The 51,128-nt window shown below is 71.7% G+C and carries 52 protein-coding genes, 1 tRNA gene and 2 pseudogenes (1 of these 55 only partly in view); 22 read left to right on the top strand and 33 right to left on the bottom strand.

Annotated features, from left to right (window positions below; all coding sequences use genetic code 11):
* Positions 1-119 precede the first annotated feature (119 nt).
* Positions 120-995: a hypothetical protein gene (locus tag AB0J46_RS16940; RefSeq protein WP_364332225.1), complete on the bottom strand. Its 876-nt coding sequence runs from the start codon at positions 993-995 to the stop codon at positions 120-122.
* Between the two features lie 779 nt (positions 996-1,774).
* Between AB0J46_RS16940 and AB0J46_RS16935 the strand changes: the two genes are divergently transcribed.
* Positions 1,775-3,220 (top strand): MFS transporter, encoded by a 1,446-nt coding sequence (locus AB0J46_RS16935; protein ID WP_364332222.1) that lies wholly within the window; start codon positions 1,775-1,777, stop codon positions 3,218-3,220.
* A 26-nt stretch (positions 3,221-3,246) separates the two neighbouring features.
* On the top strand, positions 3,247-3,750 hold the full coding sequence (gene soxR / locus AB0J46_RS16930) for a redox-sensitive transcriptional activator SoxR (protein ID WP_364332219.1): 504 nt from the start codon (positions 3,247-3,249) through the stop codon (positions 3,748-3,750).
* A 464-nt stretch (positions 3,751-4,214) separates the two neighbouring features.
* On the opposite strand, the gene AB0J46_RS16925 is transcribed toward soxR, so the two are convergent.
* The 6 genes and pseudogenes from AB0J46_RS16925 to AB0J46_RS16900 form a co-directional block, all read right to left on the bottom strand.
* On the bottom strand, positions 4,215-4,850 hold the full coding sequence (locus tag AB0J46_RS16925; protein WP_364332216.1) for a fasciclin domain-containing protein: 636 nt from the start codon (positions 4,848-4,850) through the stop codon (positions 4,215-4,217).
* Positions 4,851-4,890: 40 nt separating this feature from the next.
* Positions 4,891-6,477, bottom strand: a complete 1,587-nt coding sequence (locus AB0J46_RS16920) for a molybdopterin-dependent oxidoreductase (protein WP_364332212.1) — start codon at positions 6,475-6,477, stop codon at positions 4,891-4,893.
* A gap of 136 nt (positions 6,478-6,613) precedes the next feature.
* Positions 6,614-7,390 (bottom strand): anti-sigma factor, encoded by a 777-nt coding sequence (locus AB0J46_RS16915; RefSeq protein ID WP_364332209.1) that lies wholly within the window; start codon positions 7,388-7,390, stop codon positions 6,614-6,616.
* A complete protein-coding gene (gene sigK / locus AB0J46_RS16910; RefSeq protein ID WP_364332257.1) occupies positions 7,387-7,983 on the bottom strand; it encodes an ECF RNA polymerase sigma factor SigK in 597 nt (198 codons plus the stop codon). The genes AB0J46_RS16915 and sigK overlap by 4 nt, the downstream gene beginning before the upstream one ends.
* A 156-nt stretch (positions 7,984-8,139) precedes the next feature.
* A pseudogene (locus tag AB0J46_RS16905) lies at positions 8,140-8,631 on the bottom strand (DNA-binding protein); the annotation flags it as partial.
* Between the two features lie 124 nt (positions 8,632-8,755).
* Positions 8,756-8,815, bottom strand: a pseudogene (locus AB0J46_RS16900) (hypothetical protein); the annotation flags it as partial.
* A gap of 397 nt (positions 8,816-9,212) precedes the next feature.
* Between AB0J46_RS16900 and AB0J46_RS16895 the strand changes: the two are divergent.
* On the top strand, positions 9,213-9,629 hold the full coding sequence (locus AB0J46_RS16895) for a hypothetical protein (RefSeq protein WP_364332206.1): 417 nt from the start codon (positions 9,213-9,215) through the stop codon (positions 9,627-9,629).
* On the opposite strand, the gene AB0J46_RS16890 is transcribed toward AB0J46_RS16895, so the two are convergent.
* The 6 genes from AB0J46_RS16890 to AB0J46_RS16865 are packed head-to-tail and all read right to left on the bottom strand — an operon-like array spanning position 9,545 to position 15,759.
* Positions 9,545-10,732 (bottom strand): SGNH/GDSL hydrolase family protein, encoded by a 1,188-nt coding sequence (locus tag AB0J46_RS16890; protein WP_364332203.1) that lies wholly within the window; start codon positions 10,730-10,732, stop codon positions 9,545-9,547. The genes AB0J46_RS16895 and AB0J46_RS16890 overlap by 85 nt on opposite strands.
* 11 nt (positions 10,733-10,743) lie before the next feature.
* Positions 10,744-11,571: an endonuclease/exonuclease/phosphatase family protein gene (locus AB0J46_RS16885; protein WP_364332200.1), complete on the bottom strand. Its 828-nt coding sequence runs from the start codon at positions 11,569-11,571 to the stop codon at positions 10,744-10,746.
* A 24-nt stretch (positions 11,572-11,595) separates the two neighbouring features.
* Positions 11,596-12,402, bottom strand: a complete 807-nt coding sequence (locus AB0J46_RS16880; protein ID WP_364332197.1) for a carbohydrate ABC transporter permease — start codon at positions 12,400-12,402, stop codon at positions 11,596-11,598.
* Complete coding sequence (locus AB0J46_RS16875; RefSeq protein ID WP_364332194.1) at positions 12,399-13,259, bottom strand: sugar ABC transporter permease; 861 nt, start codon at positions 13,257-13,259, stop codon at positions 12,399-12,401. The genes AB0J46_RS16880 and AB0J46_RS16875 overlap by 4 nt, the downstream gene beginning before the upstream one ends.
* Before the next feature lie 29 nt (positions 13,260-13,288).
* Positions 13,289-14,530: an ABC transporter substrate-binding protein gene (locus AB0J46_RS16870; RefSeq protein ID WP_364332191.1), complete on the bottom strand. Its 1,242-nt coding sequence runs from the start codon at positions 14,528-14,530 to the stop codon at positions 13,289-13,291.
* Positions 14,527-15,759: a Gfo/Idh/MocA family oxidoreductase gene (locus AB0J46_RS16865; RefSeq protein WP_364332188.1), complete on the bottom strand. Its 1,233-nt coding sequence runs from the start codon at positions 15,757-15,759 to the stop codon at positions 14,527-14,529. Before AB0J46_RS16865 ends, AB0J46_RS16870 begins: the two co-directional genes overlap by 4 nt.
* Positions 15,760-15,831: 72 nt before the next feature.
* On the opposite strand from AB0J46_RS16865, the gene AB0J46_RS16860 reads away from it, so the two are divergent.
* From AB0J46_RS16860 to AB0J46_RS16850, 3 genes are read left to right on the top strand one after another with little or no spacing between them, the layout of a single operon-like run.
* Entirely contained in the window at positions 15,832-16,935 is a 1,104-nt protein-coding gene (locus tag AB0J46_RS16860) for an ROK family protein (protein ID WP_364332185.1), read from the top strand.
* A 19-nt stretch (positions 16,936-16,954) separates the two neighbouring features.
* Positions 16,955-17,884 carry an inorganic phosphate transporter gene (locus AB0J46_RS16855; protein ID WP_364332182.1) on the top strand — a complete coding sequence of 310 codons (930 nt, stop codon included), beginning with the start codon at positions 16,955-16,957 and terminating at the stop codon, positions 17,882-17,884.
* Positions 17,881-18,513, top strand: coding sequence for a DUF47 family protein (locus tag AB0J46_RS16850; protein WP_364332179.1), 633 nt, complete (start codon positions 17,881-17,883; stop codon positions 18,511-18,513). Before AB0J46_RS16855 ends, AB0J46_RS16850 begins: the two co-directional genes overlap by 4 nt.
* A gap of 485 nt (positions 18,514-18,998) precedes the next feature.
* Here the strand turns inward: AB0J46_RS16850 and AB0J46_RS16845 are convergent, their stop codons facing one another.
* Entirely contained in the window at positions 18,999-19,697 is a 699-nt protein-coding gene (locus AB0J46_RS16845) for a TetR/AcrR family transcriptional regulator (RefSeq protein ID WP_364332176.1), read from the bottom strand.
* 87 nt (positions 19,698-19,784) lie between these two features.
* On the opposite strand from AB0J46_RS16845, the gene AB0J46_RS16840 reads away from it, so the two are divergent.
* On the top strand, positions 19,785-21,158 hold the full coding sequence (locus AB0J46_RS16840; RefSeq protein ID WP_364332173.1) for an MFS transporter: 1,374 nt from the start codon (positions 19,785-19,787) through the stop codon (positions 21,156-21,158).
* Complete coding sequence (locus AB0J46_RS16835) at positions 21,155-21,532, top strand: nuclear transport factor 2 family protein (RefSeq protein WP_364332170.1); 378 nt, start codon at positions 21,155-21,157, stop codon at positions 21,530-21,532. Before AB0J46_RS16840 ends, AB0J46_RS16835 begins: the two co-directional genes overlap by 4 nt.
* A gap of 6 nt (positions 21,533-21,538) precedes the next feature.
* Here the strand turns inward: AB0J46_RS16835 and AB0J46_RS16830 are convergent, their stop codons facing one another.
* The gene (locus AB0J46_RS16830) at positions 21,539-22,471 is read right to left on the bottom strand and encodes a LysR family transcriptional regulator (protein WP_364332167.1); all 933 of its coding nucleotides are present in this window, start codon (positions 22,469-22,471) and stop codon (positions 21,539-21,541) included.
* A gap of 114 nt (positions 22,472-22,585) precedes the next feature.
* Here AB0J46_RS16830 and AB0J46_RS16825 point away from each other — a divergent pair, with 114 nt between their 5' ends.
* Complete coding sequence (locus AB0J46_RS16825; protein WP_364332164.1) at positions 22,586-23,470, top strand: SDR family oxidoreductase; 885 nt, start codon at positions 22,586-22,588, stop codon at positions 23,468-23,470.
* Between the two features lie 349 nt (positions 23,471-23,819).
* Here the strand turns inward: AB0J46_RS16825 and AB0J46_RS16820 are convergent, their stop codons facing one another.
* Together AB0J46_RS16820 and AB0J46_RS16815 are read right to left on the bottom strand one after the other, a co-directional pair.
* Entirely contained in the window at positions 23,820-24,035 is a 216-nt protein-coding gene (locus AB0J46_RS16820) for a hypothetical protein (RefSeq protein ID WP_364332161.1), read from the bottom strand.
* Positions 24,036-24,138: 103 nt separating this feature from the next.
* Positions 24,139-24,212 (bottom strand) — tRNA-Ile (locus tag AB0J46_RS16815).
* 238 nt (positions 24,213-24,450) lie between these two features.
* On the opposite strand from AB0J46_RS16815, the gene AB0J46_RS16810 reads away from it, so the two are divergent.
* The gene (locus AB0J46_RS16810; RefSeq protein ID WP_364332158.1) at positions 24,451-24,978 is read left to right on the top strand and encodes a histidine phosphatase family protein; all 528 of its coding nucleotides are present in this window, start codon (positions 24,451-24,453) and stop codon (positions 24,976-24,978) included.
* A 282-nt stretch (positions 24,979-25,260) separates the two neighbouring features.
* Here AB0J46_RS16810 and AB0J46_RS16805 read toward each other — a convergent pair whose 3' ends face one another.
* On the bottom strand, positions 25,261-26,193 hold the full coding sequence (locus AB0J46_RS16805; protein ID WP_352327067.1) for a LysR family transcriptional regulator: 933 nt from the start codon (positions 26,191-26,193) through the stop codon (positions 25,261-25,263).
* Positions 26,194-26,289: 96 nt separating this feature from the next.
* On the opposite strand from AB0J46_RS16805, the gene AB0J46_RS16800 reads away from it, so the two are divergent.
* Both AB0J46_RS16800 and AB0J46_RS16795 read left to right on the top strand, forming a co-directional pair.
* Positions 26,290-26,514: a DUF6158 family protein gene (locus AB0J46_RS16800; RefSeq protein WP_125631040.1), complete on the top strand. Its 225-nt coding sequence runs from the start codon at positions 26,290-26,292 to the stop codon at positions 26,512-26,514.
* On the top strand, positions 26,514-26,753 hold the full coding sequence (locus AB0J46_RS16795; protein ID WP_364332154.1) for a hypothetical protein: 240 nt from the start codon (positions 26,514-26,516) through the stop codon (positions 26,751-26,753). The genes AB0J46_RS16800 and AB0J46_RS16795 overlap by 1 nt, the downstream gene beginning before the upstream one ends.
* Positions 26,754-26,878: 125 nt before the next feature.
* On the opposite strand, the gene AB0J46_RS16790 is transcribed toward AB0J46_RS16795, so the two are convergent.
* Together AB0J46_RS16790 and AB0J46_RS16785 are read right to left on the bottom strand one after the other, a co-directional pair.
* The gene (locus tag AB0J46_RS16790) at positions 26,879-27,046 is read right to left on the bottom strand and encodes a hypothetical protein (protein ID WP_352353608.1); all 168 of its coding nucleotides are present in this window, start codon (positions 27,044-27,046) and stop codon (positions 26,879-26,881) included.
* The gene (locus AB0J46_RS16785) at positions 27,043-28,674 is read right to left on the bottom strand and encodes a sodium:solute symporter family protein (RefSeq protein WP_364332151.1); all 1,632 of its coding nucleotides are present in this window, start codon (positions 28,672-28,674) and stop codon (positions 27,043-27,045) included. Before AB0J46_RS16785 ends, AB0J46_RS16790 begins: the two co-directional genes overlap by 4 nt.
* Positions 28,675-28,775: 101 nt before the next feature.
* Between AB0J46_RS16785 and AB0J46_RS16780 the strand changes: the two genes are divergently transcribed.
* Complete coding sequence (locus tag AB0J46_RS16780; RefSeq protein WP_364332148.1) at positions 28,776-29,555, top strand: putative hydro-lyase; 780 nt, start codon at positions 28,776-28,778, stop codon at positions 29,553-29,555.
* Here the strand turns inward: AB0J46_RS16780 and AB0J46_RS16775 are convergent.
* Entirely contained in the window at positions 29,464-31,737 is a 2,274-nt protein-coding gene (locus AB0J46_RS16775; protein ID WP_364332146.1) for an excinuclease ABC subunit UvrA, read from the bottom strand. The two genes, AB0J46_RS16780 and AB0J46_RS16775, sit on opposite strands and share 92 nt — an antisense overlap.
* Positions 31,738-31,789: 52 nt before the next feature.
* Between AB0J46_RS16775 and AB0J46_RS16770 the strand changes: the two genes are divergently transcribed.
* Entirely contained in the window at positions 31,790-32,410 is a 621-nt protein-coding gene (locus tag AB0J46_RS16770) for a TetR/AcrR family transcriptional regulator (protein ID WP_364332144.1), read from the top strand.
* Here AB0J46_RS16770 and AB0J46_RS16765 read toward each other — a convergent pair.
* Complete coding sequence (locus AB0J46_RS16765; protein ID WP_364332141.1) at positions 32,352-32,948, bottom strand: ATP-binding protein; 597 nt, start codon at positions 32,946-32,948, stop codon at positions 32,352-32,354. The two genes, AB0J46_RS16770 and AB0J46_RS16765, sit on opposite strands and share 59 nt — an antisense overlap.
* An 85-nt stretch (positions 32,949-33,033) precedes the next feature.
* Between AB0J46_RS16765 and secY the strand changes: the two genes are divergently transcribed.
* On the top strand, positions 33,034-34,323 hold the full coding sequence (gene secY, locus AB0J46_RS16760) for a preprotein translocase subunit SecY (protein ID WP_364332138.1): 1,290 nt from the start codon (positions 33,034-33,036) through the stop codon (positions 34,321-34,323).
* 48 nt (positions 34,324-34,371) lie between these two features.
* Here secY and AB0J46_RS16755 read toward each other — a convergent pair whose 3' ends face one another.
* The 3 genes from AB0J46_RS16755 to AB0J46_RS16745 form a co-directional block, all read right to left on the bottom strand.
* Positions 34,372-35,022 (bottom strand): response regulator transcription factor, encoded by a 651-nt coding sequence (locus AB0J46_RS16755; protein ID WP_352353595.1) that lies wholly within the window; start codon positions 35,020-35,022, stop codon positions 34,372-34,374.
* 185 nt (positions 35,023-35,207) lie between these two features.
* Positions 35,208-36,461: a histidine kinase gene (locus AB0J46_RS16750; RefSeq protein WP_364332135.1), complete on the bottom strand. Its 1,254-nt coding sequence runs from the start codon at positions 36,459-36,461 to the stop codon at positions 35,208-35,210.
* 256 nt (positions 36,462-36,717) lie between these two features.
* Entirely contained in the window at positions 36,718-37,623 is a 906-nt protein-coding gene (locus AB0J46_RS16745) for an aryldialkylphosphatase (protein ID WP_358302470.1), read from the bottom strand.
* 149 nt (positions 37,624-37,772) lie between these two features.
* Here AB0J46_RS16745 and AB0J46_RS16740 point away from each other — a divergent pair, with 149 nt between their 5' ends.
* Complete coding sequence (locus tag AB0J46_RS16740) at positions 37,773-38,228, top strand: TIGR02611 family protein (RefSeq protein WP_352327238.1); 456 nt, start codon at positions 37,773-37,775, stop codon at positions 38,226-38,228.
* Positions 38,229-38,300: 72 nt separating this feature from the next.
* A complete protein-coding gene (locus tag AB0J46_RS16735) occupies positions 38,301-39,230 on the top strand; it encodes a hypothetical protein (RefSeq protein ID WP_364332130.1) in 930 nt (309 codons plus the stop codon).
* Here AB0J46_RS16735 and AB0J46_RS16730 read toward each other — a convergent pair.
* Both AB0J46_RS16730 and AB0J46_RS16725 read right to left on the bottom strand, forming a co-directional pair.
* On the bottom strand, positions 39,225-39,545 hold the full coding sequence (locus AB0J46_RS16730) for a co-chaperone GroES (protein WP_357700902.1): 321 nt from the start codon (positions 39,543-39,545) through the stop codon (positions 39,225-39,227). The genes AB0J46_RS16735 and AB0J46_RS16730 overlap by 6 nt on opposite strands.
* A gap of 75 nt (positions 39,546-39,620) precedes the next feature.
* A complete protein-coding gene (locus tag AB0J46_RS16725; RefSeq protein ID WP_364332127.1) occupies positions 39,621-40,553 on the bottom strand; it encodes an endonuclease/exonuclease/phosphatase family protein in 933 nt (310 codons plus the stop codon).
* Positions 40,554-40,608: 55 nt separating this feature from the next.
* Between AB0J46_RS16725 and AB0J46_RS16720 the strand changes: the two genes are divergently transcribed.
* Positions 40,609-41,862: an ArgE/DapE family deacylase gene (locus AB0J46_RS16720; RefSeq protein WP_364332124.1), complete on the top strand. Its 1,254-nt coding sequence runs from the start codon at positions 40,609-40,611 to the stop codon at positions 41,860-41,862.
* A 19-nt stretch (positions 41,863-41,881) separates the two neighbouring features.
* Here the strand turns inward: AB0J46_RS16720 and AB0J46_RS16715 are convergent, their stop codons facing one another.
* Positions 41,882-42,199, bottom strand: a complete 318-nt coding sequence (locus AB0J46_RS16715) for a rhodanese-like domain-containing protein (protein ID WP_352323684.1) — start codon at positions 42,197-42,199, stop codon at positions 41,882-41,884.
* A gap of 37 nt (positions 42,200-42,236) precedes the next feature.
* Here AB0J46_RS16715 and AB0J46_RS16710 point away from each other — a divergent pair, with 37 nt between their 5' ends.
* Positions 42,237-42,875 (top strand): helix-turn-helix domain-containing protein, encoded by a 639-nt coding sequence (locus AB0J46_RS16710; RefSeq protein ID WP_364332121.1) that lies wholly within the window; start codon positions 42,237-42,239, stop codon positions 42,873-42,875.
* A 57-nt stretch (positions 42,876-42,932) separates the two neighbouring features.
* On the opposite strand, the gene AB0J46_RS16705 is transcribed toward AB0J46_RS16710, so the two are convergent.
* Genes AB0J46_RS16705 through AB0J46_RS16695 form a run of 3 tightly spaced genes read right to left on the bottom strand, consistent with a single transcriptional unit; the run spans position 42,933 to position 45,813 of the window.
* Positions 42,933-43,736 (bottom strand): ABC transporter ATP-binding protein, encoded by an 804-nt coding sequence (locus tag AB0J46_RS16705; protein ID WP_364332118.1) that lies wholly within the window; start codon positions 43,734-43,736, stop codon positions 42,933-42,935.
* Positions 43,736-44,743 carry an iron chelate uptake ABC transporter family permease subunit gene (locus AB0J46_RS16700; RefSeq protein ID WP_364332115.1) on the bottom strand — a complete coding sequence of 336 codons (1,008 nt, stop codon included), beginning with the start codon at positions 44,741-44,743 and terminating at the stop codon, positions 43,736-43,738. The genes AB0J46_RS16705 and AB0J46_RS16700 overlap by 1 nt, the downstream gene beginning before the upstream one ends.
* Complete coding sequence (locus AB0J46_RS16695; protein WP_364332112.1) at positions 44,740-45,813, bottom strand: iron chelate uptake ABC transporter family permease subunit; 1,074 nt, start codon at positions 45,811-45,813, stop codon at positions 44,740-44,742. The genes AB0J46_RS16700 and AB0J46_RS16695 overlap by 4 nt, the downstream gene beginning before the upstream one ends.
* 85 nt (positions 45,814-45,898) lie before the next feature.
* Between AB0J46_RS16695 and AB0J46_RS16690 the strand changes: the two genes are divergently transcribed.
* A complete protein-coding gene (locus AB0J46_RS16690) occupies positions 45,899-46,912 on the top strand; it encodes an ABC transporter substrate-binding protein (RefSeq protein ID WP_364332109.1) in 1,014 nt (337 codons plus the stop codon).
* Here AB0J46_RS16690 and AB0J46_RS16685 read toward each other — a convergent pair.
* Positions 46,906-49,323 (bottom strand): helicase-associated domain-containing protein, encoded by a 2,418-nt coding sequence (locus tag AB0J46_RS16685; RefSeq protein WP_364332106.1) that lies wholly within the window; start codon positions 49,321-49,323, stop codon positions 46,906-46,908. The genes AB0J46_RS16690 and AB0J46_RS16685 overlap by 7 nt on opposite strands.
* Before the next feature lie 77 nt (positions 49,324-49,400).
* Positions 49,401-49,895: an ATP-binding protein gene (locus AB0J46_RS16680; RefSeq protein ID WP_364332103.1), complete on the bottom strand. Its 495-nt coding sequence runs from the start codon at positions 49,893-49,895 to the stop codon at positions 49,401-49,403.
* A gap of 232 nt (positions 49,896-50,127) precedes the next feature.
* On the opposite strand from AB0J46_RS16680, the gene AB0J46_RS16675 reads away from it, so the two are divergent.
* Entirely contained in the window at positions 50,128-50,949 is an 822-nt protein-coding gene (locus tag AB0J46_RS16675) for a helix-turn-helix transcriptional regulator (protein ID WP_364332254.1), read from the top strand.
* Positions 50,950-51,128, top strand: partial view of a DUF397 domain-containing protein gene (locus AB0J46_RS16670; protein WP_352323675.1) — the 5' portion only. 58 nt of this gene lie beyond the right edge of the window; only the first 179 of its 237 coding nucleotides appear in the window; it begins with the start codon at positions 50,950-50,952; the stop codon falls past the right edge of the window.

Here is a 51,128-nt window from a genome sequence, read left to right as displayed (position 1 = left end):
CTTCGCTGACAAGCAAGGGCCGTCGAGGTCTGCCACGCTTCGCCATGCAGACATCGTACCTATTTATTAATCGAATTAACGACTCAGAACACTAGCGGGCGGTGATGGAGTAGACAACCTCAGGAGTGGATCACAGGCGGTCGGGCGGCGATGGACTGGTGGAGTGCGTTCGCCACAGCCCGGACGAGGGGAACTTGGGAGGCGTCCCAGACGAGGTTCAGGCCGCTGTGGCTGCGGAGGATGAGTCTGCCGTACAGCAGGATGGGCAGGCGGGCGTTGTTCTTGAAGCGGCGGTCGGGGCCGCCCTTGACGTTGACGTAGCGCCAGGTGGAATCTACGACGGTGCCGTCGCGTGGCACAGGGCCTGTTTCGATGAAGCGGGAGTGTTCGACGCCGGCCTGGAGGTGCTGGTAGGCGAGGTCGGCGATGTGGCGGCCGTCCCGGATCAGGACCCGGTCGGGCAGGAAGTGCACGGACAGGCTGCCCGCGGTGAGGGTCGGGACGGCGACGTTGGTGATGAGGATCCGTGGTCCTGCCAGCTGGGCCGTGGCGTTCATCCTGCGCAGCAGGTTGGCGGCGCCGGCGTTCACCTTGTACTGGTAGGTGCTGGCGAGCGCGCCGGATGCGGTGATCAGCCAGAAGCCGTGGGTTCGCTGGAGGTCGGTGATCGCGTTGACGAGGTGATCGAAGCGTGCAGCGGCCTCGTCGGTCACGTCGTACATGACGACCACCGCGCGAGCGGCCCGATCGCATAACGCCACCCAGAGTACGAAAGGGAGCCCGACGGCGATGATGACCAGGCCGAAGCGTCCTGTCACCAGCCCCGCGACGAGCACGGCGGCCAGGGTGAACGGCCAGTACGGCCAGCGTCTGGCGGCCTTCTGCAGCTGCTGGACGACGTCACTCGGCTGGGCCGGGACCAGGCTGACGACATCGTGCATGACCACGTCACGGCCGGGCGCGACGGTCCGGTAGGAGACCGCTCCGCGTCCCATGCGCACAACGTTGCCGCGGGGGCCCATCCCTACTCGAAGGCCCGGAATGGCGGTCGAGACGGCCATCCCGCCCGGGCTGAGGGTGAAACGGAACGGTCCAGCCCTGAGGCTGGTGCGCACATGGAAACCCACGATGGGGAATCCTTCTGACCTGGGTGCCCGTTACTGCGGCGACCGGGTCCTGGAGTCCTGTATCGCTTCAGACCCAGTCATGATGGCTCTGACCAGTCGAAGGATGCAGAAGCCATGGTGTTGCGTGGTGGCGATGCTGCGGCGTCAGGTCGTTCGGCCGAAGCCCGGCTGGGGCCCATACATGTGAACTCCGGGTTTTTATGGGGCGATGGTCCTACCCGAACTTCGGTTCTGATCGCACCAGATGGGCCACTTGGCTGAGGTACCTACCTAAACGTTCCTCTTGGCTAGGTCTGTCGTTGCGCGACTCGTACGTTGCTTCTGGGACGGACCTGGAGGCGAGCGATGACAGGCAGCGATGACATGCATTGCGTGGTCTACAAGCGGTGCGGATGCAGCGACGAGGTCAGCGGCAGGAGGCTGGGTGGCCGTTGCCAGGCATCTCAGACAAACGGGTTGGCCCGCGCTGCCGCACCGAGGTGTGAGTCGGCCGGAGGTCTACCGCTGCCCTTTGTCGAGCAGAGCTCTCACCACCGCATTTGACCTCAACTTAGGTTGAGCTGATGGGCTGTTCGCCGTCGGCCTCCGGACCAGAGAAAGCGAACAGCATGGACACCTCCACACAACCGTCCGAGCATCACGCCGCGGTGGATCGGCCCTCTCCGCTGACGCTCCCGGTGGTCCTGGTCGGCGTCGTGCTGGTGGCGATGTCCATCTCGGGAACCGCGGTGGCGCTGCCGAGCATCAGCCGGGACCTCGATGCGTCCGGGTCCCTGCTGCACTGGGTCGTCGCCGGATACAACCTGGCTTTCGCGGCCATGACGCTCGTCGCGGGCTCGGCCGCCGACCGGATCGGCCGCCGGCGGGTGTTCGTCGCCGCGGCACTGGTCTTCGTGGCCGGGTTCCTCGCGACGGCGCTGAGCCAGGCGATCATCATCACCGACGTCGCCCGTATCCTGTCGGGCGTCGGTGGAGCCGGAATCATGGCGGCCGGCGGCGCCATCCTCGCCTCCACCTACGACGGCGCGGCCCGCAACCGCGCCTTCGCCCTGATGGGCACCATGGCCGGCGTCGGCATCGCCGTCGGCCCGACCCTGTCGGGCCTGCTGATCTCGGCCGCCGGGTGGCGGGAGAGCTTCGCGGTCTTCGCGGTTCTCGGCCTGCTGGTCGCCCTGGGCGCGACCCGTACCCGCGAGTCCCGGGCGACCGGCACGGGCCCGATCGACTGGACGGGCAGCGTGCTGTTCGTCGCCGCGCTGACCCTGCTGATGTTCGCGCTGCTGGAGGCGCCCGCGTTCGGCTGGACCCATCCGGCCGTCCTGGTCACCGCCGTCGCCGGCCTGGTCGCGCTGATGTGCTTCGGCCTGTCCCAGCGGCGCAGCGCCGCCCCGGTCCTGGCTCCCTTCCTGGTCGCCAACCGCGGCTTCCTGGGCTGGAGCCTCGCGACGCTGACCACCTCGATCGGATTCCTCGGCGTTCTGGTCTTCCTGCCGACCTACCTGCAGGCGGCCGCGGGACTCTCGCCCGCCGCCGCGGGGGCGGCCATGCTGCTGCTCACCGCTCCTGTGCTGGTCATGCCCATGGTCGCCGTCACCTTGGTCAACAAGGGGGTTCCGGCCCGGCTGGTGATGGTGATCGCGCTGGCCCTGGTGGTGGCAGGGAACCTGTGGCTGATGGGACTGAACGCCGGCAACCCGGTCGCGGCGGCCGCGGCGCCGCTGCTGATGATCGGCCTCAGCATGGGAGCGTCCTTCGGCATCACCGACGGACAGGCCATGGCCCTGGTCCCGGCCGACGCGGTCGGCATGGCGGCCGGATTCCTCAACACGCTGCGCGGAGCGGCGGAGGCCATGGTGATCGCCGCCTTCAGCGCCTCCCTGACCGGCCTCCTCGCGGCCAGGCTCGGTGACACGACCCGTGCCGCCGAGGTCGGCGCCGGGCGCCTCACGCCCGGTGCCGAGTCCGTGGAACTGGACGCCTTCACCTGGTCCTGGCAGCTCACCCAGCTCGGCGCCGGGCTGCTCTGCCTCGTGCTGTCCGTCATCGTGGCCGTCCTCATCCACAGCCGCGCCAGGTCCCGCCACACCGCCTGACACCGTCTTCATCACAAGGAGCCGCCGTGCACGCCAGCCCAGAGGACCATCTCACAATCGGTGACATCGTCCGCCGGACCGGCGTGCCCGCCTCCGCCCTGCACTTCTACGAACGCAAGGGCCTGATCTTCAGCGAACGCGACGGCGGCAACCAACGCGTCTTCTCCCGGCACATGCTCCGCCGGATCTCCCTCATCATCGTGGCCAAGCGCCTGCACATCCCGCTGTCGGACGTCGCCGAGATCCTCGCCACCCTCCCCACCGACCGCGCCCCTGCCCACAAGGACTGGCAGCGGGTCTCCCGTACGTGGAAGAAGCAGCTCGAGGAACGCCGCCGCGCCATTGAGCAGCTCGAACACGAGCTCACGGGCTGCATCGGCTGCGGCTGCCTATCGATGAAAGCCTGCCTGCTGCTCAATCCCGACGACGCCCTGCGCGACCACGGCCCCGGACCGGTGCGGCTCCAGGAGCCCACCGCATCCCTGCCCGGCGACCTGACACGACGTTCCTCGGACGAGCCGAGCCCTTGATCCATACCTGTCGGCCATGTCCTCGACGTTTACGACGGGTCGGCGCCCGCCGGGCTCGCCGATGGTAACGACGGATCCCGATCTCCCCGACGGTGGCCGCCCCGGATCGGCGGTGAGCCTTTCGAACCCTCAGCGAGATCCTTGGGAGGCGTTTCCATCGGTAACGCACGTGCCTGACACCCCTGGATAACTTGTCAGGCACGTGCGTCGGGAGGCCACTTGCCTTACATAGCCGGCACCTTCTCGGCACCCCAGATAACCTCGCCAGGGGGCGAACCAAGTACGCGAGAAGGGGATGGTCATGCCCCTGACCAGGGCGATCACACAGCCCCGCCTAGCGTGCCGCCCGGCCACGATGGATGTGCCCCAGAGGTGATGAATGGCCCGACGCGATGCGCCCGGCCATTCGTCGTGGTGGCAGGCTGCAGGAGTTCGGTCTCGATGGCCAGCGCACCGAGGACTTCCTATTTCTTGGGCATGAGGACTGTGTCGATGATGTAGACGGTGGCGTTGCGGGTGGCCACGTCGCCGCAGACGACCCGGGCGTTGTTGACCGCGTAGGCGGTCCCGGAGCCGCGGGTGGCGACCGTGCTGCCCTGCAGGGTGGTGAAGCGGCCGCGCCGCAGGTCGTCCGGGGTCTTGCGGCCGGCGACGACGTGGTAGGTGAGGATGGACGTCAGCATCTTCTTGTCGGCCAGGACCTTGGCCAGGGTCATCTTGGGGATTTTGGCGAATGCCTGGTTGGTGGGGGCGAAGACGGTGATGCCATCGGCTCCGTTGAGGGTGTCGACGAGGCCGGCCTTCTTCACTGCGGCGACGAGGGTGGACAGGGCGGGGTTGTGAGAGGCGGCGGTGGCGACGGGGTCGGCGGCCATGCCGGTGAAGCTGCCCTTGCCGGTGCGGGGCACGGCCGAGCAGGCGGCCCCGAAGGGGCGCCGGGCGGTCATCGGCTGCGCGGCGGCGGACCAGGTCACACCGCTGGCAGCGGTGTCGGTGTGTCGGGTGGAGGCCAGCGCGGCCGGGCCGGTACCGGTCAGTGCGACGGCCATTGCGCAGGCCATGGCCAGGATCGGCAGTCCGGCGGCATGACGAATGTTCATGATGCTCCTGTGTTTGGTGAATGGATTGTTGAGGGGGAGTTCAGGTGACGGTCACCAGGACCGTGTGCCAGCCGGTGGCGCCGTCCGGGATCGGCGGCATGCGTTCGGCGGGCTGGGTGTGGCCGCCTGCGTCGGTGGCGCGGACCTGCAGGCGGTGCTGGCCAGGGGTGGCCTGCCAGGTCGTGTGCCATTGCCGCCAGGTGTCGGGCCCGGCGGAGGCGGCCAGGTCTGCCGGGCGCCAGGGGCCGTCGTCGACGCGGACCTCGACGGCGGCGATGCCGCGGTGCTGCGCCCAGGCGGTGCCGGCGACGGTGACCGGACCGGCGGGTACCTCGGCGAAGGGCTTGGGTACCTCGATGCGGGAGGCGGTCTTGATCGGCGCGCGTTCGGCCCAGCCGCGTCGGGTCCAGTAGGCGCGTTCGTCGGCGAAGCGGGTGAGTTTGAGGTCGGTGACCCATTTGGTGGCCGAGACGTAGCCGTACAGGCCGGGCACGATCGTCCGGGCCGGGAAGCCGTGCGCGGGTGGCAGCGGGGCGCCGTTCATCGCGATGGCCAGTAGCGCGTCGCGGCCGTCCAGCACCGATTCCAGGGCGGTGGAGGCGGTCCAGCCGTCTGCGGAGCGGGACAGGACCTGGTCGGCCCCGGCCTGGATGCCGGCCTCGCGCAGCAGCGCGGCCAGGTCGATGCCGAGCCAGCGGGCGTTTCCGGCGTACGGGCCGCCGACCTCGTTGGACACGCAGGTCAGGGTGATGTCGCGCTCGGTCAGCGGCCGGGCCAGCACCTCGGCGAAGGACAGTTCGACCGGGCGGTCGACCAGGCCGTGGATGCGCAGCGTCCACTCCTGATGCGGCACGCGCGGCACGATCAGCGCGGTGTCGACCCGGTAGAAGGCGTCGTTGGAGGTGGTGAACGGACCTAGCCCCGGCACTCTCAATCCCACGCCCGGCGGGAGCGGCCGGGCCGGGTCGGCGGGAGGCGGCAGCACCAAGGCGTGGCCATCAGCGGACGCCTGCCGTGCCGAAGTGATCGCCCGGCCGGCGCCGCCGGTCAGCACAGCCGCCCCGAGCACGACGGCGCCGCGAGTGAGCAGCGCCCGCCGATCGGCTGCCGGCACCGGTGCCGGCAGCTGGACGGGATGGCCGTAGCACACCAGGTCGCCGAGCGTGATGCGGCCCTCACGCGTGGAGCGGAGCCGGCGGCGGGTGTAGAGCAGGGCGAAGCTGCTGCCCTCCGCCCCCACCGCGACGGGCAGCACGTCGATCGGGCCTGTCCCCGGCCGGGACAGCGCCGCGGCCCCAGCGATCGCCGCGAGCCCTGCCAGGGCCGCGATGGCCAGGCGCGGTCGCCGAGGCGCGGCCGTCCCGACGGCCGCCGACGCGGCCGCGATCACGGCCGCCAGCGTCAGGAGCAGGACCGGCTTGTCGGCGGAGCCGAAGGCGCGGATGGCGAAGTCCTTCAGCCACGCCGGGCTCGCATCGATGACCGCCGACCCCACCGCGAGCAGCGGACCGGCCTGCGGCCGACCGGCCAGCGCGGCGGTCAGCTCCGCCAGGCCCAGCGCCAGCGCCGCGGCCAGCACACCGAAGACCCCGGGCACGCCGGCCCCCAGCATCCGGCCCGCCGGCACGTGGGCCGGCGTCGGGGTCGGTGCGGGGGGCGCCCCGTCGTGGGCTGGTTTCTCAGCAGTCAGACAAAGGCTTCGGAGCCACTGCCGAAACGGATGGGTGCCGTTTTCCCCGGGCTGCGGGTGCCGGGCGGGAAGGTCAGGCGGCGGGCATGTCCACCAGGAGCAACGGCGTGCTGGTCGGCTGCCGTGACCCGCCGGCCGGCTCCACCGTCACCCCCACCTGGCCCGCACCGGCACTGACGGCGGCGAGGACCGGCATCGTGCCGCCGGAGCCGCTGGAGGCCAGCAGCCCGGCCGAGGTGATCCGTCCCGGTGCGAGCTGCCACAGCTGATACACCCGGCCCGCGGGCGGCTCACCCAGCCCGGCCGCCCAGAACACCAGCGCTCCCTGCGAGCGCGACAGCACCACCGTGCCCCGGCCGCCTCGCCCCACCCCCGCAGCGCGTGCTGCTGGAGCGGTGACTGTGCGGGCGTCATCCGCGCCCAGCACCGCGGCGATCCGCTGCTCGGCCCGCCGGGCCTGCGCCAGTTCCTGACGCGCCTGCAGCGTGCTCACGCCGAGCCCGGCCACCACGGCCAGCGCCGCGGCGACGCTCACCGCCGCCAGCCACGGCCGCCACGCGACCCTCCACACCCGCCGGGAAGGCGCTGCAGGCGACAGCGTCGGCGGCAGCTGACGCACCTGCTCGATCTCGGCCAACACTCGCGCCCGCAGGCCGGAAGGCGGCTCGGCCGCCACCGCCACGCCGAGGCGAGCGGCCGTCTCGGTGAAACCGGTGATCTCCTGCGCACATTCGGCGCACGTGGTCAGATGCCGCTCGAAACGGCGCCGCTCGCCCTCGTCGTCGATGGCGTTCAGCGCATAGGCGCCCGCCAGGGTGTGCGGGTCGAACCCGTCCTCTGCCGCTTTCATCGCTCCACTCCCAGGCAGTCGCGCAGCCGGATCAGCCCATCGCGCATCCGTGTCTTGACCGTCGGCAGCGGTGCCTTGACCAGCTCGGCGACCTCCCGGTATGAGTAACCGCCGTAGTAGGCGAAGGTGACCGACTCCCGCTGCAGCTCGGTGAGGTTGTCCAGGCAGCGGCGCAACCGCTCGCCTTCCAGCCGGCCCACCACCAGCTCGGCCACCTCATCGAAACAGCGGTGCGGCTCCAGCCGCGCGGCCCGCTCCTCCCGGTCGGTGCCCGCCTGCGCCGCGCGCACCCGGTCAACCGCCCGCCGGTGCGCGATGGTCAGCACCCACGCCATCACCGACCCCCTGGCCGGCTCGTAGCGGGCGGCGCTGCGCCACACCTCCACCATTACCTCTTGGGCCACCTCCTCGCTGTGCGCGCGATCTCGCAGCACCCGCAGCACCAGCCCGTACACTCGCGGCGCCAGCACGTCATACAGCCGCTCGAACGCCCCGCGATCTCCCTTGCCGACCGCCTGCAGCAATTCCTCCAGACCCGGCGGACCACTGCCCGGACGGTCCTGGCCCACCGGCGACCGGTCACGCGCTCCCATACAGCCCCTCCTGCCCCGGCCGGCACAACACCGGCCACCCAGGCTTCGGAGCCGTCCCCGCACCGGATGGGTCACCACCCTGCTGCAGCCGGTCGGCGATGTGTGGTGGCGAGGCGGCCTCCCGTGACGCGGAGAAGATCGCTTTCCGTCCTCGGCGCTTCCGGCCGCTGCCGTGTAGGTGACCATGCGCAGGTCGGCGCCGGGAACGATGAGGACGTCGCAGTCGAGCAGGATGTCGCCGATCTGAGGGTGCCGGATGCTCTTCGCGTCGGTCGTATGAGGGGCGCCGGTCGTCTGCGCAGCCCAGTGATGAGCGAAGGCGCCGGAGGTCTCGCGGAGTTCTCGTACGAGACGATCGAGCCGGGCATCGGCGGGATAGCGGGAGACGGCGTCCTTGAGGTCGGCGACGATCGAGGCCGCGAAGGCGTCCGGCCCGCGTTCCGACCGGACGGGAAGCATCAAGGCGCTCGCGGCGCCGTTGCCGAAGAGCGCACGGGCAAGGTTGCGCTCGGCGGCCGGGAGGGCGGCGGGGTCGCCGTGCAGGGCGCTCCACATGGTGTTCCACCACACCAGGGTCCAGTCCGCGGCGAACACGCCGATCGGGACATCGCCAAGGCGCGAGACGAGCCGTTGGATGCCAGGTGGCACGTGGGTGTCGACGGTCCCGGCCTGCGGCGGCAGCAGCCCGGCGCTGCGGTAGAGCTGGTCGCGCTCGGCACTGTGGCTGGAGTGCTTCGGCGTCGGCCGGGCGTGCCGGCGGATCCCGGCAGTGCACCTCGGAGCCCTCGGCCGGCAGGCCGGCGGCCAGCACTGTGCTTGGCGCCTCCCGCATGTCGTCGGTCCCCGGTTTGAAGGTCGGACCGAGCAACGCCACCCGCATGCCTGCCGAACTGCCCAGCTCGTCCTTGATCCTCTGGATCGCCCGGCGCTTTTGCAGGTTGTTCATCTCGATCACGGCCGACAGCAACTGCAGGTGGTAGCCGGTGTTGTCGGCGAGCTGCCGCAACGCCTCGGAGTCCTTGGGAACCAGGAGCCGCCCCAGCCGATCCCGGGACGTAGGAAGTGCAGGCCGAGCCGGTCCAGACCGACAGCGTGGACGGGCCCGGCCACGCCGTCGTGGAGTTCAGCGACCAACTGGGCCGCGGCCACCGCCCAGGACCTGCCGCGCGCCTACGTCGCCGGCACGACCGTGGTTCTGGAGCGTTGCGCCGATCGGCAGGGTCTTGGAGGTGGCGGTCGCGAGCGACCCCGAGGGTGCCGCGCTGTGGCCGAACGACGTCGATCCCCGGTACGTCGTCCAGCAGGCCGCGGCCAAGGCCCTGGTCGGCAAGCTCAGGGCGCGTGCCGGCGTGTCCGCGCAGATGGCCGCAGACCTGCTGTACGGCCTGCTCAGCCCCGAGCATCACCTGCTGTTCGTCCAGGCGCGCGGCTGGCCGCGTGAGCGCTGGGAGCGATGGGTCCTCCGGACCCTGCACGCTCAGCTCTGGACGGACCGAGGGCCGCCGGACCGGGCGGGACGCGGTGTGCGCGTCCCGCCCGGACGTGTTCAGCCCGGACGTGTTCAGTGCAGCAGGTCGAGGTCCACGGCGGCGGCCATGGCCGCGAAGCCCGCGGCGTTGGGGTGGATGTGGTCGCCGCGGTCGTAGGCGGGCAGGTAGCGCAGCGGGTCCGCGGGGTCGGCCAGCGCGCTCGCGAAGTCCACGACCCCGTCGAACGCGCCGCCGGTGGTGATCCAGGTGTTGACGGCCTGACGTTCGGCCTCCAACGCCTCGTCGTACCCGGCGCTGCCCTTCAGCGGCGGGAGCGTCCCGCCGATGATCCGCGCGCCCGCCGCGTGCACCCGGTCGGCGATCTGGCGGTAGGCGGTGACGAGCCGGCCGGCTGTGGCACGGTTGCGCAGGTCGTTCGTGCCTTCGAGGAGCAGCACGTACCTCAGGCCGTCGCGGGTGAGCACGTCGTGCTCCAGCCGGTTCAGCACGCTCAGGCCGTCCTGTGCGGTGTCGGCCAGCACGCGGTTGCCGCCGATGCCCACGTTGACGACGGCGGGGTCGCGTCCGGGGACGGCGGCGAGCCGGGCCGCCAGATGGTCCGGCCAGCGCTCGAAACCGTCGACGGCCGTGCCCGAGCCGTCGGTGATGGAGTCGCCGAGCGCGACCAGCGTCTCGTGGGTGGGCCCGTGGGTGACGGCGACCGCGTTGAGGAAGATCCAACTCCTCACCGTGGTGGTGAACGAGCCGCCGTCCTCGTCGGCGGTGTGGTCGCCGGTCGTGAGGTAGTTGGTCTGCACGGCGGAGCGGTGCCAGGTGGCCGGCCCGGTGGCGTCCGGGAGGTAGATGCTGACGGCCAGGTCCTGGCCGCTCCTGACCTTCAGCTCCACCGGGTCGCTGGAGACGTCCTGACCGGCGGGGACGGTCACCGAGGGCGCGCCGCCGAAGGTGAGCCGCCTCAGTGTGCCCTGGGCCAGCGCCGGGCCGGAGCTGCGCAGTGCCGCGGTGGCGCCGCCGAAGGTCACCGGCCGGTCGCCATGGAGGTTGGAGAGCCGGACGCGCACCTGGTCGCCGTCGCCGCGCATCCGTACGACCATGCGGATGCTCTGGTTCTCGTACGCGGGCGGCACGACGGCGGCGGCCGAGGAGTGCAGGGAGGTGGCCCAGGCGTCGGCCCAGTGCCCGCCGGCCCGCGCGGGAAGCGCGATCGGCGCGGTCAGCGCGACGCCGAGCAACGCGGTGAGCAGGCGCCGGGGGGTCATGGAGGCGTCCTTCACGGGAGCAGCAGGTCGGTGACGAGCGGCAGGTGGTCCGAGGCGTCGGTGCTCACCAGCCAGGCCGAGCGCACGTCGGAGCCCTTGGGCACGAAGACGTAGTCGAAGCGCCACGTGTTCGCCGCCGACAGGCCGGGGCCCACGCCGACCCGTGCCCACACATCGTCGTACCGGTCGGTGAAGGTCTTGATGCCGGGGAAGGACGGCACGGCGTTGGTGTCGCCGAGCAGGATGACCGGCTGGGCCGACTGGGCGAGCCGGGCCGTGATGGCGTCGGCCTGCTCCTGCCACTCGGCGTCGCTGGTGTGCTGCATGTGCGAGTTGCCCAGCCGTACCTGCTTGCCCTGGATGTTGACGACGACCTCCAGCAGGCCGCGCGGCTCGCTGCCGGTGTGCTGCGGAAGGCGGGTGTTGCCCGATTCGAGGATCGGCCAGCGGGACAGGAACGCGGTGCCGTACTGCCTGCGCGGCTGACCCGGCTCCAGCGGGTCCAGGTCGTAGTTGGCGCCGTACGCCTGGTGCATGCCGAGCATGCCGGCCAGCTCGCCGGCGGTGTCGAGCCACTCGCTGCGCGCGCGGAAGTGCTTGTCGACCTCTTGGAGGCCGATGACGTCCGGGTCGATGGCCTCGATCATCTCGGCGGTGTGCCGGAGGTCGAAGACGTTGTCGGGACCGGCGCCGTAGTGGATGTTGAAGGAGGCGACGCGGATGACCCCGCGCCGGATCCTGCGCTTCTCCACGGTCGCGGAGGCGGGCATCGCGGCCAGTCCGACGCCGGCCGCCGCCACGGCGCCGGCGCCGAGCAGACCTCTCCTGCTGATGCTCATGATGGGGGGGTTCCTTTCCGGGGGTTACTTGAGCGCGCCGGACGTGAGCCCGGCGACGATCCTCTTCTGGAAGACCAGGACGAGGATCACGAGGGGGATCGTGACGACGACCCCTGCGGCCATCTGGGTGCCGAACGGGGTGTCGAAGTCGGAGGCTCCGCCGAACTGGGCCACCCGCACGGTGGCGGTCTGCATGTCCGCCTTGCTGATCATGGTCAGCGCGATCATGAACTCGTTCCAGGTGGCGAAGAAGGCGAGGATGGCCGTGGTGAACACGCCCGGCGCGGCGATCGGCAGGATCACCCGCCGGAACGCGCCCCAGCGGGTGCAGCCGTCGATCGTGGCGGCCTGCTCCAGCTCGTGCGGCATCTGGCGGAAGAACGCGGTGAGCGTCCAGACGGCCAGCGGCAGCGCGAACGACATGCTCGGCACGATCATCGCGTGGTAGGTGTTGATCCAGCCCAGCTCGGTGAAGAGCTTGAGCAGCGGCACGATCAGCAGCGCGCCGGGGAACATCGAGGTGCCCATGATCAGGCCGAGCACGAGGTTCTTGCCGCGGAAGGTGAGCCGGGCCAGCGCGTAGGCGCAGCAGATGCCGAGGACCAGCGTCAGCGCGGTGGTGCCGGCCGACACGATCAGGCTGTTGAGCAGTGCCCGGCCGAAGTCGCTGTGCCCGGAGAACACCGCGGTGTAGTTCTCCAGTGACGGCGGCGACGGCCAGGGCGTGGTGGAGAAGATGTCGCCGGTGCGCCGCAGGCTGGAGACGACCATCCAGTAGAACGGCGCCAGGCAGTACACCACGACGAGCCCGGCCCCCAAGGCCCTCTTCATGCCGTCCTCTTCCTTGATCGTGCGTCGGCGAGCAGGTCGGCGCCGAGCAGGCGGACGAAGACGAACACCACCACGGCCACGTACGAGATGAGCACGATCCCGTAGGCGGCGGCCGACCCGTATCGGAGCTGGGTGGCCTCGTCCCAGACCAGGGCCGACAGGGTCTCCACGGAGAGCTTGCCCCGGCCGATCATCACGAACGGCAGGTCGAACATGGCCAGCGCGTCGAGGATGCGGAACAGGACCGCCACCACCAGCGCGGGCCTGACCAGCGGCAACGTGATGCGCCAGAACGTCTGCCAGGCCGAGGCGCCGTCCACTTTCGCGGCCTCGTAGACCATCGTGGGGATGATCTGCAGCCCGGCGAGCACCAGCAGCCCGACGAACGGCGCGGTCTTCCACGTGTCGGCGATGACGACGGCGAGCTTGGCCTGGACGCCTTCGGTGGTCCACAGGATCTTCTCGCCGATGACGGCGTTGGCCACGCCGTCGGCCTGGAACACCCACCGCCACATCAGGCCGGAGATGGCGGTCGGCACCGCCCAGGGGATGAGGATGCTGGCCCGCACCAGGCCGCGGCCGCGCAGGACGTTGTGCATGACCAGCGCCATCGCGACGCCGAGCACGGTCTCCAGCGTGACGGTGACGACGGTGAAGACCGTGGTGTTGGCCAGGGCGTTGAGGAAGCGCTCGCCGACCAGCTCGGCGTAGTGCGCCAGGCCGACGAACCGTTCGCCCTCGACGACGAAACCGTCGGCGTCCAGGCCCTCGCCCCGGACGTACATCGACTCCCGCGCGGCCGCGACCAGTGGGTACAGGACCACCAGGGCGAGGGCGAGCAGTGTCGGGGAGATCATCAGTGCGGTGAACCACCGCGAGCCGCGCCTCATTGCTTGAGCAGCCCCGACAGTTGCTGCTGCAGCCCGGACAGCGCCTGGTCGACGGCCACCTCGCCGGACAGCGCCGGGTAGACGGCGTTCTGGATCGCCGCGGTCACGTCACCGTACTTGACGGCGACCGGCCGGGGCTTGGCCGCGACGATGCCTTCCTTCAGGGAGGGCAGGTACGGGTACTGCTTGACGAGCTCCGGGTCGTCGTAGAGCGCCGCGCGGGCGACGGGTGTGCTGTTGACCGTGGCCCAGGTCTTCATCTGCTCGGGCGAGGTGAGGAAGGCCAGGAAGTCCTTGGCGGTCTCCTTGTGCTTGGAGAACGCGGAGATCGCCAGGTTCGCCCCGCCGAGGGTGCCGCTGCCCGGGCCGTCGAGGCCGGGAATGGGGGCGACCCCGACCTTGCCCGCCACGGGGCTGTCGGCGGCGTTGGCGGTGCCGTACAGCGAGGCCCAGCTGCGGGCGAAGAGCACCTTGCCGCTCTGCAGGGCGTTCTTGACCTCGTCCTCCTTGAAGGTGATGCCCTCCTTGGGGATCATGCCGCTCTTGAGCCCGTCCACGAGGAAGGACAGTCCCGCCTTGGCGGCGTCGGTGTCCAGGTGCGGCGCGCCGGACTCGTCGGCCACGGTGCCGCCCGCGGACTGCACGGCCTCGGAGAAGGAGACGGTCAGGCCCTCGTACTTGTCGAGCAGGCCCGCGTAGCAGGACATCTCCTTGTGCCCGCGCAGCGCCTCGTCGCAGGTCTCCTTCATCGCGGCCCAGGTCGTGGGGGCCTTGTCGACCAGGTCGCTGCGGTAGTAGAGCAGGCCGGTCCCCGTGAGCCAGGGCATCGCGTACAGGGTGCCCCGGTAGGTGGCGGTCTGCAGGGTGGGGGCGAGGAACTCCTCGGCCTTGAACGTGCCGGCGGCGATGGGGTCCACCCAGCGGTTGGCGGCGAACTCGGCCGTCCAGACGGCGTCCAGCATGATGACGTCCATGGCGTCGGACTTGGTCTGCGCGTTGTTGATCAGGCGCTGTCGCTGGCTGTCGGCGTCCTTGGGCTGGATGTCCAGGGTCACCTGCTGGTCGGGGTGGGCCGCGTTCCAGGCGTCGATGACCTTTCTGGTCGCGGCTTCGTGGCTCTGGGTGTCGACGATGGTGATCGGGCCGCGTCCGTCGGCGGGCGATTCCTCCTCGTCGGCGCCGCACGCGGTGGTCGTGGCGAGTGTCAGCGCGCAGGCGAGCAAGAGGGTCTTCTTCATCGTGGTTCCTTCAGGGTGACGACGGTTCCGGTGAGGCGGGCTTCCTCAGCCGCCCACGCGATCTCGTGGCTGTGCAGGCTCTCGCGGGGGTCGGAGAGGATGGGGGAGGGGTCGTTGCGGGTGAGGGCGTCCAGGAACGCCGTGACCAGGCCCTGGTCACCGCCGCTGTGCCCGTCGGCGGGCGGGTTGGTGTCGATGACCTCGACGGCCCCGGTCACGAAGTCGGTGACGGTGAGCCGGGCGCCGTCCCCTTCGAGGGAGCCGCGGGTGCCGAAGATGCGGGTCTGGCGCGGGGTCTTGGGGGAGAAGGCGGTCATGGTGAAAGAGGCGGTCGCCCCGCCGTCGAAGTCGAGGTTGACCACCTGGTGGTCGACCACGTCGTTGTCGCAGGCGTACACGCACCTGCCGTAGGGGCCCTCGCGCAGCGCCTGCAGCACGCCCGCCTCGGTGGTGTCCTCGCTCAGCACGGCCAGCGGCCAGCGGTCCTGGCTGCCCACGAAGGGCAGGTAGATGCGCTTCGCGTCGTACGGGCAGGTGTCCGCGACGGCGCAGTCCAGGCAGCGTTCCGCCGCACCCTCCGGCTGGTTGCCGGCCGTGAAGTGCTTCAACCCCCCGAACGACGACACCCGCGTCACCCGGCGGCCCATCACGTACGTCAGCCAGTCAAGATCGTGGCACGATTTGGCCAGCAGCATGAACGTGGCCTGATCGGTGCGACGCCAGTTGCCGCGCACATAGGAGTGGGCATGATGCCACCAGCCGACGGGCTCCAGGTGCTCGATGTTCACGATCTCGCCGAGCCGCCCGCTGTCGAGCACGGCCTTCACCCCGCGGGTGTAGGACGTGTAGCGCATCACGTGGCAGACGGCGAACAACACGCCCGCCCGTTCGGCGGCCGCGACGATCCTCCGGCAGTCCTCCAGCCGGATCGCCATCGGCTTCTCCAGCAGGATGTGGTAGCCGAGCTCGGCGAAGCGCACCGCCGGTTCCACGTGGTTGGCGTCCAGCGTCGCGATCACCACCGCGTCCGCGAGCCGCGGCTGCTCGGCGAGCTCTCGCCAGTCGCCGAAGCCGACGGCGTCCGGGTGCTCGGCGAGCAGTCCTTCCCGGCGCCGTGGATCAGGCTCGGCCACGGCGGCGAGCCTGGCACGGCCGTCCGCCGTCGCGTATCGCGTGTATCTCGTCCCTCGGTCGCCCGCACCGACCAAGGCCAGCCCAACCTGTCGCATGTTCCCAACTCCAATTATGAGAAGACGCGACGTAAAGCTAGAGTTTGCCCAGTCCTACCGTCAAGGGGCCTTATGAGAACTCTCGGTGTTACTAACGACACCGCACTGCTGCGCCGCCTCAACACGCGCGCCACCCTGCACGCCCTGCGCCAGGGCGGGCCGCAGACGCTGACCCAGCTCGCACGTGCCGCCGGTCTGTCGCGGCAGACCGCTGAGGTGGCGCTGTCCGACCTGACCGAGCGGGGGCTCGCGGAGGAGGCCGCGCCGACCGAAGGCAGGGCCGGGCGGCCCGCCCGCCGCTTCAGGTTCAGGTCCGAGGCCGGTCACGTCGTCGGCCTGGACGTGGGGCCGCGGCGGATTCTCGCCATGCTGGCCGACCTCAACGGCGACGTGATCGAGGAACGACGGCTCGACGCCGACGAGCACATGCCCGCCGCCGAACGCCTCGCGCTGGCCGAGCGGGCCGCCACCGCGTGCGTGGAGGCGGCGGGGCTGGCCCGCGGAGGCGTGTGGGCGGCCACGGTGGGCACCTCGGGCGTCGTGGACCGGTCCGGCCGGGTGTCGGTCTCGCACCTCATCCCCGGCTGGACCGGGCTCGACCTCGGCGGCCAGGTCGGGCGATGGTTCGGTTGCCCCGGGTTCGCGGCCAACGACGCCAATCTCGCGGCCGTCGCCGAGCACTGGCGGGGCAGCGCGCGGCACGTCGAGGACCTGGTCTACGTGTTGTCCGGATACCGGGCCGGGCACGGCCTGCTGCTCGACGGCCGGTTGCGCACCGGCCGCACCGGCAGCGCCGGCGAGCTGGGCAGACTGCCGCTGACCGGATGGGAGGACTCCTCCGTCGTGCTCGCCAAGGCGGGACGGGACGCCGAGGAGATCTTCCGGGCGGCGCGGGCGGGCGACGAGCAGGCGCTCGCGGTGGTGGACCGGCTCGCGCACGGGCTCGCGCGCGGCGCGTCCGCGCTCGTGCTCGTGGTGGACCCCGAGCTGGTCGTCGTGGGCGGCGGGTTCTCGCGCGCGGGCGAGTTGCTGCTCGGACGCATGCGGGCGCATCTGGCCCAGATGTGCCTGAACCCTCCCGAGGTCGCGCTGTCCACGTTCGGCGAGGAGAGCATCGCACTCGGCGCGGTCCGGATGGCGCTCGACCACGTCGAGCGGGAACGGCTGGGGCTGTGACCGGACCAGGCGGCCCGCCGTGCCCTTAGAAATCCTGCTCGCGGCCGTCTTCGCCCTGGTCACGGGCGTCAACGACGGCGGCGCCCTGCTGGCCTCCGGCCACAAGCTGCCCACGGTACGCCCGCGGACCGGCATCGCCGTGCTCGTCGCGATGAACGCGCTGGTCCCCCTGCTGACTCAGGAGGTGGCGCAGACGTTCACCCGGCGCCTGGCCACGCCGCAGGGCCCGCACGCCCGGCACGTCCTGGCGGTGGCGGTGATCGCGGCGCTGGTCGTCGTCCTCACCCTCGGTCATCTCGGCAAGCCCACCAGCCTCACCCTGGCCGTCGTCGGCGGGCTCACCGGGGCCGGGATCGGCTGGGGCATGCCCGTGGCGGCCGGGCCGGTGGCGCTCGTGCTGGCGGTGGGGCTGGCCGCGCCGTTCGCCGGAGCGCTGGCGGCGCCGCTGGTGGCGCGGCTGCTGGGCGCCGTGACCGCGAGCCGGGGACTGGCACGCTGGCACTGGGCCGGGTTCGCCGTCCAGAGCCTCGCCTACGCCGCCAACGACGGCCAGAAGATGACGGCCGTCTTCATCCTCGCGCTGGGCGTCCCGGACGCGCCGCCTCCCGTCACGCTGACGGCCGCGGCCCTGTTCGGCGTCGGAGCCCTGTACGGCCTACCGAAGGCGGGCCGCACGCTGAGCATCGAGATCACCTCCGTCCGCCCCCTGTACGGCGTGGCCGCCCAGGCCGGCTCCGGACTCACCGTGATCGGCTGCGCCGCGGCCGGGATGCCGGTGAGCATGACCCAGGCGGTCGCGGGTGGGCTGATCGGGTCGGCGATGGCGGAGGGCGGCGGCAGGGTGCGCTGGCACGCGGCCGTCAAGATCGTGCTGGCCTGGCTGCTGACGTTGCCGACGAGCGCCCTGCTCGCGGGGCTGGCGTCCTTCGGGCTGGGGATGGTCGTATGAGGCGGCTGAGCCGGTTCCGCGATCTGCTGGCCGGGCGCATGGACACCGCGCTGACGGAGGCCCTGGCCGGACAGCTCCAGGCGACCAGGCAGGGCGCCCGGCTCGCGCTGGCCATGGTGGCGGGCGAGGTCGACCACGCGGGGGCGCACGAGCGGATGCGGGCGATCGAGCACCTCGGCGACACCCAGCGGGCCCGGCTGGTGGGGGAGCTGGAGTCCGTCCTGATCACCCCGATCGACCGGGAGGACCTGTTCCGGCTCTCGCGCGCCATCGACGACGTGCTCGACGCGCTGCGCGACTTCGTCAGGGGGGCCCACCTGTACCGCCTGCCCGGCCGAACCGGCTTCACCCCGCTGCTCGACCAGGTGCTCGCGGGCATCGAGGCGTTGGACGAAGCGGTCCGCGCGCTGGCGTCGAAACCGTCGGCCGCCGTCGGGGACGCCCTGGCGGCCAAGAAGGCGGGCGGGGCGGTGCGCAGGATGTACCAGTACGAGATCGCCCGTATCTTCACCGGCGAGCTGACGGCTGACAAGATGAAGGAACGGGAGCTCGCCCGCCGCCTGGAGCTCGCCGGCACGGCCATCGCCGCCGCGGCCGACGCGGCGGCCGAGGGCGCGATGAAGCGCTGAACACCGCGCCCGCCTGACGGTACCGTCCAAGGGTTCTGAAAGGTGACCTCAGGGTCGACGGGGGCCGGGCCGTCCGGCAGGGGCCGGGGCTCGCCGTGCAGGGGCCGGTCGAAGCAGGCGCGCCGGGAGCTTGAGGCGGTGCGTGAACGGGCTGTGACCGAGGATGCTTGTCCTCCCGCGGCGTTGCTTTCCCACCGTGAGAATAAATCAGCCTCTGCGGCGATCAGAACCAGCCCTGCGAAGCCGTCTGGCGATCTTCTCTGGCAATCGAGCGTTTGTGAGAGCTGATCTATTGGGGATTCGCCTGCTGGTTGCGCGCTACGCCGCCGACCGCATCGGCAAGACGCCGGTACCGCGGCAGGCAGTCAGCGCACAACGCGCGCGAACCGCGACACCCTGATCGGCACTCAGGCCGCGCCGGAGGCTTCCTCCGTCATCGGGCGGGCGGGCGGTGAAGTTGGCCATCATGGCTGTGAACCGCAGCTTCATGCGCTAAGCCCGAGTGAGGCGATGAGGTCGCGCATCTCATCGCGGTAGACGGTCGCCGGGTCGTGGACGAGCCCGCGCAGGTGTCCGTAGATCTCCAGCGCCAGCAAGCCGTGCATGCGCCCCCACACGCGCATGGTCAGGGCCAGCCCCGCGGGTGGCAGATCGGGGAACTCCTCTCGGGTGTGTGCGACCAAGCCGGCGTCGAAGTCGGCCCAGTCATAGTCCTGGCGCGCGCTCCCGGTGACCGGCCACGCGGCAGCCACGAGACCGGTAATGCCGGTGCAGGCGCGCACTTCGGCGGCGATGCCGGGGCTGTTTTCCGGCGCCTGGTAGCCGGGCACCGGGTCACCGTAGATGAGCCGGAAACCCTCGGGGTTGGTAAGAGCCCATTCTCGTACGGCCTGCGCCCAGGCCATGATCCGCCCGCCGGCATCGGACTCGGGCACCGCGTCGCGCGCCGACTCGGCGGTCTCGACGAGCGAGGTGTAGACGTCGCCGATCAGTGTCGTGACCAGGTCGTCGCGAGTGGCGAAGTAGCTGTAGATGGCGCCCGCCGTCATGCCCATCTCGCGCGCGATGGCGCGCAGCGAGATCGCGTCGGGGCCGCCCTCGGCCATGAGCTTGAGCGCGATCGCCTTGATTTCGGCGCTGGTCTGAGCACGCAGCCGTTCGCGTCGGCTCATGGTCGCTTCCATGCCAGCAGTCTACAGGGTTTGACTATTGAACTCCGTGCTCTAAGGTGAACACCGTGTAGTAATTTGACGGCATGTAGGAAGGGATTTATGGAATCGCCACGACTGCGCCTTGGGCTGCTGGCGTTGACGCAGCTCATCGTGGCTCTCGACTACAACATCGTGTACGTGGCGCTACCCGACATCGGGAACGCGCTCGGTTTCAGCCCGTCGTCGGTCCAGTGGGTGGTCAGCGCCTACGCGATCGGCCTCGGCGGGCTCCTGCTTCTCGGCGGACGGGCCGTCGACCGGCTCGGACCACGCCGGATGTTCATGGCAGGACTGGCGCTGTACGGCGTCGCCTCGCTGGCCGGCGGACTGGCGACCGGGTCGGAGATGCTGGTGGCCGCCCGCGCGGTCCAGGGCATCGGCGGTGCGCTGCTGACTCCTGCCACCCTCACGCTCATCTACCGGGGATTCGCCGAGGGGCCGGCCCGCAACCGGGCACTGGGCGCCTGGGGCATGGCGGGCAGCGCGGGACTGGCCGCCGGATCCCTGCTGGGCGGTGTGCTGACCAACTATCTCGGCTGGGAATGGGTCTTCTACGTCAACGTGCCACTGGCGCTGATCTGCGCCCTGGCCGCACCCCGCCTGCTGCCCGCCGATCCCGACCGCACCCCGGGTTCCTTCGACGTGCCCGGCGCGCTGCTGGCCACCGGGGGCGCCGCTCTGCTGGTGTTCGGGCTGGCCAGCGGTCCCGACTCCGGATGGGACTCGCCCCGCGTTTATGGCTCGCTGGTCACAGGCGCCCTCTTGCTGGTGGCGCTCTTGGTGGTGGAGTCACGCACCCGCGACCCGCTGATCCCGCTACGGCTGGCGCGTGGCCGCTCCCTGGCCACCACCATGATCGTGATCGCCATTTTCCAGGGCACCCTCGGCGGCGGCTACTACGTCCTCACCTCCTACCTGCAGCCTGTCCTCGGCTACAGCTCCCTGGAGGCGGGCCTGAGCTTCCTGCCGCTCACCCTGGTCTGCATGTTCGCCGCCGTGAAGGTCACCCCGATGGGGCTCGGCCGCTGGGGCGTCCGCACCACACTGTCGGTCTCGACGGTCGGTACCGGCCTCGGCATCGCCCTCATGGTCATGGGCACCACGCCTGCGGGCGGCTTCTGGACCCTGCTGCCCGGCAGCGTCGTCTGGGGCCTGTTCGGCGGCGTCGCCTTCGTCACCCTGTTCGCCTCAGCCGGATCCGGCATCGCGCCACACGAGCAGGGCGTCGCCTCCGGGATCGCCAGTACCGCCAAGGAGATCGGCGGCGCCATGGGCCTGGCCGTCATCGTCGCCATCTCCACCGCCTCGCCCAACCTCCTCGGCGGCCTGCACGTCGCCGGCTGGACGGCCGCGGCGCTCACCGTCGCCGGGGGCCTGATCGCCCTGGCCCTCGAACCCTCCCGACCCCGCACTCTCGAAGGAGTGACCGCATGAGCACCAACGACCTGATCCTCACGTACCTCGACATCTGGAACGAGCGTGACGTCGCCGCCCGTGAGGCGCTCATGACGTCCGTCCTCACCGACGACTCGTTCTACTCCGACCCCGATTACGCGGGCCTGCGTGGGCACGCGGAGCTGTCGAAGGCGATCGGCAAGGCCCAGCAGAACTTCGGCGACCTGAGCTTCACCCTGGACACCGTGATCAGCGCCCACCACGACCGCGCCCTGTTCACCTGGCGGCTCGGCACGGTCGCCACCGGTTATGACGTGGTGGATTTCACCGGCGACCTCGACAAAGGCTTGCCGGTCCTGCTCGGAGAGGCTTCGAGAAGGTGTGGCTGCGCAACACCGGCAGCGGCGGCGTGACGTACGTCATCCACCCGCCGGACCACCCGCAGCCTCCGGCGACCTCAGGGTTGCCCGCGAACCGGTGAGCAGCGCCCTGGCGGATTTGCGGAACGCCGACACCAGGCGGTTGTGGTCGCCGGCCCGGGTCGCCAGCACGACGTGACTCTGCTCGACGCCCTCCAAGGGGATCGAGGTGATGTCCGGGCGGAGGTTGACAAGGGTCGGGCCGCCCGCGATGGCCACCGCCTCCCCGGCGGCGATCAGCTCGAACTTGTCCTCGATGTCGGCGATGACGGGGCCGTCGGGGGCCGGGCGGCCGTCGGGCCTGGGATCGATGCGCCAGTACGCCTCCCAGGCCGGGTCCGGGTCGGCCAGCCGGGGCAACGGCTCGTCGGCGATGTCGGCGAGCGTCACGGATCCCCTGCCCGCCAGGCGGTGGTCGCGCGAGAGCAGCAGCACGCGCGGCTCGCCATACAGGATCGTCACGTCGAGCCCATCAGTCGCCAACGGCAGCCGGGTCACCACCGCGTCCACACGGTAGTCGAGCAGAGCGGGGCGCGGCTCGTTCCAGGCCACGTGTGAGGTGCGTACGTCGGCATCCGGATGCAGGCGGCGCAGCTCGCGCACGGCCGGCGTGACGATGAGGCCCATCGTGTACCCGATGGTGATCCGGCTGGGCCGAGCGGCGGCGCGGGCCTGCGCCGCCGCCTGGGCGGCCGCGTGCAGCAGCGTCTTCGCGCGGGGCAGGAAGACCTCGCCCGCCTCGGTGAGTCGCGTGCCCTGCGGGGTTCGGTCGAGCAGGAGGGCGCCCAGTTGCCGCTCAAGGGCGCGGATCTGTCGGCTCAGCGACGGCTGGGTGATGTGCAGGGCCTCGGCGGCGCGGCCGAAGTGCCGGTGCTCGGCGACGGCCGTGAAGTAGCGTACGAGCCGCAGATCGAGATCGGGCGACTGGGGCATGCCCGCAGCCTACTGCGGTGATGCCTGAAACGTATCGCCCGATGAGCGACAGGCTTTGGACGCCGCACGGCACCGGCTCCGACGATGGGAACACCGCTGAAGAAGGAGATCATCATGCGTGTTTTCGTCACCGGCGCCACGGGTTTCGTGGGGTCCGCCGCCGTACGTGAGCTCATCGAGGCCGGGCACCAGGTGGCCGGTCTGGCCCGTACGGATGAGGCCGCCGCCGCGTTGAGGGCCGCCGGAGCCCAGCCCCACCCCGGCTCGCTCGACGACCTCGCCGGCCTGCGCGACGGGGCCGCCGCCGCCGACGGCGTCATCCACCTGGCCTTCGTGCACGACTTCGCGAACTTCGAGGCCGCCAACCAGACCGACCGGCGAGCCATCGCGGCGCTCGGCGAGGCGCTGGCGGGGTCCGGCCGGCCGCTCGTGGTCACCTCGGGCACCGGCCTGCTCCCGCCCGGCCGCGTCGGCACCGAGCAGGACGAGCCGGGGACGCATTCGCCCCGAGGGGCGGCCGAGCAGGTGGCGCTGTCGTTCGCGGAGCGCGGGGTGCGGGTCTCGATATTGCGGCTGCCGCTGGTGCATGGGGAGGGTGACCCGGGGTTCGTCGCGGTCGCGATCGGCATCGCCCGCGCGAAGGGCGTCTCCGCGTACGTGAGCGACGGCGACCCCCGGTGGCCGAGCGTGCACCGGCTGGACGCCGCCCGCCTGTACCGGCTGGCCCTAGAGGAGGCTCCCGCGGGCGCGCGGCTGCACGCCGTCGCCGAGAAGGGTGTGCCGGTACGTGACGTCGCCGGCGTCATCGGGCGCCGGCTCGGCGTGCCGGTGACCGCGATCACCGCGCGGGAGGCGGGCGAGCACTTCGGCTGGCTGGCCTCCTTCGTCACGCTGGACATGCCGGCCTCCTCCGCCCTGACCCAGAAGCTGCTGGACTGGCGTCCCGGCCGCCCCGGGCTCATCGCCGATCTGAACGCGGGACACTACTTCAAGAGCTGAGCCCGCAGCTCCGCCGGTCACTTTGCCCGGTCCTGACCGGCCGGCAGCTGAGCTACGCGGCAGCCTCGCAGTTGTTGATGGTGCACGCCATGCGGTCAGCCGGACGCTCATGTAGTCCAGGGGTCACCGGCACAAACGCCCAGCCGTCGCCCGATCACTACTCAAGATCAACTATTTGGCGGCCGGTGCCACGGTTCTTACCAACACCCGTACATGACGGAAGAACCCCTGGATATCTGTCCGCGACGTCGTTCAATCCCACCACGTGGCGCACATGAAAGATGGCCATCCGACACCCTAGATAACGGCAGAAGCTTCGGTGAAGGTGGCGCGCCCCTGGGCCGGACGGCTATTCGCCGCCACCCACGTCGCTGGACTCGTCCTCGTCGCCGGGCCCCCCTTTCCTCTTCCCTCGTGATTCGCTGGCCGCGACGATCCCCAGGGCGACCAGAAGCAGGAGGAAGACCCCCGGCCCGGTCGCCTCCATGACCGCAAACAGGATGAAGATCACGACGACCAGCCCTGCCGCGGCCAAGGCATAGAGCCGAAAGAACTCCCAGTCCATGGCACGACCTCCAGCCAACCACGGAGCGACCAACCGTTATCAACGGCAACATCCGAGGGTGACGAGAACCGAGAAACCCCAGGTCGAACGCGGTGTTGGTGAGTAGGGCGGGTGGGACTTGAACCCACGACCCACGGATTATGAGTCCGATGCTCTGACCGGCTGAGCTACCGCCCCTGGATTCAGTTGTGACATGCGGTGTGCGGCGTATGGATCTCGGTGAGGCTCGCGCATGTCAAGGCTAGAGCATCGGATCCGGGTGTGCCGCACGGCCGGATGGGGACGGGGTCCCGCGGACATCATTCCATGCCGGGCATGGTTGGTGGAGTCGTGTCGATCATATTCGGGTCTCGGTTGGGGGTTGTGCTTGCTGTGGGCGGAATGGGAGGGGTTGGGGGGAAGGGACGGTGCCGATATGGCGATCAAGGTGGTGTACGAGACCCACTCCATCACTGTGGACAACGAGATCGGTGTCGCCACCGGGTGGCTGCCCGGGGAGTTGTCCGAGCGGGGGCGGGAGCTGGCCGCCGAGCTCGGGGTGCGGAGGCGGGAGGTGGACGTCGTCTACTGCTCGGATCTGCGCAGGGCGGTCGAGACGGTGGAGGTGGCGTTCGGGGGCGGGAAGGAGGTCCGGCTCGACGCGCGGCTCAGGGAGTGCGACTACGGCAGTTACAACGGACGGCCGGTGAGCGAGGTCGCGGCCCTGCGCAGGCGGCACATCGACACGCCGTGGCCGGGCGGGCAGAGCTATCGGCAGGTCGTGGCGGCGACGGCTGCGTTCCTTGAGGGCCTGCGGGAGGAGTGGCAGGGGGCCACGGTGCTGGTGGTGTCCCATTCGGCCAATCGGTGGGCGTTGCAGCACCTGCTGGACGGCACTCCGCTCGAGGACCTGGTGGACGCGCCGTTCGAGTGGCGGCCCGGGTGGGAGTACGAGGTGGCATAGCGCCTTGGGGCGACGGGGTGGCATAGCGCCTTGAAGCGCGAGGTGGCATTGCGCGTGGGGGTGCGAGGTGGCTTGGCGCCTTGCCTGGAGGCGGGTGCCGGTTCAGGGTGGGGGTGGACCTGGATGGGCGCGGCTCAGGCAGCCGGACATGGCTGATGCGCCGATCGCGTCCGCGATCAGCGCCGGCGGGTGGAGCTGGGTTGTCTCCCGCCGCTGGGGGTGCCGTCACGGTAACGGCGGGCCCACGGGGCGAGGAGTTACTACTTCACTCCTATCAGGGTGTTATGGCGCGGTGCCGTACGCCGGGTTGCGTGCGAGCCAATCGGAGTAGACCGGACTGCGGCGTACGGCCTCGGTGTGTGCCTGTTTGGCCTGGGCGACCACCCAGGTGGCGTCGGGGGCGGTGGGGTGGCGGCCGAGGAGCTGCCGCCAGCGCAGCGGCGCGCCGGAGAGCGGGACCATGGCCAGCCCCGGCAGGGCCTGGTGGGTCGCCTGGCAGAGCACCACGGCGCGGCCCACCTGGGCGAGGTGGGTGCAGGTCGGGACGTCCGTCTCGTAGATCGTTCCGGGGGTGAAGCCGGCTCGGGCGCACGCCATGGCGAAGCAGTCGGCGAAGCAGCCGTCGCCGGGGGTGACGGCCCATTGTTCGCCGGCCAGGTCGGCCAGCTCCACCTCCTTCTCCTTGGCGAGCGGATGGTCCTCGCCGACGAGGGCGAAGACCGGGTCGACGCTGATCGTCTCCCACAGGAGCGTTCCTGTGGGGGTGCCGGAGTCGCCGCAGGCGCCGGTCAGCACGTAGTCGAGGCGGCCGAGCTCGACCATGTTGATCAGCTCGTGCGTTGACCACGACGTGAACGTGGTGACCGTGCGCTCCGCGGCCAGCCGGTCGACCAGGCCGCCGAGTATCGGGCCGTTGGTGGCGCCGATGCGGAAGCCGGGGGAGGGGGTGTGGGCGAATCGTACGGCCTCGTCCTGCAATTCCTTGGCCGCGGGGAGCAGCACGCGCGCCCGGGCGAGCACCAGCTCGCCGAGCCGCGTGGGCCGCGCCCCGTGGCGGTCACGTTCGAACAGGGCGCCGCCGAGCACCCTCTCGATCCGTTTGAGCTGGGCGGTGAGGGCCGGCTGCGCCAGCCCGAGCAGGGACGCGGCCTTGCTCACACTTCCCGCGTCCGCTACCGCGCGGACGATCCTGAGGTGCCTGAGCTCGAGGTCCATACCGGGAAGGTAAGGCGACGAATCGCTCCCAAACAATGGCTATATGTCAGGAATTGTGACAGATATTGTCGGGGGTGTCTGGGGTAGGGGGAACCCATGACGACGATGGGAATAGATCCGGCCCAGCTCAGCGACGAGGATGTGGTACGCGAGCTGCGGCAACTCCATGCCACTCGTAGTGACACATTCTTCCATGGATCAGACGATGCTCTGGCACGTCACACTTCCCGTACCAATGAGCTGGAGGCGGAATACCTTCGCAGGTTCCCCGACCGCGAGGTCGATCCGGCCAGGCTGAGGGAGGGGGCGAGGCAACGTTGATGTCCGAGGGGCATGACGTGCAGGAGCTGTCGGACGTCGACATCCACGTCTACGAGGCGGTGGCCTCGCAGGCGATCGGGTCCGGCGGCGTGGCCGGCCTGGCGGCGGTGATCCGGGCGACCGGCCTGGAGGACGACGAGGTGCGCGACAGCCTGGCCGTCCTCGTGAACCAGGGGTACGTCGTCCCGCGGGGCGACGGGTACGGCCTCGGTCCCCATACCTTCGAGGTCGAGTACTGAACGGGCGCATGACGGCTCCGCGCCGCCGCCGCCGCGGTGCCGGTGCGGAGCCCACAGCACGGACGGGGAGCCCACAGGCCGGGCGTACGGCCTGTGGGCTGTAGGGCGGGTCGAGGGCGGTGCGGCTAGGGCTTGAGGGGGCGGAGGCGGGCCCACAGGACGAAGGCGGCGCCGAAGACGGCCATCGGCAGGCCCGTCCACAGGTTCACCGCGTCCCCCAGCAGGCCGGCCACGACGAGGATCACGCCGTACAGCAGGAACAGCCCGCCGATCACCATCCGGATGTCGCTCACAGGATCACTCCGTACAACAGGGCGGCCAGGATCACGGCGCCGGTGCCGAGCAGCACCGGCGAGCGGTACCAGCGTTTGTCGCCGGCGAGGGCGTCGTCCTCCAGGTCCGCGGCGTTCAGGCCGTACACCAGGCCGCGCAGCTCCCGCTCCGGCTTGGGCGTGGTGACCAGCGTGACGATCACCGACACCAGCACGTCCACGGCGAAGGCGATGCCCGCGCCCCAGAAGCTGGCGTTCAGCTCGGTGCCGAAGTCCACCACGCCGGCCTTGTAGGCGAAGTACGACGCGAAGGCGCTCAGCGTCCCCGCCAGCAGCCCCCAGAACCCGGCCCACGGCGTCATCCGCCGCCAGAACAGCCCGACGACGAACGTCGCGAACAGCGGCGCGTTGAAGAAGCTGAACAGCGCCTGCAGGTAGTTCATGATGTTGGAGTAGCCGGCCGCGATGAACGCCGTGCCCACGCCGAGCGCCACGCCGGCGACGGTGGCGACGCGTCCGACCTTCAGGTAGTAGCCGTCCGGGCGGTCGGGCCGTACGTGCGCCTGCCAGATGTCGTTGGTGAACACCGTGTTGAACCCGCTGATGTTGGCCGCCATCCCCGCCATGAACGAGGCCAGCAGCCCGGTCACCGCGACGCCGAGCACGCCGTTCGGCAGCAGGTCGCGCATGAGCAGCGGGATCGCGTCGTTGTAGTCCTGGCCCTTCCCCAGGTCGCCGAAGAGCACCAGCGCGATCATCCCCGGCAGCACCGTGACCAGCGGGATCAACAGCTTGGGGAAGGCCGCGATGATCGGCGTCATCCGGGCCGCGTTGGTGTTCCTGGCCGACAGGGCGCGCTGCACCTCGGCGAAGTTCGTCGTCCAGTAGCCGAAGGAGAGCACGAACCCCAGCCCGAAGACGATCCCGATCCAGTGGGCCTGCATCGGGTTGGAGCCGGCGGTCCCGGCCCAGGTGTGCAGGCCGCCCTCGCCGAGCGCGCTCTGCCGTACCTTGTCGGACAGCCCGGCCACGCCGCCGACCTTGACCAGGCCGAGCACGGTCAGCGGGATCAGCCCGGCGAGGATCACGAAGAACTGCAGCACCTCGTTGTAGATGGCCGAGGACAGGCCGCCGAGCGTGATGTAGGAGAGCACGATCAGGGCCGAGACCACCACCGACACCGGCAGCGGCCAGCCCAGCAGGGCCTCCATGACCAGGGCGAGCGCGTACAGGTTCACCCCGGCGATGAGGATCTGCGCGACCGCGAACATGAGGGCGTTCAGCAGCTGGGTGGCGCCGTTGAAGCGCCTGCGCAGGAACTCCGGGACGCTGCGCACCTTCGAGCGGTAGTAGAAGGGCATCATCACGATGCCGAGGAACACCATCGCGGGGACGGCGCCGATCCAGTAGTAGTGCACGGTCATCGCGCCGTACTGGGCGCCGTTGGCCGCCATGCCGAGGATCTCGATCGCGCCCAGGTTGGCCGACACGAACGCCAGCCCGGTGATCCAGGCGGGCAGGCCGCGGCCCGCGAGGAAGAAGTCGAGGCTGGAGCTGATCCGGCGGCGGGCGGCGAACCCGATGGCGAGCACGGTGGCGAAGTAGACCGCGATGAGCAGGTAGTCGAGGAGGTTGACGTCTAATCGCACAACCGGCCCGCTACCCGGAAAACACCGCGATAGCCGCACTCCGGGCGCCGCGGTGAGGTGCGATTGTGGACCGTGCGGGCCGGTCGCCATAGTGTCGAGAGGTGGACGTCGCCACCTTGACCCCCGCGCAGGCGCGGGCCCGCTTCCGCGTCGGCGAACGGGTGCCCACCGCGGGCTGGTGCCGCGGCTGGACGCAGGCCAACCTGATCGCCGTGCCCGCCGCCCTGCGGTACGAGCTGCTGCTGTTCGCCCACCGCAACCCCCGGGCCTGCCCCGTGCTGGACGTGGGCGAGCCGGGCGCCTGGTCGACCACCCTGTTCCGCGGCGACCTGCGCACCGACCTGCCCGGCTACCGCCTCTACCGCGACGGCGAGCCGGTGGCCGACCTGGACGAGGTGACCGGGCAGTGGCGGGCCGACCTCGTGCCGTTCCTCATCGGCTGCAGCTTCACCTTCGAGGCGGCGCTGCTGGCCGCCGGCGTCCCGGTCCGGCACCTGGAGCAGGGCAGGAACGTGCCGATGTACCGCACGAACGTGCCGTGCGAGTCCACCGCCTCGCTGTCGGGGCCGCTGGTCGTCTCGATGCGGCCGGTCCCGGAGGAGCTGGTGCGGACGGCCGTCGAGGTGAGCGGCAGGTACCCGCGGGTGCACGGCGCGCCGGTGCACGTGGGCGACCCGGCCGCGATCGGCGTGCTCGACCTGGGGCGTCCCGACTTCGGTGACCCGGTGGAGCTGCGGCCGGGGGACGTGCCGCTGTTCTGGGCCTGCGGGGTGACGCCGCAGGCGGCGGTCATGGCGAGCGGCGTGGAGTACGCGATCGGTCATCTGCCGGGTCACATGGCCGTGCTGGACGTCCGGGACGACGACTATCGAGTGACTTGACCAGATATTTCGCGGTATAGGTGGATGCTTCGGTCAGTTCGGCCGGGGTGCCTTCGAAGATCACCTCGCCGCCGTGCCGGCCCGCCTCGGGGCCGAGGTCGATGACCCAGTCGGCGTGCTTGACCACGTCGAGGTCGTGCTCGACGACGATGACCGTGTCGCCGCCGTCCACCAGCCGGTCGAGCAGGGCCAGCAGCGTGTCCACGTCGGCCATGTGCAGCCCGGTCGTCGGCTCGTCGAAGACGTACACCTGGCCGCGCTCGCGCATCCGGTGCGCCAGCTTGAGCCGCTGCCGCTCCCCGCCGGACAGCGTGCTGAGCGGCTGCCCGAGGGGCAGGTAGCCGAGCCCCAGCGCGCCGAGCCCGCCGATGCCCGGCAGATCGAACAGGCCCGCGGCCTCCTCGGCCGTCATCGCCAGCACGTCCGCGATCGTGCGTCCCTCCACCGTGTACGACAGCGCCTCAGGGCTGTACCGGCTGCCTCCGCACGCGTCGCACACCCGGGTCACCGGGTCCATGAACGCCAGGTCCGTCTTGATCTCGCCGCGCCCCTTGCACACCGGGCACGCCCCCGCCGAGTTGAAGCTGAACAGGCCCGGCCGCACCCCGTTGGCGTCGGCGAACAGCCTGCGCAGCGGGTCCATTGCCTCGAGGTACGTCGCCGGGGTCGAGCGCGGCGAGCCGCCGATGGCCGACTGGTCGATGAGCACCACGTGCGGATGCCGGGCGACCAGCTCCTGGCGCATCAGCGTGCTCTTGCCCGACCCGGCCACGCCGGTGACCGCGGTGAGCACGCCGAGTGGCACGCGTACGGTGACGTCCTTGAGGTTGTGGGCCTTCGCGCCCTCGACGGTCAGCCAGCCGGCCGGGGCGCGCACGGCGTCCTTGAGCCCGGTGACCCGCCGCAGCATGCGGCCGGTCAGCGTGCCGCCGGACGTCAGCGCCGCCACCGTGCCCTCGAACACGACCCGGCCGCCCCGCGTGCCCGCGCCCGGCCCCATGTCCACCACGTGGTCGGCCAGCTCGATCAGGTCGCGGTCGTGCTCGACGACCAGCACCGTGTTGCCCTTGTCGCGCAGCTCGACCAGCAGGTCGCCGAGCCGGTGGACGTCACGCGGGTGCAGCCCCACGCTGGGCTCGTCGAAGATGTACGTCATGCCGGTGAGGCTGCTGCCCAGGTTCCGCACGGTCTTGAGCCGCTGCGCCTCGCCGCCCGACAACGTCGGCGTCCCGCGGTCGAGGCTGAGGTAGCCGAGGCCGATGGCGTCGATCCGGCGCAACGACTCCACCGCCGCCTCCGCCACCGGGTCGCCCAGGCTCTCCAGCACGCCGATGAGGTCGGTCACCTCCATCGCGCAGTGGTCGGCGATGGACCGGCCGTCGATGCGCGAGGCCAGCGCGGCCGCGTTGAGCCGCCGGCCGCCGCACTCCGGGCACGTGGCCTGCCGCACGTACGGCGCCGCCGCCTTGTCGAGCTGGTCGAGGTCGCGCTTGAGGTGGATCCGCTCGAACCGGGTGACCAGCCCCTCGTAGGTGTTGGTGTACTCACCCCGGCTGACCTTGAAGCCGCCGCCGTACAGCAGCAGGTCGCGCTCCTGCGGCGTGAAGCCGCGCAACGGCTTGTCCGGGTCGAACAGCCCCGACCTGGCGTAGAGCTGCCACACGTACGACCCGGTCGGGGCCATGCGGATCGCGCCCTCGTTCAGCGAGAGGTCCTCGTCGAGCAGCTTGCCGACGTCGGCCTCCACCTTCTTCCCCAGACCGTCGCAGACCGGGCACATGCCCTGCGGGTCGTTGAACGAGTACGCCGTCGCGGGCCCCGCCGACGGCTCGCCGCGCCGCGAGAACAGCACCCGCAGGACCGCGTGCACCTCGGTCATCGTGCCCACGGTCGAGCGGGCGCCGCCGCCGACCGGCTTCTGGTCCACGATCACGGCGGCGGTCAGGCCGGACATGCGCTCGGCGCGCGGCCGCTCGTGCTTGGGCAGCCGGTTCCTGACGAACGCGCTGAAGGTCTCGTTGAGCTGCCGCTGCGACTCCGTGGCGATGGTGCCGAACACGATCGAGGACTTGCCCGACCCCGACACGCCGGTGAACACCGTCAGCCGCTCCTTGGGCAGCCGCAGCGAGACGTCCTTGAGATTGTTCTGTCGCAGGCCGATCAGCTCGATGTCGCGCGACACGTGCCACACCCCCAATAGCTTTGGCTACTACCTATAGCCTAAGCTAATTCATGTGGCTGACATTCCCGACCGGCGCGCACGACGGCGAGCCGAGACGCAGGCCGAGATCCTCGGCATCGCCATCGACGTGATGGCGGAGGAGGGCGTCGCGGGGCTGAGCCTGGCGACCGTGGCCAGGCGGCTCGGCATCCGGCCGCCGTCGCTGTACAAGTACTTCCCGTCCCGGCACGCGGTCTACGACGCCCTGTTCAGACGCGGGCAGGAGGGTTACCTGGAGGCCGTGCGGCGGGGGGCCGAGCCGCATGAGCCGGGGCTGGCCGCCATGGGGCCGTCCCTGGAGGCCGGAGCGCGGTGGATCATGGAGAACCAGGTGCTGGCCCAGTTGATGTTCTGGCGGCCGGTGCCGGGGTACGCGCCCTCGCCCGAGGCGTACGCGCCCGCGCTGGCCGTCCACGAGCACTTCGCCGAGCTGATCAGGGCCGCCGTCGGGCGCGGTGAGCTGCATCCCGACGCCGCGGGCGAGGAGGGGCTGGCCCTGGCCGCGAGCCTGATCGCCGGGCCCGTGTCCCAGCAGCTCAGCAACGAGCCGGGCGCCTCCTACGAGGAGGGGCGGTTCACCCGGCTCGTCCCCCGGCTGCCGGCCGTGTTCGCGGCGGTGTACCCGCCGCCGTGAGCTGGTCGCCGACCGGCGGCGCGCCCGTCCGGTTGTCGATCTCCAGGTGCGGCACGACGGGCGGCTCGTCCACCCGGATGTTCCTCAGGTAGTCGGCGAAGGCCGCCAGCTTGCCCGCGTCCCTGGCCAGGCCGCGTGCCTCCAGCCGGGCGCGCAGCGTCGGCCCGTCCGAACGCACCCACAACAGGCGCACGGGCGGGCCGCCCAGCTCCGCCACCCACCGCGCCCACCGCGCCGCGTCGTGCACCTGCGCGGTGAACGGGCCGTCGAGCAGCACCGGGCAGCCGTGACCGCGGATCTGCGCGGCGATCCTGGTCAGGCCGGTGTACTCGTGCTGCTTGACGTGCCGGTCGTACCAGGGGCCCTCGCGCTCGCCCTGGTCGCGACCGTGGGCCCGCAGGACCTCCGCGACGAGGTCGCCGTAGACGGTGTCCTTGTCGAGCAGGGCGGGCACCGGCGACAGGCGGGCCAGCAGCTCGGCCGCCACCGTGGACTTGCCCGCCCCCGGCGGCCCGCTGATCACCCACACGGTCGTCATGCGCCCAACCTACGCGGATCTGCGTACACGGGTGCCTCGCCTGGGCGGACGACGTCCGGCGCGCTCGCGGACAGACTTCCTGCTCATGCTGACCGTCTTCGCCAGAGCGTTCCGGGTGCCGGAGCTGCGCAGGAAACTGCTGTTCACGTTGGGGCTGATCGTGCTGTTCCGCCTCGGCCAGATCATGCCCGCGCCCGGCGTGGACGTCGTGGCCGTGCGGCAGTGCGTGGGCTCGGCGAGCGGCGGCGTCTTCGACATGATGCAGATGCTCAGCGGTGGCGCGATGCTCCAGCTGTCGGTGTTCGCGCTGGGCGTCATGCCCTACATCACGGCCAGCATCATCCTGCAGCTGTCCGCCGTCGTGGTGCCGCGGCTCGACACGCTCAGGAAGGAGGGGACCAACGGGCAGGCGCGGATCACCCAGTACACCCGTTACCTGACCGTCGGACTCGCCGTCCTGAACGCCACGACCGTCGTCACCCTGGCGCGCTCGGGGAACCTGCTGCCCGGCTGCGCCCGTCCGCTGCTGCGCGACCAGGGGCTGCTCGCGGTGTTGGTGATCGTGGCGACGATGGTCGCGGGCACCTGCGTGGTCATGTGGATGGGCGAGCTGATCACCGACCGGGGGATCGGCAACGGCATGTCGATCCTGATGTTCACGCAGGTCGTGGCGGTGTTCCCGGGGTACATGGCGAAGATCTTCGTGCTCACGCCGTTCGGGTTCGCGGTGATGCTGGCGGCCGGGTTGTGCCTGGTGGCGGCGGTGGTGTTCGTCGAGCAGGCCCAGCGGCGGGTGCCCGTCCAGTACGCCAAGCGCATGGTGGGGCGGCGCATGTACGGGGGGAGCAGCACGTACATCCCGCTCAAGGTCAACCAGGCGGGGATCGTACCGGTGATCTTCACCTCGTCGCTGCTCTACGTGCCGACGCTGGCCGCGCCGCTGCTCGGCGCGGAGGCGGGCGCCTGGGTCTCGCGCAACCTGACCGCCGGGAACCATCCGCTCTACATGAGCGTGTACGTGCTGCTCATCGTCTCCTTCGCCTACTTCTACGTGGCGATCACCTTCAATCCCGTCGAGGTGGCCGACAACATGCGGCGGTTCGGGGGGTTCGTGCCGGGGATCCGGCCGGGCGCGCCGACGGCCCGCTACCTGGCGTACGTGTTGTCGCGGCTGACCGCGCCCGGAGCCGTCTACCTCGGCGTGCTGGCGCTGCTGCCGCTGGTGGCGTTCGCGATCCTGCGCGACCCCGGCACGCAGCAGAACTTCCCGTTCGGCGGGACCAGCGTGCTCATCATGGTCGGCGTCGGGCTGGACACGGTCAAGCAGATCGAGGCCCAGCTCCAGCAGCGCAACTACGAGGGCTTCCTGCGGTAGGCCGCCTGCCCGGCACGAGGGTTTCCTCCGGTGGGCCGCCTGCCCGGCTCAGACCGGCGGCGCGAGCCCGGCCCGCATGGCGAACACCACGAGCTGGGCCCGGTCGCGGGCGCGCAGCTTGACCATGGCCCGGCTGACGTGCGTGCGCACGGTGTCGGGGCTGATCACCAGCTCTCTGGCGATCTCGTCGTTGGACCGGCCCGTCGCCACCCACGCCACCAGCTCGCGCTCGCGCGGGGTGAGCGTGCCCAGACCCTCGACGGGCTCGGCGCCGCCGCGGCCGAACAGGCCGATGACCTTCCTGGTGATGGACGGCGACAGCAGCGCCTCGCCCGCCGCCACCACCCGCACGGCGTTGACCAGCTCGTCGGGCGCGCTGTCCTTGAGCACGAAGCCGCTCGCCCCGGCCTGGAGGGCGGCGAAGACGTACTCGTCGACGGCGAACGTGGTCACCACGACGATCCGGGTGCCGGCCAGCGTGGGATCGGCGGCCACGGCGCGCAACGCGGACAGGCCGTCGGTGCCGGGCATGCGGATGTCGAGCAGCAGCACGTCGGGACGGGTGCGGCGGATCAGGTCGAGCGCCGCCGCACCGTCGGCCGCCTCGCCCACGCACTCCATGCCGGGCTCCCGCTCCAGCAGCGCCCGCAGCCCCATCCGCACGACGGCCTGATCGTCGGCAACCGCCACCCTGATCACGCGGCCCACGGCGTCTGCAGCGGGCAGGGCTGTACTGGGCAGGGCTGCACCGGCGGCGGGCGTGTCCGGGCCTGTCTGGACGGGGGTGGGGCCGGGGGCGGGCGTGTCAGGGCCTGTCCGGAGGGGGGTTGGGCTGGGGGTGTGCGCGTCCGGGCCTGGGGGGTGAGGGCCTGGGCCGGGGGCGGTCATGCCTCGTACCGGGGGAAGCGGGCGGTCACCTGGAAGCCGCCGCCCTCGCGGGGCCCGGCGGTGAGCCGGCCGCCCGCCTCGGTCACGTGGGCGCGCATCCCGGCCAGCCCGCGGCCCTCGGCGGCGCCGTTCCAGCCCGCGCCGCGGTCGGCCACCTCCAGGACGAACGCGCACGGGCCGTCGGCCAGGCGCACCGAGGCCCTGGTCGGGCCGGCATGCCGGAGCACGTTCGTGAGGGATTCGCGGACCACCCGGTAGACGGCGTCCTTGAGGTGGGCGGGCACGGCGGGATCGGCGGGCTCGACGTCCACCGGCAGGCCGGCGGCGCGTACGCCGGCGATGAGGCCGGGCAGGTCGGCGGCCGGCGGGTCGATGCCGTCGAGCGCGGCGCGCAGGTGGGCCAGGGCGGTGGTGCTGGTCTCCCTGATCGCCCGGAGCGAGGCCCGTGCCTGCTCGGGGTCGTCGTCGAGGACGACGAGGGCGAGCCCGGCCTGCATCGCGATGGCGGCGAGCCCGTGACCGGCGGCGTCGTGCACCTCCCCGGCGATCCGCGCCCGCTCGGCCGCCACCACCTCGGCCCTACCGAGGAACGCCCCCGACCGCCCGACCACAGCGTCCGCCTGCCCGAACACGATTTCCGCCGCGTGCGGGACGGTCTGCGGGACGGCGTCCGCCGTATGCGGGACGGCCCCCGCTGTGTGCCGGACGGTCTCCGCTGTGTGCGGGGCGGCGTCCGGCGTGTGCGGGGTGGCGGTGGCGGCGGGCCGGGCGGGACGAACGGTGGCGGCGGGATGGGCGACCGCGGGCGCCGGGATCCCCCAGGCCGCACCCACCGGCCAGACCCCGCGCCCCGAAGCCGCATTCCCGGCCCCCAGACCACACAGCGCCCCGCCCCCAGCAACGGGCACACCCGGGACGAACGCGGACGGCGACGCGGTGTGGGAAGTGAGCGCGGACGGCGACGTGCTGTGGGGGGCGAGCGCGGACGCCGGCGTGCTGCGGGGGGCGAGCGCGGACGGCGGTGGGGCGGTGTCGGAGGCGTGGGACGAGGGCGGGGGCTCGGCGTCGGCGGCGGCCGCCGCTGCCGCGGCCCTGGCCTGCGCGAGGCCGCTGAACGACCACGGGACGGCCAGCCACCCGGCCCAGGCCAGCATGACGACGACCGGGACGTCACCCACCCGGCTCAGGCGCGACAGCGCCGCGAACGACCTGCGCAGGCGCCCGCCGCGTTGCGTGTGCTCGCTCACCATCCCCCACCCGGCCAGGCTCGTGTCGCCCCGATCCTAGCGAGTTCTGGGCGGCACGGTCCGATCACCGCCCGCCCGGCCACCCCGAGACGATCTTGACGACAGGGCCCGGATCAGCCCCTCGGGCATGCACACGCCCCTCGACGAGGAACTGCCTGCCGGTCGGGCTCAGCGCATCCGATCGGTCAGCCGGTGCGGGAGCCGCGGCCCCAGGCCGGCGCACCCGGTCGGTCAGCCGGTGTCGGGGCGGGGCCCCAGGTCAGCGCATGCCGTCGGTGAGCCAGCGTAGGGGGTTGTCGTGGGTGATCAGGCGGATGACGTCCTCGCCGGTGCCGGCCTCGCGCAGGCGGGGGAGCAGGCTGTGGAACAGGTGGGCGTAGCCGCAGCCGCCGTACCGCTGGACCTGGGCCACGCGGCTCAGGCCGGTGCTGAGGAGCAGGCGGTCGGCGTGGCCGTCCTCGATGAGGCCGAGCGCGATCCTGGCCGCCTGGTCGGGGCCGAGCGCCAGGACGCTGAGGCTCACGTACGCGCCCGCCTCGGCGATCTTGCGGGCCCCGCCCAGGTCGCCGGAGTAGCCGGCGGCCACGCGGGAGCCGGGCAGGTTCTCGCCGAGCAGGATCTCCAGCAGCGCCGGGGCGTTCTGGCCGTGGGTGGCGACGGGCAGGCGCGACTGCCGGGAGGCGCGGGCGGCGGCGCGCAGGCAGCGCTCCTCGCGGGCGGTGGGCTCGGCGCCCCAGCTGCCGACCTCGCCGATCACGCCGGGGAAGACACCCGTGCCGTCCACGCCGCTGGAGATCTCGGTCATCAGGCGCCGGGTGAGCTGCTCGACGTCCTCGTCGCCGACGTCGGTGAACGGCTGGGCGAAGAAGCCGGTCGAGGCGATCACCGGCACCCGGCTGCCCGCCGCGATGCGGGCCAGGGCGGCGGCGTCGCGGCCCATGCCGAGACAGGTGAGCTCGACCACCAGGTTGAGCTCGTCGGACTGGCGCAGCTCGCGGAGCTCCGCGGTGACAGTGGTCTCCTCGTCGAGCCAGCGGTGGGGGTCGGAGTCGATGCCGACCGCCCAGCGCATGTCGTTGCGCAGGTGCTCGTGGGGGAGTACGGCGCCGTTCACCGCTGCCGCGCGGATCGGGCCGGTGACGGTGCGAAGGATGACCTCGGGCATAGCCGACATTAACCGATAGTTGCCGGAATACCCTTCCTTCTGGCGGGAAATTTTACTCTTCGTCCTGTTTGGCGGCCTGCTAGTGGTCTGCAAGTGTTCCTGTCAATGTGGGCCGTATCCTGAGAGGCAGCCGACGACACGGGGGAGACGTGCCGATCCAGAACTCCGAGACGGGCGACGCCGACGTGATGAAGGACGAGGCCGCCGACCGCTCCGCCATGCCCGCCCGCCGCGGCGGTCTGAAGGGCCGGCTCGACGGCATCCGGTCCACCCGCGCGGGCGCGCTCACACTGAAGATCGTGGTCGGCGTCATCGGCGCGGTGATGGTGGTCGGCGGCCTGATCATGGTGCCGTTCCCCGGGCCCGGCTGGCTCGTGGTGTTCGCCGGGCTGGCGGTGCTGGCCACCGAGTTCCACTGGGCCCACCGGGTGCTGGAGTTCGGCAAGCAGACGCTGCACGCCTGGACGCAGTGGTACAAGCGGCAGGGCTGGACGGTGCGCATCCTCGTGCTGCTGGTGACCGTGGCCGCCGCCGCGGTGATCGTCTACTTCGGCATGCTGACGCTCGGCATCGACCTGCTGGAGATCGCCCAGCGTTTCGTCTAGTTCCGCGGGGGCTTTCAGACCGGGTCGTTATCGTTCCCGGAATCGCCCGCTTTCCCTGCCTATTCTGCGGGCGTGCTCGCTCACCTCGCCGTCGCGCTGTCGCTGACGTTCCTCGCCCCCGCCGCCGCTCGGGCCGACCTGACGTTGCCGGAAACCGGCGGCATGAAATATCACGAGAAATCGGGCGACCCGGTACGGCTCAGCGCGTACGGCCTCGGCACCGGCCGCACGTACCTGCGCGCCGCCACCGGCGACGCCTTCACCCGGCAGAAGGGCCTGTCGGAGGTGGCGGTCTCGCCCGACGGCCGCCTGACGGCCGGGGTGCCGTCCTCCTACCGGGCGGGCTACGACTCCGTGGTCGTCACCGACCGGGCCACCGGCAAGACCGCGCGGATCCGTACCGTCAAGAAGCCCATGACGGCCGCCTACGCCTCCTGGTCCAGGGACGGCAGGAAGGTCGCGCTCACCGTCGAGCAGAAGAGCGGCGGGACGTGGCGGGTGCTCGGCTTCACAGTGGTGGACGTGCGCGCGGGCACCGCGAGCACGGTCCGCGTCGCGGGCCTCGCCCGGCGGGCCGGCTTCTGGTGGAGCCCCGACGGCAACCTCGTCAGCATGTACGGCACCGGACTGCGCGTCTACCGCCCCACGGACGGCGCGGTGCTGCGCACGTACACGGACGTGGGCCTGCCGACCGGCCCCGAGGACTCCTACGCGCCCTCGGGCAAACGCCTGACGACGTGGTGCCCCTCGCGGTTCAAGGAGCAGGTGTGCCTGCTCGACCTGGCCACCGGCACGATCGCCCAGCGCGTGGCCGTCAAGCCGGAGGCCCTGTTCGGCTGGTGGGACGACACCCACCTGATCGCCGTCACGACGGCCGGGAAGGGCCGCCGCCTGTCGGTGCTCGACCTGACCGGCCGGACGACGCGGGTGCTCGCGGACGTGCCCGCCGCCGCCTGGGCCGCCGAGCTGTGGGTCAACTTCGCCAGGACCCGGGTGTCATAGGTACAGGCCCGTGCCGTGGTCGGTCTCCTGGGTGGCCACCGCGTGCAGGTCGCGCTCGCGCATGACGAGGTAGACCCGCGCGTGCACCTCGACCTCGAACTGGTCTTCCGGGTTGAACAGCACCTTGTCGCCGACCTTGACCGCGCGCACGTTCGTGCCGACGCCGCAGACCTCGCCCCACGACAGCCGGTTGGCCATCTTGACCGTCGCGGGGATGACGATCCCGGAGCCGCTGCGCCGCTCCTCGGCCTCCTGCTCCAGCCGGATCATCACTCGGTCGTGCAGCATCTGAATCTCGAACTTGGGCGCTTCCACGGGTCACAGTTTACGAGCCGCCGCAGCTCCGGAATCCCGCGGTCGTCCCAGGTCTCGACTTCCCCGGGGATGGGGTCACGGCAGCAGGAGCTCGGCGTACACCGGACGGTGGTCGCTGCCGACCGGCGCGAGCACCCGGAAGTCCCGCACCGCCATGCGGTCGCCGGCCAGCACGTGGTCGATCGTCACGCCGGGCAGCGGCCCCCATCCGCCCCACGTCGTGGACAGGCCCCGGCCCATGGCGTCGGCCGCGTCGCGGTAGCCGGCGGCCAGCAGCTCGCGGAGCGGGAGGTGGTCGAGGGTGGCGTTGAAGTCGCCGGCCAGCACGCGCAGCCGTCCGCCGCCGCGCGGCAGGCGCTCCAGCCCCGCCAGCCAGCACGGCTGCCGGCCCGTGCGCTTGGGGGCGCACGGATGCACCGAGACGATCTCCACCTGGGCCCCGCCGGGGTGCTTCAGCACGGCCGTGGCCTGGCCGAACCCGCCCGCCTCGATCAGCTCGCCGGCGGTGAGGGGATGGCGGGCGTACACGGCCGAGCCGCCGACGCCCTTGGCGGGCCACGTCACCGCGTACGGCAGCAGCTCGCGCAGCCCCGCCGCCGCCAGCCGCCGCTCGGCGACGGGCGTGAACTCCTGCAACGTCAGGACGTCCGGCCGCAGCGACCTGACCTGCGCGGTCAGCTCGGCCGCGTCCGCCGTGCCGACCAGCAGGTTGGCGGCCAGCACGCGCAGCGGCGCGCCGTGGGCGGCCGGCGCGGCGTCGGGCAGCGCGCGGGGCAGCACCGCGGCGCCCAGCGCCAGCACGGTGACCAGCGCGACCGCCCCCGCCGCCCACCGCCGCAACAGCCCGGCGAGCAGCAGGCCCAGCGCCGCTCCCACCGCCGCGTGCGGCGTGAACGCGACCACCGGCACCCACGGCCAGTCCGGCTCGAACCCGCTCAGGCGCACCGCCGCCCAGACGGCGAACGGCGTCACCGCGATCCAGCTCATCCAGCTCATCCAGCTACGCACGTTCTGTATCGCCATATGTCGTGTAAGGCGTTCACGGCGTGAGAAAGTGTGCTGCATGCGCGACGTGGAAGCCCGGGTCCTGAACGCCATCGACGAGGCGGAGACCGTCGGCCTGCTGGCCGAGACGGTGCGCGTCCCGAGCGTCACGGGCACCGACGCCGAGTCCGACCTCCAGCACCGCTTCGCCCGCCTGCTCACCGAGGCCGGCCTGGACGTGGACGTCTGGAAACTCGACCTCGCCGACCTCACCGCCCGCGCCGGTTTCCCCGGCACCGAGGCCCCCAGGCAGGAGGGCTACGGCGTCGTCGCCGTGACCGAGGGTGAGGGCGTGCCGGCGCTGGCCCTCCAGGGCCACGTGGACGTCGTCCCGACCGGCGACCTGGCCAAGTGGGAGGGCAGCGACCCGTTCGCCGCCCGGATCACCGGTGACGTGCTGCACGGCAGGGGCGCCTGCGACATGAAGGCCGGCCTGGTGGCCAACCTGGCCGTCGTGCGGGCGCTGAAGCGGGCGGGGGTGCGCCTGGCCAGGCCCCTCGCGGTGCACTGCGTGATCAGCGAGGAGGACGGCGGCCTCGGCGCGTTCGCCACCCTGGCCAGGGGGCACACGGCGGAGGCCGCGGTGATCACCGAGCCCACCAGCGGCGCGGTCATCACCGCCAACGCCGGCGCGCAGACCTTCCGGCTGGAGGTCGCCGGCCGCGCCGCGCACGGCGCCACGCGGTACGAGGGCGTCAACGCGATCGAGGTCTTCTGGCCGGTGTTCGAGGCGATCAGGCGCCTGGAGGCCGAACGCAACCGGGACGTGCCGGAGCTCTTCGGCGCCAACCCCATGCCGTACCCCATCGAGGTCGGCACCGTGCGGGCCGGCGACTGGGCGAGCACCGTGCCGGACCTGCTGGTCGCCGAGGGACGCCTCGGCGTGCGCCTGGACGAGGACCCGGCCGCGGCGCGGGCGGCCTTCGAGGAGGCCGTCGCCTCCACCGGCCATCCGTGGCTGCGGGACAACCCGCCCGCGGTGACCTGGCCGGGCGGCCAGTTCGCCAGCGGCCGGCTGCCCGCCGGACATGAGCTGCTCGACGCGGTCAACCAGGCCGTCGCCGACGTCGCCGGCCGCCGTCCGGCCGAGGCCGCCGCGCCGTACGGGAGCGACCTGCGCCTGTACGCGGCGGGCGGCGTCCCGACCCTGCACTACGGCCCGGGGGACGTCCGGTTCGCGCACGCGCCCAGGGAGCAGGTCGAGCTGGCCGAGCTGCGCGAGGTCACCCGCGCGCTGGCGCTGCTCGCGGTGCGCCGCTGCGGCGTCGTGTGAGCAGCCCCCGGTACGACGATCACAGGGACGACTCGACCGGCAGGCCGGCTCCGACCCAGTCCTCGATGCCCTCGACGTACCGGCGCACGTCGGTGTAGCCGAGCGCGGTCAGCCGGTTGGCCACGGCCTTGCTGTTGCCGCAGGCCGGGTTGGAGCAGTAGGTGACGATGGTGGCGTCCTTGTCGGGCAGCAGCTCGGCGGCGCGCTCGGCGACCTCGCTCTCCACCAGGGCGACGGCCCCGGGCAGGTGCTGCTGGGCGTAGTAGGAGCCGCCGAGCGTGTCGAGCACGGTCACGCTGCCCAGACGGGCGTGCAGCTCCTCGCGGGTGATGGTCATTGTGGCCTCCGAGCGAAATGGACTAGAGTCCGGATGTGTGAATGGCCAGGAACCTAACGGACCGCAGTCCGGTTCGTCAAGCGAGCCGCTGGAGCTGCTGACCGGCAAGCCGGTCAGGGAACGCGCGGACGCGGCCCGCAACAGGGAGAAGGTGCTCGCGGCCGCCGCGCGGCTGTTCGCCGAGAAGGGCGTGGAGGCCGTGTCGATGGACGCGGTCGCCGCCGAGGCGGGCGTCGGCAAGGGCACGCTGTTCCGCCGGTTCGGCGACAAGTCGGGGCTGGCGGTGGCGCTGCTGGACGCCCGCGAACGCGACCTGCAAGAGCGCGTGCTGTCGGGGCCGCCGCCCGTCGGTCCCGGCGCTCCGGCCGCCGAGCGCCTGGCCGCCTTCACGGCCGCCTACCTCGACTATCTCTACGCCCACCTGGACCTGGTGCGGATGTCCGAGACGGCCAGCCCGGGGGCCCGCTACCGCATCGGCGCCTACCGGTTCTGGCACCGCCACGTCGCGATCCTGCTGGCCGAGGCCCGGCCGGGCGCCGACGCCGACGTGCTCGCCCACACCCTGCTGGCCGCCATGGGCGCGGAGGCGGCCGGGGTGCTGCGCGAGGAGTACGGCCGCGAGCGCGCCGCCGCGGGCATCACGGCCCTGGCCGCCGCCCTCGCCCAGCCGGTCTAGCTCAGGCGGTCTAGCTTGGGCGGTCTAGCTCGGGCGGTCCGGCTCAAGTGGTTCGGCTCAGGCGGGGGCGGCCACCCGCCGCCGCGCCTCGGGCACGATCATCGGCGTGCCCGACTGCGGGTCCTGGATGATCTCGCACCGCAGCTCGAACACCCGGTGGACCAGCTCGGGCGTGACGATCTCGGCCGGCACGCCCTCGGCCACGACCTCGCCGGCCCGCATGACGATCAGGTGGGTGGCGTACCGGCACGCCTGGTTGAGGTCGTGCAGCACGGCGACCATGGTCCGGCCGGCCTCGTGCAGGTCGGCGCAGAGGTCGAGCACCTCGATCTGATGGGAGATGTCCAGGAACGTGGTGGGCTCGTCCAGCAGCAGGATCGGCGTCTCCTGGGCCAGCGCCATGGCCAGCCACACCCGCTGCCGCTGCCCGCCGGACAGCTCGTCCACGATCCGGTCGGCCAGCCCGGCGACGTCGGTCGCGCGCATGGCCTCGGCCACGGCCGCCTCGTCGGCCCTCGACCACTGGCGCATGAGCCGCTGGTGCGGGTAGCGGCCGCGGGCCACCAGGTCGGCCACGCTGATCCCGTCGGGCACGATCGAGCTCTGCGGCAGCAGGCCCAGCCGCCGCGCCACCTCCTTCGACGGCAGCGCGGTGATCACGCTGCCGTCCAGGTGCACGGCGCCCTTCCTGGGCCTGAGCATCCTGGCCAGCGCGCGCAGCAGCGTGGACTTGCCGCAGGCGTTCGGGCCGATGATCACGGTGAAGGACTCGTCCGGGATCGCCACGCTGAGCTCGGTGGCCACGACGCGCTGGTCGTAGGCGAGGGTGAGGCCGGTGCCCGACAGGCGGTGGTCAACCATCAGTGACGGTCCTTTCGCAGGAGCAGGGCGAGGTACGTGCCGCCGACGGCGGCGGTGACCACCCCGACGGGAAGCTGGGTCGGCGCGAGCAGCCGCTGGGCGACCAGGTCGGAGGCGGTCAGCAGCACCGCGCCCATGAGCGCCGAGGCGCCCATCGTGACGCCGGGGGAGCGGGTCAGCCGGCGGGCGATCTGCGGCGCGGCCAGCGCGACGAAGACGACGGGCCCGGCCGCCGCGGTGGCCACGCCGGTCAGCAGCACCCCGGCGGTGATGGCCGCGGCCCGTACGGCCTCGACCTTGACGCCCATGGCCCGGGCCGCGTCGTCGCCCATCTCGATCATCCGCATCGGCCGCGCCACCAGCGCGCACACCGGCAGCAGGACGGCCAGCGCCACCGCGACCGGGATCGCGTGGTCCCACCCGCGCCCGCCGAGGCTGCCGGTCAGCCACGCGCCCGCGGTGGCCGCGTCGTTGATGTCGGCCCTGGTCAGCAGGTAGTTGTTGACCGCCAGCAGCAGCGTGTTGGCGCCGATGCCGACCAGCACCAGCCGGTAGCCCTGCACGCCGCGCCGGAAGGCCAGCGCGTAGACCAGGACGGCGGTGACCACGCAACCGGCCAGCGCGCCGCCCGCGATCGTCATGGCCGAGCCGCCCGCGACGACGGCGAGGATGCCGCCCGTCGAGGCGCCGGCGGTGAAGCCGACGAAGTCGGGGCTGCCCAGCGGGTTCTTGGTCAGGCTCTGGAAGATCGCGCCGCCCGCCCCGAACGCCGCCCCCACCAGCAGCCCGGTGACCACCCGCGGGGCCCGCAACCTGCTCACGATCAGCTCGGCGACCGGCGTGCCCTGGCCGAACAGGGCGTCCAGGATGTCGGGCACGGAGACGGTGAACTCGCCGGTGGCGATCGCCGCCACGCCCACCCCGCAGCCGACCGCCACGAGGGCGGCGCAGACCAGCAGGGACCGGGGCGCGAGCCGTACGGACCAGGGGCCGAGACGTACGGTCACAGCGCCGCCACCCGCCTGCGCCGGGCCAGCAGGATGAAGATCGGCGCGCCGATCACCGCCCACACGATCCCCACCTGCACCTCTCCCGGACGCGCGACCAGCCGCCCGACGACGTCGGCGCCCAGCAGCAGCACCGGCGCGGCCAGCGCCGAGTACGGCAGCACCCACCGCTGGTCGCCGCCCACCAGCGCGCGCACGGCGTGCGGCACGACCAGCCCGACGAACCACAGCGGCCCGGCGGCGGCGGTCGCGGCCCCGCACAGCAGCGTGACGGCCACGCCGGTGAGGACGCGCGTCCTGCCGACCGCGACGCCCAGCGAGCGCCCGGCGTCGTCGCCGAGCGAGAGCATGTTGAGCGGCCTGGCCAGCGTCAGCCCGAGCGCCAGCCCCGCCACCATGAACGGGGCCAGCCGCACCAGCGTGTCCGCGTTCTGCCCGGCCAGCGAGCCGGTCAGCCAGAACCGCATCCGGTCGAAGGTCTGCGCGTCCATGCGCAGGATCGCCGAGGCGACGGCCGTGAACACCATGCCGAGCGCGACCCCGGCCAGCGCCAGGCGTACCGGTCCGGCGCCGGAGCGGCCGGCCGCGGCCAGCGCGTAGACGACGACGGAGGCCACCGCGGCGCCGCCGAAGGCGAACCAGACGTACACGGCGGGGTCGGAGAGGCCGAACAGGCCGAGCGCGAGCGTGACGCCGAGCGCGGCGCCCTCGTTGATGCCGAGCAGTCCGGGGTCGGCCAGCGGGTTGCGGGTCAGGCTCTGGATGAGCGCCCCCGCCAGGCCCAGCGTCGCGCCGACGCCGATGCCGAGCAGCGTGCGCGGGATGCGCAGTTCGCGGATGACGACGTGGTCGCTGGAGCCGTCGGGGGCAAGCAGCGCGTCGATCACCGTCGAGAACGGCACCGACCGCGCCCCGAGCGCCACGCTCGCCATCGCCACCAGCGCCAGCACCCCCGCGGTCACGACCAGCCCGCTCACCAGCACGGACGCGGACCGGCGCGGCCGCGGCCCCTCCGCGGTGGCCGGCGGTCGCCCACCGGCGGGCTCAGCCGTGTCCTCAGCCGGGCGCACCCGACCCCCTCTCGTAGCGGTCAAACTTAGGCAAGGCTAATCTAATGTCTCCGTAAGAAGGCAAGCCTAACCTTAGGAGACGGAAATGTCGGGACCGGTACTCGCGCGCAGAGGCTTCCTGGCCGCCACGGCAGGGCTCGCGGCGGCCCTGACACTGGCGGCCTGCGGCGGCGGCACCCAGGCGGCGGGCGACGGCGGCGCGACCGCCTCGGCCGCGCCCGCCGCGCAGCGCTGGACGTTCACCGACGACCGCGACAAGAAGCTGGACCTGCCCAAGCGCCCGTCCCGGGTGGTGGCCCAGGTGGGCGCCGCCGCCGCGCTGTGGGACTTCGGCGTGCGCCCGGTCGCCGTCTTCGGCCCGCACAAGCTCGCCGACGGATCCAGGGACCCGCAGGTCGGCAATGTCGACATCGCCAAGGTCGAGGGCCTGGGCAACGTCTGGGACGAGTTCAACGTCGAGAAGTACATCTCCCTCCAGCCCGACCTGCTGGTCAGCGGCATGTACGTCAAGGGCGACCTCTGGTACGTGCCGGCGAAGTCGAAGGAGACGATCGAGCAGGTCGCCCCCACCGCCGGCGTCCTGCTCACCGGCCGCAGCGCCACCCAGGTGATCGGCAAGTACGAGGAGCTGGCCAGGTCACTGGGCGCCGACCTCCGGGGCGTGCCCGAGGCCAAGGCCCGCATGGAGGCCGCGACCAAGGAACTGGCCGCCTTCAAGGATCTCAAGATCCTCATGATGTCCGGCGGCGCCGACGCCATGTGGGTCGTCAACCCGCCCGAGTACCCCGACATCGTGCATCTCACCGAGAACGGCCTGAACGTCGTCAAGCCCGCGAAGGTCGACGACGGCGGCTTCTTCCAGACCCTGAGCTGGGAGAACGCCGACACCTACGACGCCGACGTGATCCTCTACGACACCCGCACCCAGTCGCTCAAGCCCGAGGAGATGCTGAAGAAGCCCACCTTCGCCAAGCTCCCGGCGGTCAAGGCGGGCCAGTTCTACCCGTGGCGGGCCGAGGTTCCCTTCAGCTACCAGGGCTACGCCACGTTCCTGGAGGAGCTGGTGTCGAACCTGAAGAAGGCCGAGAAGCTTCAGTAGGCCCCGCGCACCTCGACGATCTCGGCGAGCGGGAACTCCAGGTAGTCGCCGGCCTCCTCGCACCAGGCGTCGAGCGCCCCGGCGCGCAGCTCGCCATGGCTGATCGTGGCCGTCAGGCCGTCGGCCAGCGTGATGCCCGCCCGGACTCCCCGGTCGACGACGAAGCCGAGCAGCGACTGCTGGGCGGTCGGCAGCCTGGTCGCCATCCTGCCGATGACCGCCCAGGTGCGGCCGTGCTTGCCGGAGTCGTCCCGGCCGGCCGCGACCAGGCGGCGGGCGTGCTCGTGCGGGTCGGGGGCGGGCTCGGCGATCACGTACGGCGCGTGCGGCTCAGAGCCGGGCGTGAACTCCGACAGCTCGGCCACCTGCCCGCCGGGCAGCAGGATCAGCTTGCCGTTGTGCGGCTCCTCGGCCCTGGCCCGGTGGATGGTGATCTCGCCGGTGTCGGAGACGGGCACGGGGGAGTAGCCGTTCTCGCGCAGGGCGGCCAGCGTGCGCTCGGCCGGGGCCGCGCTGATCAGCACCGTGGGGGCCAGCAGCCGCAGGCCCAGCCGGGCCAGCCGCCGGTGCGCGGCGATCTCGGCGAGCAGCGCGGTGTCGCCGGCCTGCACCACGCAGCCGACCGTGGAGACCGTCACCTCGCCGTGCCGGCGCGCGGTGTCGCGCACCAGGTACTCAAGGGGCTGCGGGATCGTGCCGACCGTGGCCAGCTCGTCGAGCAGCTCGTCGGCGTCGTAGCCGTGGTCGAGCGCGCCGCGCACGCTCTCGGTGGTGAAGCGCCACACCGAGGCCGCGCCGCGCGACTCGCGCTCGGCCACCCGGTCGAGCAGCGCCGCCAGCTCGGCCGACGGCGGCCCGGTCACCACCGCGGTGAGGTCGGGGCCGAACAGCGCGCTCCTGCGCACGCTGGCCAGCGCCCTGGTGGACGCCTCGGCCAGCACCGGATCGTGCTCGACCTGCGGGACGGCGTCGTCGTTCTCGTCGCCGGGGTCGGCGGTCAGCCCGGCCAGGGCGCGGCCGAGGTCGGTGAGCGCGCCGTTGGCCAGCAGGCCGAGCAGCGTGGCCTCCTCCAGCACGGCCGGCGCGCACTCGGCCAGCAGCGCCTGGTCGAGCAGCGGGGCGTGCCAGTGGACGTTGCGCACGAGGCTGTCGCGGTCGGCGAAGGCGGTGCCGGCCGGCAGCTGGGCCAGCGCCGCCAGCACGGCCCTGCGCACCCTGGCCACCGCGCTGCCCGAGGGGTCGTCGCCGAGCACGGTGGCGTACTTGCCGTCGACCTTGCGCAGGGACGAACGTTCCATCCGCCACCACGCCGACAGCAGCACCCGCAGCCGGGCCGAGCCCTCGTCGAGCCGCCAGCGGTCGAAGCGCTCGGTGGGGATCATGCCGCCCGACTGCTCGTCCCAGGCCAGCAGCCTGGCCACCGCGCAGACCTCCAGCAGCAGGCGGGTCTCGTCCTCGTCGCAGCCGGTCTCCTTGGCGACCCTGCGGACCTCGCGCACGCCCACGCCGCCGGTCTTGAGCAGCGGCAGCGGGGTCTTGGAGGTGTTGTCGAGCAGGGCCGCGCAGCGCTCGACCACGTGCGGGGCGGCCAGCGTCATCAGGTGGTCGACCTCCTCGGGGTCGACCGGGATCGAGGCCACCTCGGGCGCCTCGGGCTGGAACGGCGGATGGTAACCCGGGCCGCGCAGGCACAGCGCCACCTCGCGGGGGATCTCGGCGACGTGCCAGCTCGGGCGGAACAGCAGGCCGTGGTCGGCGCACCACTTCTCCGGCGTGCCGGGGGTGACGAACCGGCCGCCGTCGACGTCGCGGGCGGGGCCGTCCCAGGCGAGGCGGCCGAGCAGCGCGAGCGTGCCGTCGGGGGCGGTGGCCGTCAGCCGGTCGAGGCGGCCGGGGTCGGACAGCAGCTCGATGACGCGGGCGATCGTGCGCCGCTTGTTGCCGTGGGCGGGCAGGCCGAGCACGCGGGCCAGGGCGCGCAGGGCGTCGTTGCTGATCGTCCAGGAGTTGAGGTAGTGCTCCAGCGGCTCACCGAGGCCGAGCGGCGCGGCCCACCAGCGCGCCACGCCCTCGGCCAGGTGGATCACGCCGTCGGCGTCGGGCCAGGCCAGCGCGTGGTCGTACAGATGGTCGAGCCAGGGGGCCACCGTCCGGCCCGGGACGCCGAGGAAGGCGGCCAGCCCCTCGGGCGTCGGCCGGCTCATGGTCAGGCCCGCCTCGGCCAGTTGCAGGGCGGGCAGCGGGAGCCCCCGCATGGCCTCCATGACGGCGAAGCCGTTGCCCAGGCGCTGGGCCAGCGTGTCGAGCCTGCGGGGCCAGGGCGGCGCGATGGCGTCGGGCCTGTTGGCCAGGATGCGGGCAAGCCGGTTTTCGTCTAGTGTGCGCAGCCAGCCGAGCAGGTGATCTTCCATCTGTCAGCACTCTCATGGGGTCGCGTGGGACTCACCGTGAGCCATGACCATCCACGGTAGTGCAGAGCACCCCTCCGTCAGGAGAGGACTGCCCAGACGATCTTGCCGTGGGGCGCGAGTGCCGACCACCCCCAGCGGAGGCTGAGTGATTCGACGATGTGGAGACCCAGGCCGCCGGTGTCAAGGGGGCCAGGGTATCGCAGCACGGGCACCGAGGTGCCGGGATCGGTGAACGCGCTGGTGACGAGCGAGCCGCGGCGCACCAGGGACATGTGGACCGGACGCTGGCAGCGGGGCTCGTCGAGGCGCAGGCCGTGGCGCAGGGCGTTGGTGGCCAGCTCGGAGACCACCAGTTCCATGTTCTCGGCCAGCTCGCCGAGCCCCCAGCCGGACAGCGTCCCTGTGGTGAAGCTGCGCGCGGAGTGGACCGAGGAGGCGGTGGGCGGGAGCACGTACGTGGCGCTCGCGGACGGGCCGGTCACCAGGAGATCGCGAGCCGCCTCCGGCCACCAGCCGACGGGCGGCCACCAGTCGAACGTGGTCCACTGGCCGGGCGCCGTGGTGGATTGCACGTGATCATTCTGCGGCAATCTCTCGTGCAGGTGCAAGAGCGAATGCACGTGCAGACAACTCGTGCAACCGCTACGGTTCTCCTCAGATGGTCAATATGGGGGAAAGGGGATCTTGTCCGCGGCCCATGATCTTTCGGCCGCCAAGTGACAGACTGTGTCTTCAAGGAAACGACACAAGGAGCAGCACGTGTCCATTGATCCGCCCGGCTCCGGCTCGACCGTTCGGCGCATCATGCTGGGTGCGAGCCTCAGGCGCCTGCGCGAGGCCTCTGGGCTCGACCGCGGCCAGGCCGGGTTCCACATCCGGGCGTCCGAGTCCAAGATCAGCCGTATGGAGCTCGGGCGTGTCGGGTTCAAGACACGTGACGTGGAGGACCTGCTCACCCTGTACGGCGTCGTCGACGATGCCGAACGCCGTGCCCTGCTGGAGATGGTCCGCGAGGCCAACACCCCCGGGTGGTGGCACAAGTACTCCGCCGAGCTGCCCTCGTGGTTCACGACGTACGTGGGCCTGGAGGAGGCCGCGAGCGTGATCCGTACCTATGAGGTGCAGTTCGTGCCCGGCCTGCTGCAGACGGCCTCGTACGCGCGATCGGTCTTCCAGCTCGGCAACCCCGACGCGAGTCCGGACAAGATCGAGCGCCGCGTGCACATGCGCATGCAGCGCCAGGAGCGCTTCACCCAGAAGGACGGCCCCAAGCTGTGGGCCGTCATCGACGAGGCGGCGCTCAAGCGGATCATCGGCGGGCGAGAGGTCATGTCCGAGCAGCTCCAGCATCTGCTGGAAGTCGCCGCCCTGCCCAACATCACCCTCCAGGTGATGCCCTTCAGGTTCGGCAAACACGCCGCCGAGGGGGGCGCGTTCAGCATCTTGCGGTTTCCCGAGTCCGATTTGTCGGACGTTGTCTACGTCGAGCAGCTCTGGGGTGCCCTGTACCTGGACAAACGTGAGGACATCGACCCGTACCTCACCGCCATGGAGCAACTGTGCGTGGAAAGCACCACGCCAGGGGGCACCGTCGAGCTCATCGGCGGTCTTCTCAGAAAGATGTAGATGAACCACACCTACAACGGCATGCCCGCGGCCGACCTCACCCAGGTCGCCTGGCGCAAGAGCCGCTACAGCAACTCGCAGGGCAACTGCGTGGAGCTCGCGGAGCTTCCCGACGGAGGGATCGCGGTCCGCAACTCGCGCTTCCCCGACGGTCCTGCTCTCATCTATACCCGCGACGA

Source organism: Nonomuraea sp. NPDC049758, from assembly GCF_040674635.1.
GTDB lineage: Bacteria > Actinomycetota > Actinomycetes > Streptosporangiales > Streptosporangiaceae > Nonomuraea.
This window is presented reverse-complemented; position numbering and strand designations above follow the sequence as displayed.

Bases quoted from the DNA above. Each gene is read 5' to 3' on its own strand.
- AB0J46_RS16940 (WP_364332225.1), bottom strand. From the start codon at position 995: ATGGGACGCGGAGCGGTCTCCTACCGGACCGTCGCGCCCGGCCGTGAC.
- AB0J46_RS16925 (WP_364332216.1), bottom strand. From the start codon at position 4,850: ATGAACATTCGTCATGCCGCCGGACTGCCGATCCTGGCCATGGCCTGC.
- AB0J46_RS16915 (WP_364332209.1), bottom strand. From the start codon at position 7,390: ATGAAAGCGGCAGAGGACGGGTTCGACCCGCACACCCTGGCGGGCGCC.
- sigK (WP_364332257.1), bottom strand. From the start codon at position 7,983: ATGGGAGCGCGTGACCGGTCGCCGGTGGGCCAGGACCGTCCGGGCAGT.
- AB0J46_RS16890 (WP_364332203.1), bottom strand. From the start codon at position 10,732: ATGACCCCCCGGCGCCTGCTCACCGCGTTGCTCGGCGTCGCGCTGACC.
- AB0J46_RS16885 (WP_364332200.1), bottom strand. From the start codon at position 11,571: ATGAGCATCAGCAGGAGAGGTCTGCTCGGCGCCGGCGCCGTGGCGGCG.
- AB0J46_RS16880 (WP_364332197.1), bottom strand. From the start codon at position 12,402: ATGAAGAGGGCCTTGGGGGCCGGGCTCGTCGTGGTGTACTGCCTGGCG.
- AB0J46_RS16875 (WP_364332194.1), bottom strand. From the start codon at position 13,259: ATGATCTCCCCGACACTGCTCGCCCTCGCCCTGGTGGTCCTGTACCCA.
- AB0J46_RS16870 (WP_364332191.1), bottom strand. From the start codon at position 14,530: ATGAAGAAGACCCTCTTGCTCGCCTGCGCGCTGACACTCGCCACGACC.
- AB0J46_RS16865 (WP_364332188.1), bottom strand. From the start codon at position 15,759: ATGCGACAGGTTGGGCTGGCCTTGGTCGGTGCGGGCGACCGAGGGACG.
- AB0J46_RS16860 (WP_364332185.1), top strand. From the start codon at position 15,832: ATGAGAACTCTCGGTGTTACTAACGACACCGCACTGCTGCGCCGCCTC.
- AB0J46_RS16850 (WP_364332179.1), top strand. From the start codon at position 17,881: ATGAGGCGGCTGAGCCGGTTCCGCGATCTGCTGGCCGGGCGCATGGAC.
- AB0J46_RS16845 (WP_364332176.1), bottom strand. From the start codon at position 19,697: ATGGAAGCGACCATGAGCCGACGCGAACGGCTGCGTGCTCAGACCAGC.
- AB0J46_RS16840 (WP_364332173.1), top strand. From the start codon at position 19,785: ATGGAATCGCCACGACTGCGCCTTGGGCTGCTGGCGTTGACGCAGCTC.
- AB0J46_RS16835 (WP_364332170.1), top strand. From the start codon at position 21,155: ATGAGCACCAACGACCTGATCCTCACGTACCTCGACATCTGGAACGAG.
- AB0J46_RS16830 (WP_364332167.1), bottom strand. From the start codon at position 22,471: ATGCCCCAGTCGCCCGATCTCGATCTGCGGCTCGTACGCTACTTCACG.
- AB0J46_RS16825 (WP_364332164.1), top strand. From the start codon at position 22,586: ATGCGTGTTTTCGTCACCGGCGCCACGGGTTTCGTGGGGTCCGCCGCC.
- AB0J46_RS16820 (WP_364332161.1), bottom strand. From the start codon at position 24,035: ATGGACTGGGAGTTCTTTCGGCTCTATGCCTTGGCCGCGGCAGGGCTG.
- AB0J46_RS16810 (WP_364332158.1), top strand. From the start codon at position 24,451: ATGGCGATCAAGGTGGTGTACGAGACCCACTCCATCACTGTGGACAAC.
- AB0J46_RS16805 (WP_352327067.1), bottom strand. From the start codon at position 26,193: ATGGACCTCGAGCTCAGGCACCTCAGGATCGTCCGCGCGGTAGCGGAC.
- AB0J46_RS16800 (WP_125631040.1), top strand. From the start codon at position 26,290: ATGACGACGATGGGAATAGATCCGGCCCAGCTCAGCGACGAGGATGTG.
- AB0J46_RS16795 (WP_364332154.1), top strand. From the start codon at position 26,514: ATGTCCGAGGGGCATGACGTGCAGGAGCTGTCGGACGTCGACATCCAC.
- AB0J46_RS16765 (WP_364332141.1), bottom strand. From the start codon at position 32,948: ATGACGACCGTGTGGGTGATCAGCGGGCCGCCGGGGGCGGGCAAGTCC.
- secY (WP_364332138.1), top strand. From the start codon at position 33,034: ATGCTGACCGTCTTCGCCAGAGCGTTCCGGGTGCCGGAGCTGCGCAGG.
- AB0J46_RS16750 (WP_364332135.1), bottom strand. From the start codon at position 36,461: ATGGTGAGCGAGCACACGCAACGCGGCGGGCGCCTGCGCAGGTCGTTC.
- AB0J46_RS16745 (WP_358302470.1), bottom strand. From the start codon at position 37,623: ATGCCCGAGGTCATCCTTCGCACCGTCACCGGCCCGATCCGCGCGGCA.
- AB0J46_RS16720 (WP_364332124.1), top strand. From the start codon at position 40,609: ATGCGCGACGTGGAAGCCCGGGTCCTGAACGCCATCGACGAGGCGGAG.
- AB0J46_RS16715 (WP_352323684.1), bottom strand. From the start codon at position 42,199: ATGACCATCACCCGCGAGGAGCTGCACGCCCGTCTGGGCAGCGTGACC.
- AB0J46_RS16705 (WP_364332118.1), bottom strand. From the start codon at position 43,736: ATGGTTGACCACCGCCTGTCGGGCACCGGCCTCACCCTCGCCTACGAC.
- AB0J46_RS16690 (WP_364332109.1), top strand. From the start codon at position 45,899: ATGTCGGGACCGGTACTCGCGCGCAGAGGCTTCCTGGCCGCCACGGCA.
- AB0J46_RS16685 (WP_364332106.1), bottom strand. From the start codon at position 49,323: ATGGAAGATCACCTGCTCGGCTGGCTGCGCACACTAGACGAAAACCGG.
- AB0J46_RS16675 (WP_364332254.1), top strand. From the start codon at position 50,128: ATGCTGGGTGCGAGCCTCAGGCGCCTGCGCGAGGCCTCTGGGCTCGAC.